Consider the following 55,303-nt stretch of genomic DNA (forward strand, 5'->3'; position numbering starts at 1 on the left):
TCAGGGTAGAGATTTCCAATCCTTTCTCTAGATCCCACAGTTTCAGGGTATTGTCAGATGAAGCAGAAACGGCTGTTTTTCCATCGGGTGCGATCGCTACTGCACTTACCCAGTTATTATGACCAGTCAGGGTAGAGATTTCCAATCCTTTCTCTAGATCCCACAGTTTCAGGGTATTGTCAGATGAAGCAGAAACGGCTGTTTTTCCATCGGGTGCGATCGCTACTGCTGTTACCGAGTTATTATGACCAGTCAGGGTAGAGATTTCCAATTTTTTCTCTAGATCCCACAGTTTCAGGGTAAAGTCATATGAAGCAGAAACGGCTGTTTTTCCATCGGGTGCGATCGCTACTGCTGTTACCCAGAAGTTATGACCAGTCAGGGTAGAGATTTCCAATCCTTTCTCTAGATTCCACAGTTTCAGGGTTTTGTCCTCTGAAGCAGAAACGGCAGTTTTTCCATCTGGTGCGATCGCTACTGCACTTACGTAGTGATTATGACCTGTCAGGGTAGAGATTTCCTTTGCTGTCTGTAGATTCCACAGTTTCAGGGTAAAGTCATGTGAAGCAGAAACGGCAGTTTTTCCATCGGGTGCGATCGCTACTGCATTTACCCAGGAATTATGACCAGTCAGGGTAGAGATTTCCAATCCTTTCTCTAGATCCCACAGTTTCAGGGTACTGTCCTCTGAAGCAGAAACGGCAGTTTTTCCATCTGGTGCGATCGCTACTGCACTTACGTAGTCGTTATGACCTGTCAGGGTAGAGATTTCCAATCCTTTCTCTAGATCCCACAGTTTCAGGGTATTGTCATGTGAAGCAGAAACGGCAGTTTTTCCATCTGGTGCGATCGCTACTGCACTTACTATGGAATTATGACCTGTCAGGGTAGAGATTTCCAATCCTTTCTTTAGATCCCACAGTTTCAGGGTATTGTCAGATGAAGCAGAAACGGCTGTTTTTCCATCGGGTGCGATCGCTACTGCATTTACCCAGTCGTTATGACCTGTCAGAGTAGAGATTTCCTTTGCTGTCTGTAGATCCCACAGTTTCAGGGTAAAGTCACCAGAAGCAGAAACGGCTGTTTTTCCATCGGGTGCGATCGCTACTGCCCATACCGAGTCATTATGACCTGTCAGGGTAGAGATTTCCAATCCTTTCTTTAGATCCCACAGTTTCAGGGTAAAGTCACCAGAAGCAGAAACGGCTGTTTTTCCATCGGGTGCGATCGCTACTGCTGTTACGTAGTCATTATGACCTGTCAGGGTAGAGATTTCCAATCCTTTCTTTAGATCCCACAGTTTCAGGGTATTGTCAGATGAAGCAGAAACGGCAGTTTTTCCATCGGGTGCGATCGCTACTGCACTTACGTAGAGGTTATGACCAGTCAGGGTAGAGATTTCCTTTTCTGTCTCTAGATCCCACAGTTTCAGGGTAAAGTCATATGAAGCAGAAACGGCTGTTTTTCCATCGGGTGCGATCGCTACTGCTGTTACCCAGTCGTTATGACCAGTCAGGGTACGCAGTAGGTTTCCGCTTGGAGTGGTTAAGCTAGCTGTAATCGGACGAAATCGAGGAATTTCACTTTTACTTTGTTGTGCATCTGCCAATATTTTTTGAATTTCTCGCTGGGGAAAACTCTGCAATCTCCCCCATAATTGTCCTACTAATTGATTTCGGTCTTGATTCAAAACATGTGCCGATAACTGTAGCGCACGTTGAATTAATTTGAGGGTTTTGACTTGTTCGGGGTCTAGTTTCTCTTTTGAGTTATCAATCAAAGCATAATCTCTGATCAAGGGTTCTACTCCAAACAGAGGTTTTACTCCAGACTCAGAATATTGAATTTTCAGAGAAATAAAATCAAAATCTGTGAGAAGTTGATAATAATTATCTAAATATTCTAACTCCCAAGATTCTTCCGGGTTTTTATCGAGATAAAACCTTTTTTTCTCTTGGTTAAAAGATGTGAATTTAGTGGCAATTTCTCCCATTTTAGTTTAACCATTCAAATATTGATAAATTTTTTCCTTAATTTCTTTAAATCTCCTTTTATTTTTATTTCCATCTAGCTTGGGTTGCTCTTGTAGAAATTCAAAAAAACTGCGATGATAAATAGTGTAGTAAGTTTTTTCTTTCTTATCTTCTTGTACTTTTCTAGGTGTTATATACTCTACCCATTGACCTAAAATCTTTTCTATAGGAAATATATCCTCATCGAGAATATCAGCAATCGTATCTGATGATACTGCCTCACCTCTGACAAGCAAAATAAAGAGGATTTTTGCGTTAATGTCATTGTCATCATTATCCATACCCATACGCTGCCAATGAGTTATATAATATTGCTTAAGTCCATCTGGTAATCCTTTTAAACTCAGGTCATTATATTTACCAGTAGCGATCGCTGGTAAAACATAGCGTAAGTACATAAAATTATTTTGACTTTTTTCCGCTAACTTATCAACAAACTCTGTTTGATCAATAGGCGGATTTTGTTTTTCTATCCACTGATTTAATTCAATGACTTCTTCCGTATTTTTCGCCGAATTTGGATTTTTAATTAATTGTTGAATCCATTGTCTAATTTCATCTTTACTCATCTTAAGAAATGAGCGCAAATACTCTTTTATATCTTCTTGACTATATTTTTGATAATCACCTTTTGTTAAATCCAATTCATCTACAGGAGTATCTGGAGACGAAGTTAAACGTTTGCTTGCTTGATTAAAAGGTCTTCTGGTCAGTAAAAAATAAACTCCATCGGGAAGACTTTGGGGTAAATCTAAAAGATTACTATTTCCTTCTTGTTCTACTTCATCCAGTGCATCAACAACAATTACAAGTTTTTGTCCGTTTAGTGCTTCACTGACTTTTTGCAATAAATTTCTTAAATCAGCGTTGTCTGCATTTTGGAGAGAATAACGCTTGATTAACTGTTGACGAATACTAGCTAAAAACTTTTCTGGTTTGTTCTCTCCTATTGCAAAAACATTAAAATAACAAGGAAAATTAGTAGCTAAAACGTATTGAGCAGCGATGGCACTTTTACCCATCCCTGCATCACCAATCACAGTAAAATAACCCTTTTTTTCCTTTTCAACGAAATCTATAATCGCCTGAAAAACAAACTTACGACCACAAAATAAACGAGTTTTTTCAGAAATTAAGGCTTTAAATTCTTTGGGATAAACATCTAAATCCCAATGTGGATAAGTTTGCTCTGGAGGAATCAGGAATTTTTTAGATGCACTGTCTTTAGCCACAGAGATAAAAACTTCACCAAATTTCTCTAATTCTGCTGATATATTAATGTTAGCTTTGCGGATATTAGTGTCTAAATCAGTATCTTTCTTAAGAAACTTGCGGATATATTCTACGAACTCAAACGGAGTATTATTAGTATAAGCATTCCAAAAAGAATCTTTAGTTTCTTTCTCTCTAAACAGGTTTAAGATTGCTTCCGGCTTAAATACACCATACCTTACCAGAGTGTGAGCATAAACAGTATCAACATCATCGGGAATTTGGGTAGGATTGAGTTTTAATTCGTGTAGAATTTTGATTACAGCTTCGTTTTTTTGAGCTTGTTTGATGATTGGTTGACCAGCTTGAGGAGCATGTTTAATAATCATTGAAGTAATGGCGGCAAATTCTATCATGATTTATTACCTAAAATTTACTATTTTGCTTACGAGTAGTATACCAAATTCATAAATATTGAATAGACATCTCCAGTATTGTAGGGTGTGTTACGGCTTCCGTAACGCACCAAAACCTTGGGGTGGTGCGATCTTCCTACGGCATAACACAACGGCAATATTGGGGGAGGAAAATCCACACCCAAATTTGCCTCCCCTACGTGTATTTTCTACGTGTATTTTCAAAAATCAAACCGGATTCCTATATCAGGACGATCGCATGTTCGTTAAAAGGTAGGTTGAAAATTAAACAGCTACCAGATTATTTAGCTGCGATTCACACTGTTGAAAGACATAATTAACAGCAGCGAATAATTTCTCTAGTTCATAAATGGTGTATGGAGTAACATTTCTAGTGAACACGTTTTTTTCCAGCTTACCAAATTGCCATGTTCCACCATTAGAAACAATACCAAAGACAATTATTTCAAGTTCTCCATTCAGTCTTTGCGCTGCAATCATTTCTGCTAAACACTGTGCCCAACCTGCTTCAAAATTATCTTGCTTTGCTTCGACTAAGATAAAATATGGTTGATCAAATACAACTTTCCCCAAAGGAGACTTTTTCGCCAGAATATATTCCGGAAAACCTGATAATTTTTCATCAAAATTCAGCGAGTGATGACTCCATAAAATAAAATTGTTGAGATATTGCTTCCAAACTTCTTTGAGAACTGGATAAATCAAATTTTCACAAATAGCAAATTCTGAACTATCAACAACAGCCTCCCGCATCATTAATTCTAAATCTTCTCGAAAATAATTAGAGATATTAAACGCAGTTTCTACAATAAAATTTGCTTCAGTATAAAAAACCTGAAACGCTTTCAAGACTTCACCGATAGTTTTGTAACTACTGAAAGCCATATAAACTCCTATTAAATAATTTCACTTAGGCTGATATAAAGCCTCACCCGTACTCGCATCAAACACAAACAACTGATGCATATCTAATTCTAAAGTCAAGCGATCGCCTGAACGCAAACACACATCCGCACCTGCTTGCACATTTACCAAAACCCCCGGAGAACCAACTAAACCCCCCCTAATCAAAGTCTCCCTTCCCAAAGGTTCCACCACCTTCACCTCAATCTCTAACTCTCCTTCTTCGCGCTCTTCGCATCTTCGCGGTTCGTTAATATAAATATGTTCCGGTCTAATCCCCAAATCAAAACCTTGCCCTTGCTGCGGTTTCAACTCCTCCCGAATATTAAGCGGAATTCCTATTACTTGACCACCCAAATCAAAAGCATTATTTTTAAACTTAGCCGGCAAAATATTCATCGGTGGACTACCTAAAAAAGTCGCCACCATCCGATTCTGAGGACGCCCATAAATACTTTGCGGATCGCCAATTTGTTGAATTCGTCCGTTATTTAGCACCACAATCTTATCAGCCAAAGTCATCGCTTCAACTTGATCGTGAGTAACATAAATCGTCGTAATTCCCAACTTTTGATGTAGCTGTTTCAACTCAGCCCTAGTATCATCTCGCAACTGGGCATCTAAATTAGATAAAGGTTCATCAAGTAGAAAAACTTGAGGTTCACGAGCGATCGCTCTACCTAATGCTACCCGTTGTTGCTGTCCCCCCGAAAGTTGTTTTGGTTTGCGATCTAGCAGATGTTCCAGAGAAAGCGATCGCGCTACCGTCACTACCCTTTCTTGAATCGTCTTCGCGTCAAATTTTCGCATCTGCAACCCAAAAGCGATATTTTGCGCTACCGTCATATGCGGATACAGCGCGTAATTTTGGAAAACCATCGCTACATCCCGCTGTCTTGCGGGGATATTATTCACTAAGCGATCGCCGATAAACAGTTTGCCAGAAGTCGCAGATTCTAAACCAGCGATCGTCCTGAGAATTGTAGACTTACCGCAACCCGATGGTCCCACCAAAACCCAAAATTCACCATCGGGAATTTCAAAGGTAATATCCTCGATAGCGGTGACGTTGTTAAACCTGCGTTTGATGTCTTCTAAACGAACATTTGCCATTCTACGATTTTAGATTTTAGATTTTAGATTTTAGATTTATGGCTTGTATGGGTGGGGTTTCACCGTCCCTACATTTGGATGAAATTACTACCTTTTCAATACTTATAAATTACGGGATAATTTCATCTTTTTCTTGTTCTAAACACAGTTGAATTACTTCTTTCATATTCGCCATCAACTCGTCTATTGTTTCTCCTTGGCTATAACAAGCTTTGAGATAGGGAACTTCCCCAATATAATATCCATCTTCGTCACGCTCAATGATGACGTAAAATTCGCGTTTGCTGGTATTTATCGTCATATGTATTTACCCGTGTTTATTTTGCATTAGTCCAAGCTGGATGAGAAAATAACGAAGCAATTACACGCACCCCGCGCAGTTGATTAGAAAGTGGTAAGTGACCTTTAGGTGCGCTTAAATCCCAGGTAAACTCGTTAGGATAACGTGTCCAATTGTTGCCATTTTTCCAGCCAATTTTTGACCAAAAGTTCTCCCAATTTTTACTTAATCCCAACCAAATTTCTCGCTGTACTGAAAAGCCAAATTTTCCTTGAGAGTGAACTAACCACAGATGATTAATCGTCTGTAAGTCAGTAATGGGAAAATTTTCTACTTCGGTAAAATACAACCATTTTCTTTGGACAGCCGTTGATCCTGCGAGTTCGCACATTTTTTGCAAAGTCAAGCGATCGGCTGCTTGAAAGTCTTGGACGGCAAGTAGCTGTTGCAAAGGATTGTAATCAATCCCGCACTCTGATTTTAGAGGTACAATTCCCTCAGGGAAATAAGAGAGCAGAAATTCTTTTGCTTTGGGTGCATTAGACTTGAAGAGGACTTGATAGGCATTGCCATCAATCCAAGTCGCTTTAGTCTCACGACGTTTTAGTAAAAACTCCATCAATGCGTGCAATCCTTCATCACCGAGGTCTGAGAGCTGTAGAATCAGTTGTTGTTGGACACCGATAGACCCAGCGATTAACTGTTTAAGCAAAAGGTCGATGTCATTAGCAGTGCCTGGTACAATCATTGGATCTGTCATGCAATTTCCGGAGTGTTAGCGTAATAGAGCGATCGCTATAGCCGTGCATTCTGTAAGCTGAAGCATTGATAGCGAAATGTAGTTTACTATTTTTGAGCGTACAAAAAGCAATGGTTTGACCGAATCCCTTACCTTTGTTTTCTAACCTACACCGAGAATAAGGGTAAATTTTCCGCCTCATAAATGGGTGAAAACAAGACACAGTACAATCTGCCGTCACTCTCAAGAACCATTTTCTCAACCAAAGCGGCAGCGTATTTATTAGGAGTGTGTAATATATGTACGACAAGATTACCCCCCCCACAACCGGAGCAAAAATCTCCTTTTCTAATACTGAACCGATTGTGCCTGATAATCCAATTATCCCTTTTATTCGCGGCGATGGCACAGGAATAGATATTTGGCCCGCAGCCCAAAAGGTACTTGATGCTGCGGTAGAAGTAGCATACAAAGGCACGCGCAAAATTAGCTGGTTTAAGGTTTACGCTGGGGATGAAGCTTGCGAATTATACGGGACATATCAGTATTTACCCGAAGACACCCTCACGGCGATTAAAGAATATGGTGTGGCAATAAAGGGACCTTTGACAACTCCCATCGGCGGCGGAATTCGTTCTTTAAACGTGGCATTGCGGCAAATTTTTGACCTTTACGCCTGCGTGCGTCCTTGCCGCTATTATGCAGGTACGCCCTCACCGCATAAAAATCCCGAAAAACTCGATGTGATTGTTTATCGGGAAAATACGGAGGATATTTATTTGGGGATTGAGTGGCGACAAGGAAGCGAAATAGGCGATCGCCTGATCAAAATCCTCAACGAAGAATTGATCCCCGCCACCCCAGAACACGGTAAAAAGCAAATTCCCCTCGATTCGGGTATTGGCATCAAACCCATCAGCAAAAAGGGTTCCCAGCGCCTTGTACGCCGTGCAATGAAACACGCCTTGCTTTTGCCGAAAAATAAGCAAATGGTGACTTTGGTGCATAAAGGCAACATTATGAAGTACACCGAAGGTGCTTTTCGCGATTGGGGTTACGAATTAGCAACCAGCGAGTTTCGCAAAGAGTGCGTCACGGAAAGAGAATCTTGGATTTTGAGTAATAAAGAGAAAAATTCCGAGATTTCCTCAGAAGAAAACGCCCGGATGATCGATCCTGGGTATGATGCTTTAACTGAAGAGAAGAAAGCGCAAATTGTCAAGGAAGTTGAAACAGTTCTTAATGAAATTTGGTCAAGTCACGGTAACGGCAAGTGGAAAGATAAGGTGATGGTGAACGATCGCATTGCCGATAGTATTTTTCAACAAATCCAAACTCGACCAGATGAGTATTCGATTTTGGCGACAATGAACTTAAACGGCGATTATTTATCTGATGCAGCAGCAGCGATCGTCGGGGGATTGGGGATGGGACCTGGGGCAAATATTGGCGATGCTTGTGCAATATTTGAAGCTACCCACGGCACCGCACCGAAACACGCTGGATTAGATCGGATAAATCCGGGTTCGGTGATTTTGTCGGGGGTGATGATGTTGGAATATATGGGTTGGCAAGAAGCAGCGGACTTGATAAAGGAAGGATTGGGGAATGCGATCGCGCAGGGTGAAGTTACCTATGATTTAGCGCGTTTGCTAGAACCGCCGGTTGAACCGTTGAAGTGTTCCGAGTTTGCTGAAGCGATAATTAAGCAGTTTAAATAATCGTAGGGTGCGTTAATAACGCACCCTACTAACGCACCTTTTCAATCAGTATTATTAGCGTCTGGCTGTTCATCAATTGCTTCATTTGCTGATTGTTCAGGAGTTTTTTCTTGTGATAAATTTTCCAACAAGCCAGCAGTTTTTAGCAAGTGCCGCAGCAAGCCTATTTTCAAGTCTTTATTACCGTGAATGGGTATAGAAATTCGGGATGTAACACCAGTTTTGCCATAGATATGATGACTACCTTGAACCCGTAATAATATCCAACCGTTAGCTTCTAACAGCTTCGCTAACTGTTTGCCAGACATTGAGTTCATACGGCAATTTCTATAATTCTAGATTGATCGGTCGTTTCCAGATTTTCAATATTAACCGATAGACAACCTTCTACAGCTTCATAAATATTCTGTAGTAATTCTTCAAAAGTGTCTCCTTGAGTGGCACAACCTGGAATCGCAGGGACTTCAGCCCAATATCCACCTTCTTCAGCTTCATGAATAATAACTTTCAACTTCATGTATAGCAATCCTTCACGCTCTGGTTTGATTGTCTGTTAATTCACTCTATAAATGCGATCGCACTACACCGGATGAATAGGAGAGTTATTATAACAACATTTTTCTGATACTATATATAGTATTATGATAATTTTATATAGATGAGCAAATTAAATAAATTAGTGCAGGAATTCCTCAAGCGATCGCCAAAAGTGCGGTTTGAGGATGTGCGCTATTTATTAGAAGCTTTTGGTTTTGAAGAAACAAGGTCAAAGAGTAGCCATCATAGTTTTCGAGACTCCGAAGGTAGAAAGGTAACAGTACCCAAAAAAGGCGGACAAAAAGTTAAAGGAGTCTATGTCCAGCAAATAATTGAGCTATTAAATTTAGAAGAGTGGAGTAATGAAGACACTGAACCAGAAGAACAAGCAGATTGAGAAGCCGTCCTTAGAATATTATTTGAATCTTCAGTATCCAGTAACACTGTACCCCGATCCAGAAGGGGGATATGTCGCTCAAATTAAAGATTTGCCTGGATGTCTCACTCAAGGTGAAACTTTAGAAGAGACAGTGGCAAATATAAATGAGGCACGGGAATTGTGGATTGAGACAGCTTATGAAGCTGGCGACGATATTCCTAAACCTAGTAATGATGATAGCTACAGTGGTAAGCTACTGGTACGAATGCCCAAATCTCTACATCGTCGTTTGGCTGAGACTGCTGAAAGTGAAGGTGTAAGCCTTAATCAGTATATTGTGTCTTTATTGAGTGCAGCGGTGTAAGTGATGTTGAGAGATGGCGATGCCTGGGGCAAGAAGCTTTTGCTCTACGCATTTGGTAGTTGTAGGAGTGCGCGAAGCGCTTGCGTCAAGTTACCTATGATAAGTGCGCGGATGATAAAACCGCCAATTGAACCGTTGAAGTGTTCGGAGTTTGCCGAGGCGATAATTAAGCAGTTTAAGTAGTCGTTGCGGTTAATGCCCGCAGGCGCGAAATTCCTGGGGCTATACAAACAAAGCCCGCCTACGCGGGCTATTAATTTGGTAAGGTGTGTTACGGCAAAGCTTAACGCATCGCTTCAATATCAACCGATAGACAACCTTCTATAGCTTCGTAAATATTGTGTAGTAATTCTTCAAAAGTGTCTCCTTGAGTAGCACAACCTGGAATAGCAGGCACTTCAGCCCAATATCCGCCTTCTTCAGCTTCATGAATAATAACTTTCAGTTTCATTCCAAATCTTTCTTCTCCGTTTTAATATAATTTATTTACTCCTCTTCTTCTTGTTTTTGGCTAGCAAGTTTACCTGCATACTTAATTTTTTCTAAGTCTTCTTTGAATTTTTCATAATTGTCGATTGTCTTTGTCATTTCTATGTCAAGCTTGTAATCGCGTCGAATATCTTGAATTGCTGATTTAATTGGGTCGCTTTCCAAACTATCATCTAAGCGTGATTCTATATCTTCAAGACGAGCTATTGCATCTTCGCGTCTTGCAGAATGTGGGTGGTCTTTAATAAACTGTTGTATTACATCATCTATTTTCTGTGACAGACGTTTTTCTTTCCGCTCGTTTTCTGCTTCACGCTGCATTCTTTCAATACGTCGAAATAGCAATTTGAAGTTATTTTCAAACTCTTGTAGAGCATTGTCAGATTGTTTCGTATGAGAGTATTCTTTCGACAACGTATAAATTACCTCTATTACACTTCTAGAAAAACCTACTTTTTCTATTTTTACAGAACCTTTCAAAATATCTTGACAGCAAGCTTGTACTGCATCAAACACTGTCTTACTATCAATTAATTTTTTCTTGATAGCGTCTTCTGTAATAGCAGCTATATCATCATTTTTAGCTCCGCATATTTGTGTTGCATAGTCTTGGCAAGCTTTTGCACAAATTGATAAAGGAATGAGGTCTTCAATTACAGTCGGTTTAATACCAGATGGTAAGCTTAGACCGGATTCACCAGCTAAATCACCAATTTGCAGTATAAACTTATCCTTTAGCAACTCTCTATGCCTTGGACCGCCTTTTTTCAGGTTCTTTTTTGCATCATCTCCGGTTTGGTCACTATCAAGTAGTACAATTACTGCTGGTTTCTCAACATCACGTCCACAAGCCAGAAAAACTATGTATGGTACGTTTGGCGCTCCTCCCGCTGGAACAATCGTGACATGATTTAAATCGATAGTTTCGCGCTCTGACACACCACAAGATCGTAAATATCTGGCTGCTCCTGCAAGAATTATCTGGTCTGTCTGACCTTCAACTATTAAATTACAGTTGCCAATAAATGCCATCTCTCCAACAAAAGCCCCAAGACCTGAACGGAGAGGCTCGTAAAGATTTTTAGCAGCACTTTTAACAACCCATGTTCCCTCGTCATCGCTTCCCTTCTCTAAAAGCCTAATCCTTTCAGCGTGGTTTTTATCAATGAGAAATGGAGAGTGAGTAACATAAACTACCTGAACTGGATGCCTGAAATCTTCAGGATTTGAAAATTTATCAAATATTTTCATCAAATCCTGTTGCGCTTGACTAGATAGATAAGTATCTGGCTCATCCATTAAAAGAATTTGAGAAGAGCTTTCTTTATAGTCATGAGTCAGAAACTGTATGTAGTAGCTCAGAAAATACTTCAAGCCGTTGCTTCTTTCTGAGAAAGAATAATCAGTTCCTGTTCGGTCACGTATTGTAAAAATTAAATCGTGATCTCTAGCTGATAATCGCAAACTGAATTTCCGATCTTGAACCCAGTAACTAGGAAAATTCAAGCTATCTGATAAATAATTATTAATCATTTTCAGAAGAGCTTCTGTATAACCTTGCTTACCCTCTAACATAGCATCAGCTAGGTCAGATAAAATCTCATGATCTATTTTAGCAACCTTACAAATTAGCTTGTAGGCAAGGTCAAATTGTTTCTCTCTTTTTTTAGGGTCTTTACCATAAATCCAATTATTATCTTCTAAATTTTTAATAAGTGATGATATAGTTTGTTGTAACTTAGAGTCTGGCTGATTCAAAGCAGAGGGATTTTTTGGCAGTCCACCCTTGTTATCATATAATTCATTCAGTAATTCACGGATTATATTTCTCTGTTCACGTTCCAAGAATTCAAATCTTGTGCCTTTGGGATTATTAGCTCGCTTTAGTAATTGCTTTATAGGTACAGTATCTGGTAAATCAATATCAGAATGTATTCTGAATGTATGTGGTAAAAAATTGGTTATTTTCTCAACATTTTTTTGCTCAACAAGGTAACGTGTATACTTATCTTTATTTTCTTGTAAATATATAGTTAAACTATCCTTGTTAGTTCTGAAAAGAAAAAAACTATCAAACTGGGTTCCTTTTGGTATTTCCGATATAGACTGAATCTGCTGTTGCTCTTTTACAGATAAATTGTCAAATTCACAACCAAAATCTGGGAACTTTAACTCTCCTTCTCTAATGGCAAAAAAGCGGGAATAACGACAAAAGTCATCTCTATAAATTTCATTATCATTGTAATCTTTGCCAGATATAGCTTTCTCGATAGCGGTTAGTAGATGCGACTTACCAGATTCATTAGCACCAACAATGGTTGTAACTTTAGGCTCAATTGGAATTTGCAGATATGGATACCACTTTTCATCTATATCTTCCCAATCTTTCTTTTTAGCTCTTTTATCTTTAACTTTCAGAAAGTCGTAATTGAAAGATTTGTAAAAGCGAACAAATAAGGTTTTTAAACGCATAAATATATTTGGTAACTCGTATGCATAAACGAATAACAAAGTATACCATTAAATAGTACAATTTTACTAAAAAATTACTTAACCAATAACCACAGAATAACTATATCTTTTGCAGGCAAGAGGCGATCGCCCTCATCCCACAAAAAAGCGATCGCCCCTTCTCAACTTTCCATATTTAGTCCGCGAAGGCGGACTTCGTTTGTATAGCCGCGACTTCCAGTCGCCAGGTACAATCACAACGCGCGATCGCACTGCTGAAAGTGAAGGTGTGAGTCTCAATCAGTACCGAAGTGTCTTTGTTCGCATAAAACAACAAATTAACCAGTTATGTGCGTGCCGCTATACAGCTGCGCGATCGCGCAGCGACTCTGCAAGAGTATCGCCTCTGGTTGTTTTTCAGCAAGCAAAGCACAATAGTCAGTAGCAAAATAGCATTTACTGCTGATGGCTCTGGTACTTTCTTAACTTCCGGTCCCGGAAGTATCGGGTTAGAACAAGAACCATTGACATTCTGATTATTAGCAACACCATTGCCACCAGACATAGTAGGGCATACGGTAGGGCTAGGGCTAGGGGGAGGGGGAGGAGTGACACCAGTTTCTCCACCGCTGGAAATAAGAGTCCCTCTTGAACCGGAACTATCTCCACTATCTCCTCCACTGGACAATAAAAAGAAAAGCAGTCCTAGGGGAAGAACTCCTAATACCCAAGTAGGGAACTGATTACCAGAACCACCTGGAATCAAGGCATATCCTTCTGAGAAAGAAGGAATATCAACGCTTATCGCTTCTGGCTCCAACGTGACTACAGGACCACCCGAAAAGGCATTTCCTTCTAAACCTTGCCCGTATAGCGAATCAAACTCATTCGGAATTCCCGCAAAGGGACGCCCAAGTTCTCCTCCTCCTTCAGGTGAGAAGGGAACCGAAAGTATGTGTAAAATGCTGTCTTTGAGTAAGTTCTCATTTCCGGCATTCAACGCTTCCAACCCTCTAGAGAAGTTACCCAAGTAATACTGCGTCACCTCTTTTGGCAAACCTAAAGATTGAATCTGCTGCTCAAGGTTAGGAATTTTTGAGACTTCTTCTAAAAGCAGGCGTCCATAAGAGTATTTCAAGTCCAGCAATCCACTGCGGAGACTGAGTGAATTATTATCTCCCGATAATGGCGACCAGTAGAAGTTCTTGGTTATCAGTCCCAGATTTTCTACCGGAGTCCGACCAAGCTGTTGCCCCAGAACATACTGATAGCCATCCATAATGTTTGTGGCATCGTTTTTCCAGAACGAGGAATATGGAACTTCTCTTAGACGCGGATTGTTACCGTAGAAGTTAGAGAAATTGCGGAAGTTTTCCTCTCCACCTGCTGCACGTATCAGCAGGTTGGAGTAGCTAGTTTTGTTATTTTGTTCAACTAATTGTTGGAGTACCTCTCCAGTCTTATTGCAACCAAGTCCAAATCCTGTAAGACACCCTGGAATGGCTCGCATCTGACTGAGACTTTTGCCTGATAGTTGGTACTGGAGATAATTTTGCTCCAATCCTGGTTGAACACCATAACGTCCTATATTCAGTTGAGCCGAAGCAGGCTGAATAACTGCCATTACTGCCAAGAATGAGAACGCAATTCTGTTTACAACTGACCTCAACATAATTAACCTCTAGCAAACAAAATTGGACTCAAAAAGAACGAACTTGGCTAGAACCCTTATAGGGCGAATTGATATTTATGGTGATCCCCGTACCTTTGAGTTCTCCCGAACTAAGAGGGTGATACATGACTAAACTACGGCTCGGTTGGTCAAACAGATAACCACGGCGCGAAGGCTGTATTTTCCCGGAGCGTACTAGGGATATAAATGTCTGCAAATACTTACGTATACTTTCGCGGTTGTTCCGGTTAGTATTTGTATAATTCTCAATCAGCGTCATGAACAAGTCCAAGCTGCGGTTTTCTTGTCCCTCAATCAAACTACCCTGCTCAAGAAAAGAACTTGCTACAAGCTTTCCATCTATCTGTTGAACTTTTAAGAGGGTATAATAGCGTCCTTCCTTTTTCGGGTCATTTGCATAACAAACCCACGAACCGTCACTGGTTTGTGTAAAACCTTGCTGCGCCAGGTAGGAAATTGGAGAATTACTTGGCTGGCTTAATGGAGGTAACAAATTCTCTACTGCATCACTAGAGCAAATTTTCTGTGTTATTCTCTCAGGAGAAGCAGTCGGAGCCTGCTGTGAAAAAGCAACATCAGATGCAGCAGCTACTGCATATATAGCAAAAGCCGCTGCGCCAAAAAAGCGCACAAATATATTCATTGAAAATCTCCGTTAGATAATCCGATCAAAACAGGGTGTAGCAATAGAAACTGCTGCTTTTTCTCAAAAAATGCGTATCACTAACGGGGAACACACAACGTTACGCTCATGCTTTTGGGCAGCTTTATTTCTAGCCGGAAAATTATAAGTTTAAGATTCTAGGACTTATGCATTGGCAAAAATCTGATTGTGTCAGTCCTACCAGCACGGGTTACGGAAGATAAGCTTGTTTACTTTTCCTCTGTATTCTTAACTAGGTCTAGGACTCATTATTTATGCAATGCCTGGGAAAAAATGGGAAGAAATACGCGATCGTGCGATCGCCCACACACTAAACCACTGGACTACACAACTGCACTACGAATGCAACATGTTGTTAGTCCATATAGCTGCACTTGATGAGCAAAATGCCTAAGTCATACATTCCTAATTTCAGATGAAGTTAGGATGCAAAGACTTTGCAGCGGTGAGACAGCGCTCGATGCTCTGCATTGTCCCAGCCAATATTTACTTTCATTAGTACCGGGTAACGCCTCGTAAGGCTACTTTACAAGACACGATTATCATAAGCGTCGCATTTGTTAAATATCAAATAAATTTTGGAGGTATGATTGATAATAGCGCATAATCATCAATTAATTCTTTCTTTAAATATTAAATATGGGGTTATACCCCACAACATCTAACTTAAGAGCGATAATGCTAGGTGTCTTCAGGCATAGCTGAAAAATATTAGTATCTTTTTTATACCCAGGCATATAATAGACAGTCGCTTTTGGTTATAGAGACTGTAATGGTGATATTGAATGTGCGCTTCTCTGAGGACACAGAAATTAGCCGCAGGGCGATCGCCCAACTGAAAACGGCTATGAAGCAATACCTGCTTGACCTACGTGGATTCTGTGAATACTTGCTACTCCCGTACAGACGTTCCAATGGAACGTCTCTACAACTCCTAACTCATTAAGGATAGGTGTAACCATTAATGTTAACTCCACCATACTGTCCTCGTGACAGGGGAGGAACTGTGAGATTAGACTGAGATGATTGAACTTGCGGCAAGCTGGGATAAGAATTGCCATTACCATATCCTACTTGGTTACTCGGCTGGACAGTACCTTGATTCGGAGCCTGGGGAGAGTATGGTGTAATGTTATTCGGTGCCGCATAAGTTCCCGGCGATACCGTTGATGTTGGTGTTACTACGCTCGGCAATGGCTGAACATTATTAAAATTACCGTAGTAATTTTGCGGCTGATTCGTGACTGTTGGGTTTTGGTAATTTGTCCCAGGCTGAGAACTATTCGTGTAGTAATTTTGCGGTTGATTCGTGACTGTTGGCTTTTGGTAACTTGTCCCAGACTGAGAACCAGGGAAATTTGTGTAGTTATTTTGCGGCTGATTCGTGACTGTTGGATTTTGGTAAACGGTTGTCGAGATGGGATCGTTGGGGTTTGTATTCAATTGAGTGTTTGCAGAGAAACCCTGATTAGGTAAATCGTTGCTGGGTAGCGATCGCCCAATAGGACTTGCATTAGAAGTAGTATTATTTATTGACGGGTTCTGTGTCGAAGAGTTGATTGCTGTTTGTAAAGCGCTGATTGGGGCAGGATTTTGATTATTGTTAATTTGATTGGGCGATGCAATCCCTAAGTTAGAGGAACTTCCTGCTATACCTGGTTGATCTGACGATGTATCTCTTTTGACACCAAATAACTGGCTGCCAGTATTAGCAGTTCCGGCTTGCAATAAAGTTTCTGCTTGTGCCACAAAAGGATTTGTCACGTTTGAAGCAGGTACATTATCAACTATTCCTCCAGGATTTGACTTAGCATTTTTAGCAGCTTCCTGCTGTTTGCTAATTAAATCGTCTAATAGACTTTTGCGATTATTTTCTTGACTTTTTTCCTTTCGCGTGCTGGGCGCTACTAGCAAATTTGATTGTTGAGCGTCATTAATCAGTACTGGTAAATTATCAATATCAGCTGCGATCGCTCTATCTTCATCTGAAAGAGATGAGTCAGCAGGCTTTGGTGTAGCAGCTTGCTTATTATTTTGCAAAAACGTTAAAAAATCTGGGTTTGCCCAATATTCTCGAATGAAGAGCCCAAGCACAGATAAAAATATAGCTGTTCCCCAAAAAGCCGGTCTACTGAAATTCCATAACCTGGCTCTGAGGTAACGTAAGTAAGCGGGGGGATAACGCTGAGGTGACATGGGCACTCGAATCCTTGAATTTAAATTTACTGCAAAAAGCGCAAAACTTTCCAAAAATTCAAAACCGAGCTTTCAAGAGTGCATTCAGACTAAGGCGTAGCAATTTTCATAAGTGAAAATATAATTTTTCAGCTTAGAAATCAAGTCTGAACTTAAGGAAATTTCTCACTTGAAGTTGCATTGTAATTTAATCCTAACGTTTCCACAGTCCTGCGTCATTAATAATGTACATGCATTCGCTGAGAAACTTTACTTTTTTTTCACCTTTAGGAATAAGCGCACGCGCTCTCCGTCTTGTAGGGGCAATTCATGAATTGCCCCTACGTCAATTCAATGGTGACGACGACATGAGTGCGCTCATTCCTAACCTTGTCAAAATATGTTCGATCTTAGGTTATAGAATGACTTGCCCAGCAAAGCGATACAAAAGTCAAGTTATTTATCCTCGGTTTTGCGCCTTGGTTACTTTGGATATCATCTAGAGTTGAAAGCTGCTCTAACTTTATTGTTGTGGGCGAGAGTTGAGCAATGCGCGATCCTACCGTACCATCCTATTTAACGGGAGGCTATAGCAATGATGAAAGCTGAAGATATCATGACCAAGGACGTAGTTACCATTCGCGGTTCGGCGACTGTAGCGGAAGCTGTGGAACTGTTGAAGAAAAAAGGGCTGCGGGCGCTGGTTGTGGATCGCCGCTATGAAAATGATGCCTATGGTATTGTTACTGAAACAGATATTGTCTACAAAATAACAGCTTACGGCAAAGACCCCAAAGCAGTGCGGGTTTACGAAATTATGAGCAAACCTTGCATTGTTGTCAATCCCGATTTGGGTGTGGAATTTGTAGCGCGGTTGTTTGCCAATACTGGTATTCGCAGGGCACCCGTGATTCAAGGCAAGTTATTGGGCATTATCTCAATTACTGACATCTTGACAAAAAGCGACTTTGTGGACTCTCCCAAAGGACTTGTGCTTGAGGACAGAATTCAAAAAGCGATTGAAGATGCTCGTGCTATTTGTACAGATCGAGGTGCTTATTCTAAAGCTTGTGCTGCCGCTTGGGATGAAGTAGAAGAACTCCAAGCGGAAGCGGCTCATCAAAAAGCTGAAAGCATGGTATCAGCTAAAACTTCTTTTGAGGAATATTGTAGGGAAAATCCTGATGCTCCGGAATGTCGGAACTACGATCCTAAAAGTTCATTTTTCCAGTAAATCTTAAATTTGTCAGGTGCGTTAACGCAGTGTAACGCACCGTAATTCTATGATGAGATTCATCGGCGGGCAGCTCGCATCAATAAGAATATACCTGTGCCTAAACCAATAAAATCTGGCAACCAAGCAGCCATAAAGGGAGAGAGAACATTTGCTTCTCCTAAGGCACTAGTAATAAAGCCAAATAAGTAATATGAAAAAATAACTATGACACTAATACCAAAACTGGTTCCTCGCCCGGTGCGCTGTGGTATGGTTCCCATCGCAGCACCTACTAAGCCAAAAACTACACATACAAAGGGCAAGGCGAATTTTTGTTGAATGCGAATTTTCAGTTTGCGAATTTTTTTCTCATCACCGCCGAGGCGTTCTAGTTCGAGTTGTTCTAGCGCTTGAGCGATATTCATTTGGTCGTAATCTTTGCTTTTTTCTGCTAGTTCAAATGCTGTGCGAGGCAGTTGTAATTGTTGCTGTTCAAACCGCACAATATTGCGATAAGAACTGTCAGGAGCTACTAAATAAATCGTACCTTTGTAAATATTCCAAGTGTTTTCTGATGGATTCCATTCGCCGGAATCTGCAACGACAATTTGACTTAAACCTTGCTGGGCTTTCTGCTCGGAACGATCTATAATTGTCAAACCTTTGAAACGCTTGCCATCAAATTGATCGGCGTAATATAAGCGTGTGAGAATTTTTTGCTTTTTACCATTGGGTTGCTTTACATCTCGCTTTTCTGCATAGAGGAAGTTATCTTGTTTGGCGATCGCTGGCTTGTCCGATTTTAGTGCTTTTTCTAAAGTAACGGCTGCTTGGTAACTTGCGGCTGGTGCAATTTCCTCGTTGAAGGCAAATGTCAATCCCGTAACCAGCAAACTTAAAAATACCGCAGTTAAGACCATGCGATAAACACTGACGCCACATCCTCGCAGAGCAATCAATTCGCTTTCGCTAGAAAGACGACTATAAGTCATCAAAGTAGCTAGCAGCGTAGACATGGGAAAGGCTAAAACAATGAACTTTGGCAGGGTTAATAAAAAAACTTGGAGTGCAATTCCTACTGGTAGCCCGGATTCTACTATTTTTCTCACCAGTTCAAATACAGCATCAATTGTGACACCAATTGATGAGAATGCTCCGACACCAAATAAAAATGGCGGTATTAATTCGCTGGTGAGGTAGCGATCCATGATGGAAAAAGGCAGCAGCGAATTCAGGGTATAAAAAGGCTTGTATTTCATTATTAGTCAGTAGTTATTAGTCATTAGTCATTGGCGAAAGACAAAGGACAAATGACACATGACTAGACCTGGAAGTTATCGCCTAAGTAATATTGCCGAACGAGCGGGTTATTATAAAGTTCTTCAGCTGTACCGGAGGCGAGAATTTGCCCCTCGCGCATGATATAAGCGCGATCTGTGATGGCGAGAGTTTCGCGGACATTGTGATCTGTAATCAGGATACCCATGTTGCGATCGCGCAATCTGGCGACAATATGCTGAATTTCGGAAACGGCGATCGGATCGACTCCGGCAAATGGTTCATCTAAAAGCAAAAATTTTGGTCCCGAACGCCCAGCCGCCAAAGCTCTCGCCAATTCTGTCCGGCGTCGCTCACCCCCAGAAAGTTGAATTCCTTTACTGTTAGCTACTTTTTCCAAACGCAACTCCCGCAGTAAATTTTGTACTCTCCCCGACCATTCTAATCGTGGCACATTGGTTTGCTCTAGTACTAAAAGAATGTTATCTCGCACACTCAAGGCACGAAAAATACTCGCTTCTTGCGCTAAATAGCCAACACCCAAACGCGCCCTTTTGTGCATTGGCATCCCAGTAATATTCTGGCTATCTAACCAAACGTTTCCATGATCGGGTTTTTCTAAACCTGTGGCAATATAAAATGTGGTTGTCTTACCAGCTCCATTCGGACCGAGTAAACCGACGATTTCCCCTTGGGCAACAGAAAGGTTAACGCGATTGACAATAACTCGCTTGCCGTAAGATTTGTGGACGTTTTCTAAAACAATTTTCACGAGTGTTGTACCCTTTCAAGCGCGATTATTTTTAATTAGAACGCTTGAAGGGCGGTGTTTTCGGAGCGGGTGCAGCAGATGGTGAGTTAACGTTGGCATCGTTCACCAAATAGATTGATTCTACCTGGCGATTGTTTTGCGGTAATGCTACAAACCGTCCTTCGTCAATTAGATATGTAACTTTCTCTGCTCTAATGCTATTAGCACCCTGTTGCAAAATATAAACATTGCCACTGAAATCGATGCGGCGTTCTTTGCTAAAATATTGAGCTTGGGCAGCTGTGGCTTGAATTTGCCGAGCCGGATAAACCATTTGCACGTTACCCCGCGCTGTTACTACTTGCGTTTTGGCGTCGTATTCTTGGATATCAGATTTAATTTGCAGCGGGCGCCCTTGTTGTCCAGAAGTTTGTGCTGTAGCCCTTTGCAGTTGGATGGGAAAGGCTATAGTTCCCAACACAATTGGTAAGATTAAGGCTAATCCAAAGCGACGCATGTGTGATTGAGGCAATTTATACCAGGGCATGAGAGTAATTTAGGATTTAAGATGAATTTGATTTTTACTTTAATTATCTTAAGTGTTTTATTGTAGTAAGCACTGAAGTGCTTAATATAAGCACTTCAGTGCTTACTACGAAATAAAAAGTAACGCAGTTTTAGTCGTGTCTGAGATAAAATGCACAATCTAAACGAGTTGTGGATTAAGCACTGGCTAAAATTCTTGACGCTTTCTAAAAGCTCATTGTTTCGCCATTACACATCTTTTTGAGGAGGGGAAAAGGGAAAAGGGAAAAGTGCAAGAAAGAAGAAATATTTCTTTCTGCTCAAAAAAGCTCAAGAACAGCTCTCTCTTGTCCCCTTGTCCCCTTGTCCCCTTGTCTCCTTGTCCTCCTTATCCCTAGTCCCCTGATTCGTTAACGATTAAAATCTTGGGTAAGGTCAAGGTTTCATCTTCACCTAAGTTACCAGCGGTAATCTTCTCGGCTCCGGCTTTTTGTAATGCGCTCAACAATGCCGCACTCTGATATAATAGTTCGTCAACATCAATACCGCTGTATGTTGATGGGTAACGTCGCAGGCGATTGCTTCCTTCTCCTAATAAAATTACTGCACCTCGCCAGTTACGATTACTCAGGTGATACAAGGCTACAGCAATTTGTAAAACGCCTTGATAAAAGCTTTTTTCTGGCTCTGATGCTTCGATCCACAGAGCCTCTAATGTATCGTGACAGGCGTAGAACTCTCCGGAATTGAACTGTTCTACGCCTTGCCAAAAGTCGTTGGGGATGCTTTCCATCAACCCATGCTGTCTCGCACTTGTTTGATTGTTTCTAAAGTAATTTCTTGCTTTTCACCTGCAAACTCGTTGTCTGAGGTGAGAAACAGCATACAATGGCATTCTTTGCGTTCTCGCATCGGTACACAAGGACAGTTCCAAAATGTCGCGCTTACCTCAGCTGCTTTGTCTTCGTAGTGACGACAAGGACACAAAGGCGCCCCTAAGTCGTCTTTATGCTTGGCAAGTCCTTCAATTACAACTGCGGTTACAGAGGGTTCAGCACAAAAGTAGGTTCCAGTACGCTTGGCGTATTGTTCGGAAAAATGGCGCATTGCCTCTAAATTTCTATCGGTGGATTTTGTGTTATCTTCTGATGCGAGCATGGGAAAGGTGTCTCATAATTTAAATATTTCTTTGCATTGTAACTCAGCCTCAGTAAGCTATTACTGCGGGTATTTCCCCATTCTCAGGTTTTTAAGTTTGGTTAAGTTTTTCAATAGGCTTGCTGGCATCGGCACAATCTGCAATCTCATCGAAGTTTAACAAGAACGTGAAAATTTGGTAGTGAGCAGTAAACTGCTCATATCTTCGTCCCCAGTCTTTAGTACCCTGTTTGTAGTTGGAGTTGCAGTGGGCGATCGCTTTGGATAATAATTCCTGGGTAATCCCAATTTACGGTTGACGTATTCTGCCACAGCACCCAACGACTACCATTAGGAAGATTAGCGATCGCCGGATTTGGAGTCAGCCAAATTAAAGGCTTATTAGGCGCTTTTGCGATACTATCTTCTCCTGGATTAGTTGCCGCTAAAGTTTCTAAAACCATCTTTTCCCCTTTGACTAAATCTGTAGCTGCTGTCCACAATTGCACTTGCATTTGTTGCCTTTGTGCGTAAAAATACAGCGAGGCAGCGGCAATTACTGCTTGTTCATAGTTATTTTCTTCCCAGGTTGCAGCACTATCTAAGGCAATTACAATATCTTGTTCGTTAGTAACTTTTTCTAACTCGCGTATCCGTAATTCCCCGTAGCGGGCGCTGCTGCGCCAGTGGATGAGACGAATGGGATCGCCTGTGCGGTAGGGACGAAGCGATCGCGTTAATCCAGCTGTGGCTGTTTGAAAAGGTTTACCACGCGGATCGCTTTTTATGCTATCATCTTGCCCGATTTCGTCTACTAAAGGACAATTGGTCAAAGGTAACACAGTCGGGTAAACAATCGCCTTTGCCGCACATTCATGCTGACGCCGACACCAAAACAACCCTAAAGGCGCACCGGTAGCCAGTTCGACTGTCTGCCAGCGATAAACACCCCGGCGCACAGTTGGGCGATCGTATACCCAATTGTAACTAGTTTGGCTGTGAATCGTTTCGATTGGCTGGTGTATTGGTTTGCCCAAAACAATCGGCAAGATATCTTCGACTTGCAGCAAGTTAACAGGCTGTTTTGTGTTGTTGCGGATTTCTAATTCTACCGTAAGTTCGTCGCCTGCGGAAACTGGATTGATGAAACGACGTTTGACAACTAAACCGACAAGCGATCGCTGTGGTAAAAAAGCCGCAATAATTAGCAGGGCAAAACTGACCCCACTAATAACATACAACCAGCCAGCCATTGTATTGATACCAGCGCCAAAAAAACAAATCGCAATTCCCACTAGTACCCAACCGCTATATGTAGGGGCACAAGCGCGGATTTCTAGCCAGTTGGTGATGGGTTTAATAATTTTCATAGTTTCCTTTTTAACCCAACACCACCTGAAATTCACAGTATTTCCGGGTTTTGGTAAAGACAAGCATAGGGTATTAAAAAGGGTTGCGATCGCGCTTCATCACCCCATAGCAAATGTGTCTTTCTAACCAATCATCACTATTTTATGCCGTTCAACTTTCAGCGTTTTCTAACTGCTGCAATAGCTGGCTGACCGATAAAACAGGCACGGCTGAACTTTGAAAACCTTGGCGATCGCGTGTCAAAATCGCCTCTAATCCTTGAGCAACCGCACAAGCGATTTGGACTGCATCCTCACTCATCATCCCTGCCCGATGTGAATGCTGATTCCACAATTGCTCGGTTGACGGGGCAAATCACCATTACAGTCAACGTTTCTAAAATTGCCTGTCGTGCTTGTTCGACACTACGAGTATGTGCATCTTCTAGAAATGGCTCTCGCTGTAAGAGGAAATCTAGAACTATATTGGTATCAATTAAAACTCTCACTCCAGATACTTTTCCACCCGCCGTTCTTCTAGCATTGCCGCTACTTCTTCATCTGTTGGCGCTGGCTGGTCTGTTTTCAACAAACCCCGCATCCGTTTAATCGCGCTTGATCGATCGAGTTGGGATTTGGTGGTGTCTTGCAGGGATTCGATGATGGCGCTCACCAGTGCAAGGCGATCGCTCTCGGATAATTTATAAATCTGCTTTTTGAGTTCTTGCAACAACATAGGCTGCACTTTTGAAAGAGATGTCTAAATTTTAGTATGGAGGATATCGCCCCGCATGACCAGATTAGCCAGCTCTGCTAAATCTCACAGTGTACGCACTTCGGTATTTACATTGTCAATAAGATTTATGAAATAGTGGTTGCGATCGAGTCAACCTGTAATTCTGTAAGAGCCAGGACTGCTGTGTATTATTAAATAATAGAACAGAGGTGGAAGATTCATTGATGCAGTTAGTCAGCCGGGAACATATTGAAATCTCTTCTGATGTGCGGAGTGGAAAGCCCCGGATTGCTGGTACTCGCATTGCTGTAGAGGATGTGGCGGTGATGCATTTAAAGCTGGGGTATTCCTTGGTAGAGATTGCTGGTAAGTATGACCTGTCACTGGCATCTGTTTATGCAGCAATGGCTTATTACTTTGATCGCCGAGACGAGATTGATCGCCGCATAGCAGAAGAGGATGAGTTAGTTGAGGTGCTGAAGCAAAATCATCCCTCGCGTCTTCAAGAGAAACTTAGACAGTTGAGGAATGAGTGAACGAATTCGCTTTCATCTGGATGAAAATGTCGATCCTATTATTGCGCTTGGCTTGCGCCGTTATGGAATTGATGTCACAACAACCAATGATGTGGGATTACGTACTCAATCCGATGAAGTCCAATTAGGGTTTATTCAAGAAACACAGCGAGTACTGTTCACCCAAGATGCAGATTTTTTGATTATTGCAAGTTCTAGGCTCGATCGTCCTGGTATTACCTACTGCAAGAAAGGGACTCGTTCAATGGGTGAAATCATTGAAACTTTAGTTTTGATTTATGAGGTGATGACACCTGAAGAGATGGTGGGACGTGTCGAGTTTGTGTGAAACGAAAGCAATATTGAAAGACTTGCATCTTCAAAAGCATTTAGGTGGAGTTAGTTAGAAATTGTATGCACAACTTAACAAGTTATCTGGATTTTGGTGGTTTGCATCTCTAAATTTGTAATTGTGTATGATTAAATTATGGAATGTAGGTAGAAGGTAAAAATATGACAATTACTACCAACTTAAAACAACTCTATGAAATTGATGAGAATTTATGGCTAGAAGAAACTATTGAATTATTAAAAGAAAAACAGTTTAACCAACTTGATTTAGAAAACTTAATTGAGGAATTAATCAGTTTGGGGAAAAGAGATTTAGCTAAAGTCAAAAGTCTTTTAAGGCAAATTATTATTCATATATTATTACTGCAATATTGGCAGGTAGAATATGAAAGAAACTATCGTCATTGGATTGGAGAAATTAAAACCTTTAGATATGACTTAAATAATCATTTAACGACGAATTTAATAAACAAGTTACAGGATGATTTAGAGAATATTTATCAAAGTGCGGTTGATTTTGTGAAAATGAAAACTGATTTAACTATTTTTCTAGAAAAGTGTCCTTACACTCTTGTACAATTATTAGATGAAAATTATTTACCTTAAATATATCAGTCTTATCTGATTTTTGTGAAATGAAAGCGGTATCGAGAGACGATGTCTACTTTAAGGGGCTACGCCTACGCACTCTAAATCTATGCTGCTAAGAGTGCGATCGCTTATGGCAATCGCTCCGCGCCATCGCAGCCATTGAACTATCTTTGAGTAACTTCATTGAGGGCTTCATGGATCACCTCATCGCTAACACCATGACGTTTCAAGCTAGCAATCAGTGCTGGGATATCACCCTCTATTTGAAGTATTGTCCTAGCCCAGATATGACTCCTGAGTAGCCTTTCTTTTAACTCCTGAAAAAATGAGCGAACCGGGACAATTAAGGCATCTTAGCTTTACCCTGACGCAACAAAGTAACGCTCACAGTGCCAAGCACTAATAAGCTGAAAATAGAAGTAGATTCAGGAACAGACTTGGGATTCTCAATTTTAATAACTTGTCCTTGTCCTGGGCGATCGCCTCGATTTGTCACGTAGATAGCACCATCAGCACCAATAGTCAAAGCAGTAGGCGACTCTAATCCATTACCATTGAGGATAGTTGTACGAGTGCCATCAGGTGATATCTTAATTACCGAACCATTTAGGTTACCTTTCCAGAGTGACTGATTAGCGTACTGTAAAGCATACAAATTACCCTCAGTATCAAAAGCTAAGTCAGTAAGTTGAGTAAAGCCATCGGCATAGACTGTTGGTTGACCATCAGAACCAACTCGGTAGATTTTTGCTTCACCTTCAGGAAAAGGAAAACCAGTTAATTCGCTAATATAGTAAGCACCATCCAGTCCTAATGCAACATTTGTAGGTACTGCTTGGACTTCAAATGGTGATGGCGATACACCAGTGGGGAAGACTGGATTAGTTAATGTCTGGCTGGGAATTGTGGCGATCGCATTTAAATTACTTCCATCAGTACCTGCGCTGAGTAATGCATTCGCACCTGCATCAACTACAACAAGTTTATTTCCGTCTAGGAGCAGAGAAAAAGGATTGCTAATTACATCACCTTTGTCTGGATTATTTACAAGTTCATAATTAGCTAAATCAGCTACACTAGTCCACGAATTTGTATTAAAATTAGCGGTGATAATTTTTCCTAAGTCAGTATTACCTAATGTGGCGCGAAATGCGGGATCAGAACCATACCCAACTGCAATATAAGGCTTGCCACTGGCATCAAATTTGATATCTTGAGGCCCAGAGGTATCAGTACCATCTGGTAATGCTAAAGAAGGCAGTCCTGTAAGTATACGCTCTTGCGTACCATTTGCGATTTTTGTCACTGCACCAGTTGTGCCATAACATAAAGATTGACCTTGGGCACTCGGTGAAGGAACGCAAGCTCCACTTCCGCCTGTTCCTGCTTCTGTAACGTAGAGGCTACCGTAAGGGTCAAAACTTAGACCCCGTGGATTATTAAGACCATAGGCAATTACCGAAAACGATGCCGCCTCTGCTGCTTTCGTTCCTGTAAAAGCAGCAATACAAACACTCAAAAATGTAATACCAAATTGCTTTAGTTTCATCAAACCTGTCCAAAAATTAAATTTAATCTTTGCAACACATGAATCATATCTCCAGGGTGTACATCTGTACACCCCTACGCTTGGTAGAAACCGATGTCGTATATGAAACGGGAGCAAGACATCCATTTAATCACTCTACATCCGCTTGAATCAAAAGTAAATGATGCATAACGAGTATACTTGTCATGCATCATTGCCTAGTACAAAGCGGCGGAAATAGAGTACCCATATTATGGGACAGTGGGGTTAGCTGAAATTAACTGTCAAACAAAACCAATGCAGCATTGCTAAGTTGTCTGCAAGGTTTTTTTAAATGCCTCTATTTTAGCTTGTGATTGTTCAGAGCTTTTAGGACGTGGCACTTTCGGAAATGACTCTAAACGGTAATAAACAAGCTTGTGAACTGTCTTGTAGCAAGTATTTACTCCTAAGTTTTGTTCTAGCCACTCGACAATTTCTTGATAACCATTAAACCCTTGTGGTTCTTGCAATCTTTTAGAGAGTGCTTTTGAAGCCCATGTTGGAATGCTTCTGGGTCTTCCTAAAAAACGCGATCGCGATCGGGTTGCTTGTTGAAGATGGACTGCGTTTGGTTCTTTTGTTATAAGCTTTATTTAATGCAAAAAGCCCGCATCAGCGGGCTTTTTAAATTAATCAAGTAACTTAACTTACCGTTTCGCCATCTTCTTCGCCATCTTCCGCAAACGAATCGATTGAGGTGTGACTTCTACCAATTCATCGGGTCCGATGTACTCTAAAGCGCGTTCGAGACTCATATCCACTGGTGCTTGCAACTGCACTAATTCGTCACCGCCGGCAGCGCGGTGGTTGGTAAGTTGCTTTGTTTTGCAGATGTTCAGTTCCAAGTCTTGGGGACGATTGTGTTCTCCGACAATCATGCCTCTATAAACTTTGGTACCGGGAACGATAAAGAATACGCCTCTATCTTCGGCATTTCTCATGGCGTAGAAGGTAGAAACGCCTTCTTCAAACGAAATTAAAACGCCTTTGTTGCGTGCTTCAATCTCACCGCTGATACCACGGTAATCTAAGAAGCTGTGGTTCATGATACCTTCACCACGAGTCATCCGCATGAATTCACCCCGGAAACCAATCAAACCACGGGCAGGAATGACAAATTCTAGCTGGGTGCGATCGTTAATTCCCGGTTGCATGTCTTGCATTTCACCTTTGCGTTGTCCCAAGCGTTCGATACAGCTACCAACTGCATCGGCTGGAATGTCCAGTACTAAAAGTTCGTAAGGTTCGCAAGGTTGACCGTTGACTTCGCGGTAAATTACTTGTGGCTGGGATACTTGAAATTCAAAACCTTCTCTACGCATGGTTTCGATTAAGATACCCAGGTGAAGTTCACCACGACCGGAAACTAAGAATTTGTCGGGGGAATCTGTTTCTTCCACGCGCAAGGCAACGTTGGTTTCTAGTTCGCGGAAAAGGCGATCGCGTACTTGTCGAGATGTCACCAACTTACCTTCTTGACCTGCAAAAGGCGAATCATTCACCCAAAAGGTCATTTGCAAAGTTGGTTCATCCACTTTAATTAGTGGCAATGCTTGCGGATCGTTCGGATCTGTAATCGTTTCCCCAATATTCGCATCGGCGAAACCAGCCACCGCCACAATATAACCTGCGGATGCTTCTTCCATTTCCACCCGCTTGAGTCCTTCAAAGCCCATCAACTTGGTAACTTTGCCCTTGACAATGCTGCCATTTTCTGTTATCAACGCAGCTTGTTGACCCATGCGGATGATGCCGTTGTGAATTCTGCCAATCACAATCCGTCCGAGATATTCTGAATAATCTAGGGTTGTGACTTGCAGTTGTAAAGGCTTGTTGACATCTCCCACTGGTGGTGGAACATGACGGAGAATCGCATTAAATAGCGGTTGCATGTCTTGCGCTTCTGCGTCTAAATCTTCTTTGGCGTATCCTGCTAAACCGGAAGCAAACAAATACGGAAAATCACACTGATCTTCATCTGCGCCTAATTCTAAGAACAGATCCAATACTTTATCAACAGCGCCGTAGGGATCTGCTTGCGGACGGTCGATTTTGTTGACAACGACGATGGGACGCAATCCTTTTTCCAAGGCTTTTTTTAGCACGAAGCGAGTTTGCGGCATGGGACCTTCGTTTGCATCGACAATCAGGATACAACCGTCAACCATACCAAGTACCCGTTCGACTTCACCACCAAAGTCAGCGTGTCCGGGAGTGTCAACAATATTAATTAAAGTCTCTTTGTAGCGAACTGCGGTATTTTTGGAAAGAATTGTAATACCCCGCTCTCTTTCGAGGGCGTTAGAATCCATGACGCAATCCGGAACGTCTTCGCCTTCGCGGAAAATGCCGGATTGTTTGAGGAGTGCATCAACAAGAGTTGTTTTGCCGTGGTCTACGTGGGCGATGATGGCGACGTTACGGATTGGAAGCGTCATAAAAGATGGCGTTCTGTGAACTTATAAAGGAAATTTTCAGACTTACTAGTAATAAATACTGAGATGATCTAACAGAATTAGGAATTGTATGCAAATTCTGTAAAGAACCTTTAACAATTCTAGCTTAAACGTCACAATTCCGGCAGGTTTTCGCAACGAAACGCCATGAAGCAATTTAAAATTTAATTTTCGGTTAAGTCGAGTTTGTGCTTTCTTTGCAGCAGTTATATAGATTCGCTGCGATCGCAACAACTTCAAGCCCACTATGAATGCACTCTTGCTGATTATGAAACAAGCACAAGTGTTTGTTTGACTTGGAGATAATCACTCCGCAAAGACTCTATATCTGTTTGAGAAAGGGCACTCTTTAGTGAACTACTCCGCCGCATAGGCGGACGGAGCTTCTGTACTCAATGGCGAGTGCCTTAGATTAGACTTTCGTCCAAGCTTTGGTCTTACCTCCCCTCCTACAGCACAGACGGCTGAACCTTCCGCCTTTAGTATTCTGATGCCTTCTGCTCTAATGTTGATAGCTGCGTTTCCATCACGATCATGCAAAGTGCCACAGTGGGGACAAGTCCATTCCCTGATGTCCAACGGCATTTCTTGTACCTTATAGAAACAATTAGAGCAGAGTTTAGAACTGGGGAACCATCTATCTATCTCAACCAACTTTGCACCTTTGCGTTCTAGTTTATAGGCTAAAAAGTTAGTGAAAGTTCCCCATCCAACATCAGATATAGATGAAGCCAAATTGCGATTACGAACCATGCCCAAGACATGAAGATTTTCTACTATGACAGCTTGGCTATCGCTGACTAACTTGTAACTAAGTTTGTGTAAAAAATCTTGCCTAGAATTAGTAATCCGTTCGTACACCTTGGCAACAACTTTTCTGTATTTATACCTTGAATTACTCCCCTTTTGCTTACGCGCTAGTTTCTGTTGCTTGCGTTTGAGATTTTTTTCGTGTTTGGCAAGATGTTTAGGATTGTCGTATTTAGATACTTTTTTGCCGTCCGTAACAACAGCAAAGTGCTTCAACCCTAAATCGACTCCATAAATCTTACCTTCTGAAATAGAAGGATTCTCTCCCTCAACTTCAGTCAAGATAGATGCAAAGTATTTGCCCGATGGAGTTTTACTAACAGTAACAGTCTTTATCTTTCCCTCAATCGGTCTGTGTATCTTGGCTTTGACCACTCCAATATTACCCGGAAGTTTTACATTGCCATCTACGACTTTGACATTTTGAGGATATTGAATTGACTGCTTTCCGTGCTTAGACTTGAACTTGGGAAACCCCGCTCTTTTATCAAAAAAGTTTTTGTACGCGGTGGTTAAGTTGAGTGTCGTAGCTTGCAAAACTTGGCTATAACAATCAGCCAACCATTCTGTATCTTTCTCCTTTTTGAGTAATGGTAGCAGTGCATTGAGTGCTACTTGTCCAAGTCCTTTACCCGTTTCCTTGTAAATTTCAATTGACTTATTCAGAGCAAAATTCCACCACCAACGGGAACATCCAAAAGTTTGAGCTAATAGTATTTGCTGCTCTTTTGATGGATATAAACGAACTTGTACAGCTTTATGTAGCATTCAAGCCTCACCTCCTTGACTCTTCTACTCTAATACTATATGCAATTTGCAGTAAGGATATTCCGGAACATTTGGAAATTGTTCGGACATCCCTGAGCGGATGTACCTCCCAATTCCCCGACTATCCATCCCCACCCTTTAAGAGGGATGGGGAATTCCGTCGAATCAGTTAAGCGTATCAATTGCCCCCAAGTGTGAAGTTGAGCGACACAAACGGCTTGCATGAATTTCTGCTGGTAGAATTTAAACCAAAAGTCTGGTGCTTTCTTGGTTTCGCTTTTCTTCCAGCGCTTGCGCCAGCAAAGAAAATCTTGAGTTTTTGGCGGTTCGGCTTCTATAATCGGTGGCAGGTCGGCGTAACTGACAAACCGTGTCTTTCCTTGGGCTATTACCAGAATTACATATCGCCACAAGCGAATATCTTTGATTTGCTCGACTTTGATGTTGAGAAGTAAAGCGATCGCCTCTGGAGTGACAAATCTTGCTAACGGATTAACTGGCTCTGATTCCTGCTGCGGTGTTATCATCATAGTACAACTCGAACTTAAGGTTAGTACAACTCGAACTTAAGGTTAGTACAACTCGAACTTCGGGTTAGGAGAACCCGTTATTGGGTTTTTCGGTTTATAGGCGATCGCTTTAGTTTGCAAGACGGGGGCGATCGCTTTTAATTTATACTAAATTAAAGCTGAGAATTAGGCGGTTGTCAAGTATGGGAATGGTCAGGTTACGAATTAAAGAGTTTACAGATAAAGAAGGCTGGACGCTTAAGGAATTAGCCGATCGCTCTGGAGTCCCATACGGTACGATTAAAACCTACGCACGACTGCCAGAACGAGCAACTGTTGACCTGACTGCCTTAAAAAAGTTGGCTTCTACGTTTAATGTTTTGCTAGAAGACTTGTTTGATGTGGTTGAAAAGTAGTTGATGTGCTTGTAGTAATGCGGTATTATCATGAACGGTAGATGCTCACAATCATTGGTTATTTAGATGTTTGTGGGTTTTATAGAGCGCGATCGCTAACATTACTAAAAATATTCAAGTTGAAATGCCGGCGGTTGTCAAGTATGGGATTAGTTAAATTACGTATTCGAGAGTTTGCTGGTAAACAAGGATGGACTCTCAAGGAAGTCTCAGAACGTTCAGGAGTCCCATACGGCACGATTAAAACTTATGCGTTGTCTGATGGAATGGCAATGGCTGATGTGACTGCACTATTCAAATTAGCGCGGACTTTTGATGTTTTGGTTGAAGATTTGGTTGAGATAGTCAAAGAGTAGTTGATGCGATCGCGCACTCATAGCCATTTTTCCAGCTGATGCCATAATTGACATCAGTATTTTGGCATTGTCAGTAATGGCTTGGGAATCAGGGAATCAGTTGCAAAGCGGCAAATACACAATTGACAAAGAATTAGGCGAAGGTGGCTTTGGTATAACTTATCGCACTACAGATAACAATAAGCGCTACGTTGTCATCAAGACTTTAAATGGTACTGTGCAACGTCGCCCAGATTTTGCTAAATTTCAGCAAGATTTCTTGAATGAAGCGATAAAGCTAGCGATCGGGTACTCATCCCCATATCGTGCGGATAGATGAAGTCATCCAAGAGGGTGCGCTGTGGTGCATGGTGATGGAATATATTGATGGGGAAGATTTAGCAAGTTTGGTTGAGAATCAAGGTGCTTTGTCTGAAGCACAAGCATTACGCTACATTCAGCAAATTGGTGAAGCGCTAATTGTAGTTCATAATAACGGCTTGTTGCATAGAGATATCAAACCACAAAATATCATGTTGCGTTCTGGGAATTCGCAAGCTGTGTTAATTGACTTTGGCATTGCGCGGGAGTTTAGCCCGAATTTGACAAAGACGCATACGCAAATATTATCTGATGGCTTTGCACCGATTGAGCAATATGACAAAAGAGCAAAAAGAGGTGCTTATAGTGATGTTTATGCTTCTTCGGCAACGCGAGACTGGTAACAACTGGTGCAGCTATTAGCTATCAGGTGAAAGAGTCGCCTTTAGCGTTTTTCAATAATAATGGTTATAATCCACTAGCAAAAGAAATGATGGACAAAGCCTATCGAAACGCACTCATTGTAGTTTTGGCTGTGACTACACAGAGAATGGGAGTTCAATTTCGTATATAAAAGTAGGAATTTATTAAGACAGGTGATGAAGAGCGATCGCACTACTTCATTTAGGCGATCGCACCTTGCCTGTAAAATAAAATAATGGAAGCACAACCAAGAGATATTCAGCGTTATGTCACCTTTGATGACAGAGTTCCTTTTGATGAGTGGTTTGATTCTCTCCGGGATAAAAAAGCCAAAAACAAGGTTGAGGCAAGGTTAGAGCGAGTTAAACTTGGTAATTTAGGAGAGTATCGCTCACTAAAAGAGGGAGTTTGTGAATTAAAAATCGATTATGGTCCAGGTTACCGAATTTATTTTGGACAAATTGGAACAACAATTGTGCTGCTTTTGTGTGGAGGAGATAAAAGCACTCAAGACCAAGATATTCTTAAAGCAATAGAATACTGGAAAGATTATAGGAGTTAAAACAATGCCTAAAAGCTTACCTTACCATGACTTTTTAATTTCGCATCTCAAAGACCCAAGTTATGCTGCTGGTTATATTGAGGCTATTTTAGAGGAAGAAGATCCAGAACCAGAACTGCTGAAAATGGCACTTAGCAATGTAGCTGAAGCGCTTGGTGAACAAAATATGACACCAGAACAAGCAAAAGTGCATCGAGAAAAACTAGATGAATTGCTATCACAAAGCAACAGCGAGGCGATTTATAATCTGGGAACTTGGCTAAATGCTTTGGGATTAAAGTTAACTGTTACTGTTGTTGAAAAAGCAGATGATAGCAACACAGATTCTGTAAATAATTCGGAAATAACCGTTTAGTAATTATAATATTTATAGCGATTTGTAACATGCTCCTTTCTCTCTTCCTTGGCTTCCTTGGTATCTTCTCCTTCGGAGACGCGAAGCGCGAAGGCGGTTCGTTATTAAATCAACACCACTCTACAATAACCTTTTTAAAGGCAACATAAACCCAGGTACAACATCTTCACCGCTTAAAATTGCCGTTGCTGGATATTGAGTAATTGAATTATCAATTCGATAAACAAAAGCTTGTTGATTATGACGGTCAATTAACCATCCCAAACGCACACCATTGGCAATATATTCTGCCATTTTTGCCTTGAGTTTTTCCAAGCTATCATTTTTAGAACGAATTTCAATGACAAAATCAGGTGCTAAATTGATAAATTGGTCTTCTTGCTCATCCCAACCTTTTGGTAAGCGTCCTTTCGCTACAAAAGCAGCATCAGGAGATTTTACAGCAGTATTGGGTAATCTAAAACCAGTACTTGAGCTGAAAACTTCACCTAAATCTTGACTTTCCACCCAATTTAGCAGATAAGCTCCTGCTTTAGCCTCTCGATTTCCAGAAATTCCCCCAGTTGGTGGCATAGTTTCCAAACTTCCATCCGCATTACGTTCAAATCGCAGTTCTGGATTCTCTGAACTCATTTGCATCAAATCTTCATCAGAGTACCAAGACGGCAAAATCGCTTTTTCGCTTTTCATAACTATGCGATCGCAAGCTAGATAGATAATACAATTTTAGGCACAGATGCTCTTGGGGCGCGTTAGGAGCGTCTAGTAAAGTTGGTTAAAATTGACACCATTGCCCGTGCATTGAAAAGCATTTTCAGGTAAAGTGCTTTTCAATAATATTATGCTTGATAAAATGCTTTCAGAACGCTTTACCGAAGCCTTTACCTACGCTACACAACTACACGCCAAGCAAATTCGTAAAGGTTCGGGTGTTCCTTATATCGCTCATTTATTAGGTGTTACCAGTATTGCCTTAGAATATGGGGCAAATGAAGATGAAGCGATCGCAGCCCTTTTACATGATGCCATAGAAGACCAAGGTGGAGCGGCGACAAGAGAAGAAATTCGCCGTCGTTTTGGAGACAATGTAACAGCAATTGTCGATGGTTGCACTGACTGTGACACCATACCCAAACCACCTTGGCGACAACGCAAAGAAGCATATATTGCTCATATTTGCACAGCATCGCCATCGGTGTTACTTGTTTCCGGAGCCGATAAACTGTATAATGCTCAATCGATTCGCAAAGATTATCGCGTGTTGGGCGAATCACTTTGGGAACGCTTCAAAGGTGGCAAAGAAGGTACTCTTTGGTATTATAGAACACTTGTAGATACTTTCCACAAAACTGGATCGATCCCAATGATGGAAGAATTAGAACGGGTGGTTGCAGAAATAGAAGTTTTGGCTGGTTGCAGATAGTCAACACCCTAGAAGGGTGTGGCTAAACGAACAAAGCCCGCGAAGGCGGGCTAGAATCTTATAGCCCGCGAAGGCGGGCTTCGTTTGTATAGCCCCAGGCTTATAGCCTGTAGGTAGGATGATATACCCCCATCAATCAACGGGTGGGTGAGGAATAGTAATTGAACCAAATTCAGTTTTGCCGTTTTTAATTGCATCGAAAGTACCTTTAATAGTACCAGCGATCGGCACAGCAACAAGTGTCCCCAACAATCCAGCAATTTCAAATCCCATCAAAATAGAAACGAAAATCCAGATGGGATTAAGTCCGATAACATCGCCGAGTAATTTCGGCGCTATCAAATTATCTTTAATTTGCTGCAACAAAATCGCTGCTATTGCGACTTGAATTGCTAGCCACCAACTTTGCAGCAAGACTAAAATTACCACCAAACCGATACCAAGAGACGCGCCAATAAAGGGAATCAGTTCAGAGATGCCAATAAGTATGGCAAACAACAAAGCAAACGGCACGTTGAGAATCAAGAAAATCGGGGTGAGGGTGACTATCATAAACAGCCCCAGCAAAAGTTGGCTAAGGAAGAAGTTATGGAAATTGAGGCGCAAAGATGTAATTAAGGGGACTCGAATGTTAGCCGGTACAAGATTAACCATACCAGACCAAACGCGATCGCCATACAAAAGCATGTAAAATGCCAGTACGACTATTAACACCATATTGAGTAATCCTGATAGCACCGTTCCAGCCACGCCTACAGCACTAGAGGCTAGTTGTTGCACCACATTCTGAATACTGACATTGATTTGATTGCTCACAACCCTCAAATCTAATGGCAAACGCCGCTGTCTCGCCAATGCCTCAAACTGTTGTAAATTTTCTTGACTAGCGCTTAACAAACCAGGAATTTTATTTAAAAGTTGAAGCGTTTGGTCAACTACTACGGGCACTAAGGTTACACCTAAAATCACAAACAGCGTTAAAGCTGCCAGCAAAACTATAATCACTGCCTGAGTGCGTGTAATTCGAGCGCGTTCAAAAAACTTAACTGGATAATTCAGTAAAAAAGCAAGAATCGCCGCAACGATCAAAATGGTAATTGGATGCTGAAATAAGCGATAAAACTGAGATACCAACCAAATATTCAGAGCGATAATTGGACCGCTCAGACCATAAAATAACAGACTTTTAACAGAGGCTGAACGGCGCATATTGGCTGGGGACTCTTTACTGGGGACTGGGGAGCAATCTTGCAGAACAAGTAAGACTCAGCTGGTGCTGATGAATATGATAAATATTTTTAACAAAGATGTGTAAGCCTAGCTGATAAAAAAAGCAAATCATCATGGACAAAACTATAGCTGACCTTCGCAAAGATTATACCTTAGAGGGTCTAAGCGTCTCGGAAGTTGATTTCAATCCTTTTAAACAGTTTAAAAAATGGTTCGATCAGGCACTAGATGCCCAACTTCCCGAACCGAATGCCATGACTATTGCCACTGCTACACCAGACGGCAATCCGTCGGCAAGAATGGTGCTACTGAAAGATTTTGATGAGCGGGGTTTTGTTTTTTACACTAACTATAATAGTCAAAAAGGACAGCAATTAGCAGAAAATCCCCAGGCTTCTCTTGTTTTTTGGTGGGCGGAACTAGAACGCCAAGTCCGTATTTATGGGCGGGTGGAGAAAGTTTCTGAATACGAGTCAGATGAGTATTTTCACAGTCGCCCGTTAAATAGTCGCTTAGGTGCGTGGGCATCTAATCAAAGCGAGGTGATAGAAAACAGAGAAGTTCTTGAGCAACGCTTGCAAGAACTTCAGGTAAAATATGAAAATCAAGATGTGCCGCGACCGCAGCACTGGGGAGGGGTGCGAGTGATCCCCACAAAAATTGAGTTTTGGCAAGGACGCCCCAGCCGCCTGCACGATCGCCTGCTTTATACTTGCTTGGATGATAAAACTTGGAAAATAGAGCGTTTGTCACCTTAATCGTTTTCGTCTAGCCAAGGTGGTATTGCACCTATTAATTGCTTGGGTGGTTCTATTCCACGAGAACCACCCGGCTCAGTTTTGCGAGGTTTGCCAATATTTGGCGGCTTGATATCTCTAGAAGAACTATCCTTTTGTTCTTTATTTTTGTCATCGCTCATTTTATACTCTCCTTATGAATTGGGAATTGGGAATTGGGCATTGGGCAATGGGCATTGGGCAATGGGCATTGGGCAATGGGCATTGGGCAATGGGCATTGGGCAATGGGCATTGGGCATTGGGGAGGCAGTGCGTTGGTAAGGCAGCGCGGTCTTGGGGAGGCAGTGCGTTGCGGGGGTTCCCCCCGTTGTAGCACCTGCCGTGGTTCCCCCCATGAGCGACTGCCGCAAGGGTTTCCCGGCAGACGCGCACCTGCCGTCATTGGGCAATTGTTTAATGGGCAATGGGAATAAAAAGAAGCTAGACGTATTTCACAAAGGACTATGCCCCATGCCCCATGCCCCATGCCCCATGCCCCATGCCCTATGCCCCATTCCCCATTACCTTGAGAATGTCCTCTGTGTGCTTGGTAAAATATTTACCTATTAAGCTGGGAAGTTCGGGTACTTCATTCAATTTCTTCAACATAATGAATTTCAATTCCGCATAATCTTCACAAATGCCTTGTAAATCTGGATCTTTACCTGCCCATTCCCATATTGTGCGTTGGTTGTCTCGCACTAAAGCGTAAACTAAATAACGGCGTGCTAGTGAAAGTGCGCTTTTTACTTGAGCATTAATTCGGTGAGCGATCGCATACCAAGCCGCCAGATTATATAAAAACCGAGTATTTAACTCTGATGTCTCATCCCAGCCATTCTTCAGCTTCTCTATTTCTGCGATCGCTTCTTGAATTAAATTGACATCACCTGTCATTAGCCCAGCCATCGCTTTGCCAATTATAATTCGCCGCTTGACAGATTCATCTTCACATGCATTAAGTGCGCGATCGTATTCCAGTATTGCTTGACGTTGGTAATTGAGACATTCTTTGCCTGAAGTGTTTCCTCCAAAGCTGCTGTATGTGTCAGCTAAATTTTCGTAAGGTTGAAACCACTCAGGATACAAAACTATTGCTTGCTGTAAATCTTCAATCGCCAACTCGTAGAACAATTTGCCCTGAGTCGCAGCGCTGGCTAGATTAAGAGCGCCAAAAAAGTTATAAATCTTAGCTTGATAGCGATCGCGTTTTCGTCCCAAGTGATACCACGGTACAGCAGCCACCATTTCTCGCCGACTGAGTTCTAACGCCAACCAGCGAATAGCCGAGCCGAGTAGCTTTCTGTAGCGGTCTTTCAGTGCTTGTTCGGGTACTGCCTCAACTGATTCCCAGACCGTATATAACTTAGAAGAAAGACGACCTTCGATGTTAGTGATTTCAAAAGTAATTCCCAGGCGATCGTATTCTTTACCTTGGCTTTGCAAAATGCTAGTTACTTTCGTGCCTAATGGGGGAAATATCACCTTTAATATGTTCACCGCTGGATGCATTTGCTCTGGTGTGAACTCGCTAAGTGAAGTTACCAACTCACCAAGTCGTTGGTCTGGGGTTGTTTGCGGTAAAGGTAACTTATCGGGAGGGTGATAGGTTTCGGGTCCTTGGTTGATGATATGCTCTTTCACCCGTTGACGGACGCCTTTCATTTCTCCCACAAGTCTTTCTCGCGCTAATTGCGAAAGACCTGGTAAGACGTTGTTCATTTCCTCAGCATCAGAAGCATTGATGAAATTGTCTACGATTAACTGAGATGAGCGGCGAAAAATCATGAAAATGAGGCGATAGACGATTAAAATACTTAATAAAGCCGCTACAACCTTTACCAAAATCATGGAAATTCTGGTGACGTTTTTCTCCGCCACTTCCAGGTCGTCTGTCAACTTGGTGAGAGATATCTTTGGCTTATCAGATTGACTCGGTGTTAATGTTGCAGTCGGTGTTGGTGTGGCAATAATCAGTTGACTATATATGGATGGTCGCCGATATGCCGACAATCCATAACTAAAGACAAATAAGACACAGAATACTAACAACAGTCGTACTTTCACAACTTTCGGCTTGGTGATATTATGTCCGCTGTAGTGAGCGGTTCAACGCTCAACATTAAGCGCTGAAGCGCTCACTACATTTAAAGTTACTGTGATGAATTAGCTGCTGAATCAGCAGTAAATTGAATGCTGGGGTCTGGCATAAAAGTATACCTTAGATAAAGTCCACCAGCAACAAACAAAATAATCAACAGAGTACCAATACCGAGGGGACTGGGAAGCCAGAAAACTGTTTCGATGTGGTTTAGTTGACCGGGGATGAGCTTCCATACCAGTTTATTTTGACTTTTTTCGGTAGCGATACCTGCGGCACGCGAGTACGCGATCGCCTGCTCAGTTTCTTGAATGGTTTTTGCGCCCCAAGGAGTTTTCAAGCTAAATTCTAAATCGAGAATCGAACCGGCATTCGCCAAAACGTTACCATTGCTGGCAATTAGAGAAAGCGATCGCAAATCAACATCGTAAATCAACCGATTCCGCACTAACAGTAAGAAATTGTTTTGAAACAAAAGTAAGTTTGACTCAATTTTTGGCAATTCTGAGTCTGATGTACTTTTCACTTCAGTTTTTTGATTAATGTTGGGATTGAAAAATTCGTTAAACTTCGTTTGTAATTCCTCACCATTACTGAAGGGAATTGTGACGATAATTTCTGATTGGGAAAGTCGCCGTACTTTGCCTTCTTCTTTGCGGGCGCGGCGTTCGATGCTATTTAACCATTCGTATACTGAGTCACCGCTAAAACTAGTGAGCCGTTCTGCTAACTTAATATGCTGCACCAGTTCGCCGCGATTCGAGTTGTCAAAGTTTACCCCCGCTTCATACTGTACGCAACCAGAAAGCAGCACAGATGCTAAGAGTACGAGGCAGACAAATCTTAGCCGTACAAAGCTTTTTGCTAAAGCCGATAAATTCATAAGTATAAATCTCCACAAAATTGACACTATACTTTTTTATAGACTCAACCAAACCAAGCTACCCAAGATTAAACTAATGGTAATTAATGCGACCCAAATAAAGCGATTATCTTTAGTATTGACTTGGCTTAAGTCAACGAATTCTCGCTCAGTCGGCTTTTTGGGTTGGTTCGATTTTGTACTATTAGCAGCGAGACGAATTTTACTTTCATTATCAGACAATGCGCCCAAATCGGGAATTTGAGTCATCCATTCGCTTGGTCTTTGTAGCTTCGGTGCTTTGAGAATGTAAACTAAGCGTCGCGCTTGTTTGCTGGTTTCGGAAAAAGGATGGCGTTTGAGTTCTTCGCAAAGGGCGATCGCATCTTCAGTGCGTCCAGCAGCTTCATAAGCTGTTACCAGCCAGATTTGTATCTCTCCCCCGGTACGAGAATTGCGATTCACTAAAGCGATCGCTTTTTCGAGATTTTCCACCGCTTGCCGATATTGCCCACTTTCAAAAGCAGCTTTCCCAGACTGGTAAAGATTTTTGGCAATTTCTAAACTTTCTGCACTCACGTTTTGCACACAAATCAGCACTTTCTTAATTGTGCCAACGCGAGTAATATTTTTAAATCTTTCTCAAGCTGGTAACGTCAAACTAGATAAACTTTTAAAATTATAGTTAAGTATACGTAGATTAAGGAGAATAAACCACACCCGCCCGTTGGTGTAGGTGCATCCGGCTTAATTACGCTATTTTCTACGTATTTAAAGTTAAAAATTCTAACTTATCAAATCTGGGCGGTCAAAATATGCTTAAAATCAAGCATTGGCAACTCAACTGGCTGGGATTAGTCTCTGTGGCACTAATAAGCGCGACAATTGCCCCAGCCGCAGCCGAACAAGTAATAGTCATTGATGGTGGTGGAATTTCCATCGGTGTAAATCAGCCGCGTGTACGTGGAAACTCGATTTATTATAATCAACCGCGTGTACGTGGTAACTCGATTTATTACGGTAATTCAATCAGGGTAAATCAACCACCTACCGTTGGTAATTTTATTTACGGTAGTCCGATTCCTACTCCCATACCTGTAGATCCAACAACGGGATTAACACCGAGTCGTAGTAGTGGTTACTACTATTCCCCGTATAGGCAAAATGTGAGAAATTCGACCTTTGTCAATCCAGTGTTGGTTAATCCGACAATTCGAGACTCAACACTAATTAATCCAACGATTGTCAGAGATTCATGGCGTCGCGCACCAGTCAGGCAGCGCGTTATCTACAATTATCCTTGGTAGTGGGAATGGGGAGATGGGGGAGAGGGGGTAGGGGGGCAGAGGGGGCAGGGGGAGAGGAATTTTAGCCAATGCCCAATGCCCCATGCCCAATGCCCCATGCCCAATGCCCAATGCCCAATGCCCTTTCTAAGAAGTAAATTGAGAACCGATCAACATTGTGCCGATACCGATGTCGGTGAAGATTTCTAGCAGCAGGGCGTGAGGAATGCGACCATCAATGATGTGTGCTGCACGTACTCCTTGAGCGAGCGATCGCACGCAACAATTTACTTTCGGAATCATCCCACCACTAACTACATTAGTGGCAATCAACTCGCGGGCTTCTTGAATATCCACTTTCGGAATCAAGCTTGACGGATCTTTGTAATCTTTTAAAATACCCCGCGTATCTGTCAGCAAAATTAACTTTTCTGCCCCAAGTGCTGCGGCTATTTCTCCAGCTACCGTATCGGCATTAATGTTGTAAGCTTGTCCTGTTTCGTCTGCGGCTACGCTAGAAACTACAGGAATATAGCCACTGCTAACGAGTGTCTCCAAAATCCTGATATTCACACCGCAAACTTCTCCCACAAAGCCAATGCCTTCTTGACCTTGGGGACGAGCTTTAATTAAATTACCATCTTTACCGCATAATCCCACCGCCAATCCGCCAGCTTGGTTAATCAAAGCGACAATTTCTTTGTTAACTCGACCGACTAAAACCATTTCCACCACATCCATTGTGGGGGCATCGGTGACACGCAGACCATTTTTAAATTGCGCTTCGATTCCCAGTTTATCCAGCCAGCTGTTAATTTCTGGTCCCCCACCGTGGACTAAAATTGGTCGCAAGCCGACGCAAGATAAAAATACAACGTCGCGGATAACTTTATCTTTAAGGGTGCTATCTTTCATTGCCGCACCACCGTATTTAACAACAACGGTGCGTCCAGCAAATTGCTGGATGTAAGGTAATGCTTCGCTTAGTATTTGTACGCGAGTAGCTGCGGCTTGTCTAATGTACTCTGTATCGTTGACTATCATGGGGAGCTGTTGACAGTTAAAACCGATCTAGACAGTATAAATGAGTTTGGTACTCTCAACAATCTCTCATAAGACAGTACAAAAGCATACTGGCAGCTAGTACCGATTTTAGATTTGAGATTTTGGATTGGAGACGTTGATATAGCAGCCCTAAATCATTCGTGAGAAATGATACCAATTTAAATAATGTTTGCGACACATAAATTCTTCGTAGGGGCACGGCAGTGCCGTGCCCCTACCCATCTGTCGCATTCTTTTTTCGCTCTTGGTATGAGAAGCCCGATTTATCCAAGAAATCGGGCTTCTGGCGCACGCACTTTAGCTTAGTTAGGCTATTTGAGTAAATTAAAGCTTGTCTTACTTGTTGCTTGAGGTTGACGATTATTTCAGAACTGTGGGAATCGCCTCAAGTACTCGTGTAGCGACTTTCGTGGGTGTTTCTTCCTCACTGACGCTGATTCGCAGATCGGCTTGATTGTAAAGTGCTTGTCGTTGTTCGAGAAGCGATCGCAGTTTTTGCTTCAAGTCAACATCTTGCAGTAGCGGTCTTGTGGTATCAAGAGCTAAACGGGTGTAAAGTAACTCTACTGGCACATCCAGCCAAACAATCAAACCGTGGCGCAGGTAACTCCAGTTTTTTTGTTGGAGAATAACCCCTCCGCCAGTGGAGATAACTAATTTTGTAAAAGCGCAAATTTGTGCTAATACATCGCTTTCGATTTGACGAAAACCCGCTTCGCCTTCCAAAGCAAACAACTGATTAATACTTCGTCCGGTTGTTTGTTCAATCACGTTATCCGCATCCAGAAACCCATAACTCAATTGCTTCGCAAGTTCGCGCCCTACAGTAGTCTTACCAGCGCCCATCATGCCAATTAAGTACAGGTTAACTCCTTTTAATATACTCATTGTCAATTTCCTACTTTTTTAGGGCGGGGAAACCCCATAGAAACCCCACCCCTACTACTAACCCAACAAGATCACCAGTTGCGTGACTGTCGCTTCTAGCCTTTCCAACGCACTGGCTCACCACTAACTACTAACCACTAACCACTTACCACTAACTCTATTTTACATCTCCGCGTCGAGGCGAATTTCTCGAATGTGGTTTTTTAATTGCGCTTCAAAAATTGTCTGACTCATCAATGAGTAACCTGATTTATCTTGATTTTTAAAATTTTCCTCAATTAATCGTTCAGCTATATATTCGATCAAAACTGGGGTTTGTGCAAAGCTGGATGCAGATCTTTCAATTAGCGATCGCCTTTGTAATAACTCTATAGCTTCTAATATTAATCGTTGCGAAACTCGTGGTATAATCTCTTTTTGCAATTTTCGCACTGAAATCAAATTGCGATTCAGTGCTAGCCAGTGCATAATCTGCTTTTCCAAATTAGATAAACGATAAAACTGCTCATCTAAAATTGCCCGAATGTCGCCAAATACCACAGTACCTTGTTCTAAAAATTCATATATATTGCCAGCAAATAATTCTTGAATAGTTGTAGCTACTAATTTAAGAAATAACGGATTACCTGCATACCACTCAATTAAAACTCTGCATTCGGATTCGTCAGAATCTGTAAACCCTTTTTCTTTGAGAATTTGCCAACTTTCTGCATTACTTAATCCTGTTAATTTCCAAGAGCGAACAGGTAATTTTTTTCCTTGTAGGGCGGCAATTTCTTGAGGTTTTTCTCTACTGGTTAACACCAAGCAACTTTGATGTTGAGAGTCTCCTAATCTTCTGATTAACTCTCCATAATTTTCATAACCTTTAAGATACCGAATTTGCTTGGTAACATAACCAGAAGGATTTTTTACGTCTGGGTTGCTAGCTGGCATAGAGAGAGGATATTCTCTAACCAAGTCGGTATCGTTGCCATTGCTTAAAATCGAGTCTACACCATCTAATACAATTAGACAGCGTGAAGAGCGCAAACACTCAATTAGTTGGGAAATGTTCCTTTCGACACTTTCTGTACTTTGTATATGTGCTTCAGGAGATAAAAGCGAAATTAGTTGATTTAAAATAACTTCTAGGGGTGGTGCGAGACTAAGCGATCGCCAAATTACAAATTCAAAATTTTCCTTAATTGCTTCTGCCAGCTTTACTGACAAAGCTGTTTTACCAATTCCACCCATACCTAAGAGTACCACTAATCGACAGCGCTCTTGCACAATCCATTCAGATAAAGATGCGAGTTCGCTAGTGCGTCCGTAGAATTTACTCACATCAATCGCTTCACCCCAATCTTGTCTTTGGGCTGTTTTCATCGTATCAAAATCAGCTTTGTTTTTCTCGGTTGTGATTATTTGATTGTTAGTCACATCTATTTGAAACCAACCTTTTTTATAACCTGCTTTTTCTAGTAACTGAGTCACCCGACTCCAGTTTTTGACCTTAATGCTGCTTCCCTCTTGGTTACTCAGCATATCTTCTATGTATTTATATAGTCCATTAGAAAGATAAACTCTCACAGTACTGCTACTGCGACTTTTATAAACTGCATTAGCAATTTCTGCCGGACTAAAACCACAAAGTAAACCTCTCAAAAACTTCTTTTCAACAGGTGTCAGAGCTTTTCCCTTTGCCGATGCCAAATCAACGTATAATTTTTCTAGCTCCCAATTATTTTTAGCCTCTAAAAAATCCTCTTCTATTTTATTTAAATTAGCTGCCATTACGGTTATTTATTTCAAGTAGCGATTTGGCAATATATTAACGATCTATGTATAAAATCCGAATAAATAAAAAATAAATTTATAACGAATTTAATAACATTCGTTAGGTGACTTGCCAGTTGTTGCTTCGGTATCTTTAGGCTTAACGGAAATTTAATAAAGCTTCTTTGAAACTTTATTGAATTTGTGTCGTCTATGTAAACGGTCAAGATACTTTCTCAACTGGGGTAGTTTTAAGTTTATACAATACTGTGTTTCTACCTCACAGTATTAACATTCAAAAAACTAAGTCATAGCAAGCCCCACTCCAAATCAGTTAAAAATCATGGTGTAAATTATGACTCATTTTGTGACATTGTGCAAAAAAGCTTTGCCAACTTAACGGTTGAAGAACAAAAACTACTGCATATCTTATTTGAGTGCGCCCGAATAAATAAGTGTGGTCTATTGAGGTATCAACCATGACTCGAATTCGTGACGTTGTGCAAAAAGCGCTATCTACTGGCTATTTAACGGTTGAAGCCGAAAATCAACTACGACAATTACTGGCAACTAGGTATGACTTAGAAGACTTTAAAGCTTTTATGAGCTTGCAAGAAGCGGCGATGATGGGCAAAGTGAAGCAGGAGTCTCGCGAAGAAAGATGTGGCATTTAGCACATAAATACCACATCTTTATTCAAGAGCGCGATCGCTCATCGTCATCAAGATCGTCATCATCAAAAAATCCCCAATCATCATCATCATTTTTCTGATTGGTAGTCGTCGGTGGTTGATAAGGCGGTATGATTACTCGGTAATCAGCATCGTAAACTGATTCAGTTTTTCCTACTCCAGAATTTTTTGGTTGGCGGTAGCTGTAGGAATAAACTGAACCAGATTGAGAAGTAGTTTTGGGTTGTTGTTGACGTTCGTAGCTTCGATCTCTATCCTGTATGTTTTCCTCTGTTTGAGTAGACGCAACATTAGACTTCTCTTCAAAGTCCCAATCATCATCTGTACTGTTATTTGTATCCCAATCATCCGCTACGTCGTCACTGCTTCTAGACTCTGTTGTACTAGCCGTTGGTGTAGGGTTGACAAAAGGGCGGGAAAATGTTTCTTCTTTACGGGTTTGCTTATTCCGGGGTGAAGCGGCTGGTGATTTAAGTCTTGGGCGTTGTTGAGCCAAATAAGTGGACAAATTAAATAAGCTGCTGATAAATACAGATGTAATAGCACCAGCAGTCGTACTAAATAAAATCCACATCGCCAATGGCAAAGGTTGAGTCCGTATCCCCAAAAATACTAACGGTAGAACAGGCGACCAGTTTTGCGCTAACAATAGCGTTAGTCCTCCCAGTACCGCCACTAATAAAATTAAGCGAATGATATCCATATAAAAAGAGGGGTAAAGGTAATTCACAGAGGGGCAATGGGCAATGGGCAATGGGCAATGGGCATCGGTAATAATTCTTTTTAAGCGTCCCCATGCCCCATGCCCCATGCCCCTTCCTCTTTTATTTTCTCCCTTGCCAGCGTTGAAGTGGGATACAGTCAATATCCAGTTGGTCTAAAGCACGAGCCACAACAAAATCAACTAAATCTAAGATTGTTTGCGGATTGTGATACCAAGCAGGAATGGCGGGGACAATTCTTGCCCCGACTTCTGCCAAAGCAGTTAAATTACGCAGGTGAATCAGGCTAAAAGGAGTTTCACGGGGAACGATAATCAGCTTTCGACCCTCTTTAAGCTGGACATCTGCTGCCCGTTCTAATAAGTTGGAACTCAAGCCGGCTGCTAGCTTGGCTACGGTGCTCATACTGCATGGAATGACAATCATCCCCAAGGTACGAAAGGAACCACTAGCAATATTCGCTCCAACATCACCCCAAGGATGGCAGTGTAGTTTGCCTCCGGCTTCAACTTTGGCTTGCTGTCGCCAAAATTGCTCTTGTTGAAGAGGTTCTACAGGCATCCGAATATTCTGCTCTGATTGCCAAACCATGTAACTTGACTTCGAGGCAACTAATTCAATTTCATAGTCGGCTTCAAGCAGAAATTTAATCGCTCGAACGGCGTAAATTAGACCTGATGCACCTGATATGCCTAAGATAATTGGCTGTTGTTTGTTTGACACGTTTTTTTAGTAGGGAGATGGGGGAGAGGGGGGGATGGGGAGAGGGGGGGATGGGGGGAAAGAAGAATTATTCCCCTTGTCCCCTTGTCCCCTTGTCCCCTTGTCTCCTTGTCTCCAAGGAGTCCCATGCCCCATTACCAATGCCCCATTCCCAATGCCCCGTTATTCATCATCACCATATGGTTCTAGGTCTTGAGGCTCCATTTCATTGGATAAGTATATATTTGATACTTCGCCATTGGAGCCGTTCATACCCCTGCCTGAGGCGATACCATCGCTGCCTACGGTGACTAAATCAATTTGCTGGCGGTAGTAATCGACGCTTTTAACTTGCACGGCTACGCGATCGCCTAATCTGTAAGAAGCCCGATTTTTGCGACCAAATAGCGCTTGTTGTCGAGCGCGGTACTCATACCAATCATCTTTAAGCGAGCTAACGTGTACCAATCCTTCAACTCGTAAAGGCACTCTCACATTACCACTTTCTTTATCCTCAACTGCTGGTACTTCAATTTCTACAAAGAAACCGTAAGATTGAACACCTGTAATTACACCGCTGAAAACCTCGCCAATGCGCTGTTTCATCAAAGAAGCTCTTTGCAACCCGGCTAAATCGGCTTCGGCTTCTTGGACTTCTTTTTCTCTGTCGTTAATTTGGACGATTACCCTTGTCAACTCGCTTTGCAGTTCTTGTTGCAATTCTGGGGGTAAAACGTTCCAGTTAATTTCACTGTGACTGGAGGAGTGACACAAATTAACGCGCTCTTTCACGCGGGTGTTGCGGCGATCGCGTCCATGTTCCAGTAGTGAATAATACACTCTTTGCATGAGTAAATCTGGATAACGCCGCAACGGTGCAGTACAGTGTGTATACTCTGGTAACGCCAAACCAAAGTGAGAGCCAATAGTAGTGCTGTAAGAAGCTGGCTTGAGTGTATCTTGCAACAAGTAAGTCAGAACTTGTTCTGATGGCGATTCGGCAAAAGCCCTAGTCAATTGTTGATAATCTAAAGGTTGAATATCTACTTCTGCTTCTAGTGACAGTTCCACGCCTAAATTAATCGCTAATTTTAGCATTTCCTGCACATCTTCCGAATCGGGTGCGCCTTGCACTCGCCAAATAGCGGGAACGCCTAAAGCGTTTAAATGATTTGCCATCAGTTGATTAACAAGTAGCACGAATTCTGTTAAGAGCGATCGCACAGGTAAATCATTGACTGCGGCACATCCTAAAATCCCCTCATCGTTGTACGGATTTTGGTTCGGTGGCAGATTTAATTGCAAGCTACCGCGATTCAGCCGCACTTGTTTGACTGCATTTCGCAGTGCTTGCAGTTCTTGCAACATCTGGACTACTTCTTCCGCTCCCTTATTTTTTCCCCTCGTAGATTTACTTAGTTTCGCAGTCAGAATTGCTTCTGCTTGTTGTTCGCTGATGTGTTCGTCTACTTTAATGATACCCTTTTGAATTTCCCAGTCTAGGACTTCTTGTGATTGTGAATCGAAGGTAATTAAAAAAGAGATGCTTAAGCGATCGCTACCCACAACCAAAGAACAGCGTTCTGCCACAGATGACGGTAACATTGGCAGCACAACTTCACCGAGATATACCGTCCTACCGCGCTTAATTGCTTCGCGATCGAGAGCTTCATCTGGTAAAATGTAGTGACAAACATCAGTAATGTGAAAGCCTAAGCGCGAGTGTCCCTGTGGAGTTTTCTGCAAGGTAAAAGCGTTTTCTATTACTTGGGAATCTTTTGTACCGCCAATAGTTAGGGTAAATAAATCACGATAATCCTGACGATTTTTTAAATCAGCTTTCAGTAACTTTTTCGGCAACTTGGCGGCAGCATCGCTAACTGACTCCGGGAAAGTACGGGAAAGGTCGTGCTTGCAAGTTACCAAATCGATATCAGCAGCAGCTTCGGCATCGCTACCGAGAATTTGCACGACTCGACCGACAGGGGGATATTGTGCTAAAGGGTAACGCAAAACTTCCACATGGGCAAGATGGTCGATCGCTTCTTCTAATTTCATCCCACTAGCTAGCAGTTTCAGTTCAAACAGCAAGCGATCGTCCAGAGGAACAGCCCGAAAACCGCTTTCTACTTGCTTAATTCGCGCTAGCAAAGTGTGATTCGAGCGTTCGAGAATTAGCTTCACCTCTCCTTCAGGAGAACGGCGCCGACTACCTTCTTTGAGAACTCTAACTAAAACGCGATCGCCATTCCAAGCATTACTCAGATGACTTTCGCGAATATAAATATCCTCCGCACCTTCGGTATCCTGAATCGCGAAACAAAAGCCTTTACTAGAACAGCGCAGCTTTGCTTCGATGATTCCCTCTTCTGTCATGCGACGATATTTGCCGCGTTCTTTTACCAAAAGCCCGACTTTTTCCAGAACTTCTAAAGCAATTTGAAGTTTTTGTAAACTATCTTCATCTTCACAACCAAGTTTTTTTTCCAAAACTTTCCGAGCAACCAACTTATCATCGGTAAAATTGGCAAGCAATGTAGCGATTGAAAATTCCATGCAGTGAACCGACCTTTGGTCAAAACATCATTATTAGAAGACACTTTCGTGGAGAGAGAAGCACTATGAGTCAGTACTTTGTTGGAGGTTTAGCCCTACCTCCAACACAGACAAAAAAGCGACTCTCGGACTTCTCACCCCACGACACTTTCAGAGTTCACTACGAAAAACACCTTTCACCCAGCTAATCTTAACAAAGCACGCCTGATTGAAAATTCACCCACTAGGTAATGTTTGCGACGGGTTTTTGAGAGACTTTGTTTATAAAACTCACAAAATTCCAGTCTAAAAGCGCTATGCAGGGAAAACAGCAGGTGTTTGATTGTCTAGATTTCAGGTACTTTCACGGCATTAGACTCTGATTTTAACTAGGAGAAACTGCCGGCAGACCCAATTGTCCCATATGTAGAATCGGTAACAACTAGGTTAGCAGCGAAACCGCTCAGTGAGGAAGAACCATTACTTCATTATTGTAGATTTAGAGCGTACTTCTGTGAAAGTAGTTCTGCATATCAGATTGGGTAATTAGTATAGCATTGAAAGTAAGACCACGTAGAGTTAGCCGCAAGTAGTGAAAAAGCTGTTCGCAAACAGCTATTGCTACAATCGGTACAAGCGATCAAGATATATCAGGCTGTTTCATTTAAAAAGGTGAAAACTACTTAATTAAAGAAATATGAAGGATAAGGATGAAAAAATAAATCGGTACAATTTCAAGCTGCACAAAACTTCTGTGAAGTCTTAACTTCATCCTTCATCCTTTAGACTTCATCCTTTAGATGAGCGTTGTTTAATGAATTTAGATTGGTGAAAGTATTATGTTGGCTCAATTCCAGAGCTTGTATCCCAATGGCAGTCTTACTTCTGAATTAGTGCAAATCTTCGGTGGAAAATATATTGTCCGGGCAAGCGTACAAATTGAAGGTGTAATTCGTGCTACCGGTATGGCAGCAGCAGAAACAGTCGAAGCAGCAGAAGATCAAGCAAGAAATCGGGCACTGATGGTTTTGGGAATGACAACCTCATCATCGGAATCGACAGTATCACCGAAATCAATACCGCAGGTGCAGCCCAACCCTCATCCTGCTGTAAATTCTGTAAAACAAACAGAAGCGAAGCCGGAAGAACAAACTCCATCACCGGTCTTGGCACGCACTACACAACCAGAAGCGACTTCTTTAAGCGACACTTACAACCAAGACTATGAGCCTCGCTTTGCGATGACTAGCAACCGAGAGCCAGAATTTGATATACCGATGCAAAATTGGGCTATGCTGGACGACAGCGGCGAACCTGAAGAGAATCCTTTACCAACGCCTGCTGCTAGTAACGTGAGACAATTTGCGCCCCGCAATTATACTACTGAAGATGTCCCAAGTCTAAAAAGCAAGAGAAATAATACAAGCCAACCTATAGACTTATCGGATGTAATTGCGAAAACAGATGTCGAAATTGAGCGCTTAGGCTGGACAAAAGAACAAGGAAAGGAGCATCTGAAAAAAACCTATGGTAAGCTGGGACGCACTTTGTTGAGTGAACAAGAATTACTGGACTTTCTGAGATATTTAGAATCGCAACCAGACCCCATAGCGGGATTTTAATTATTTGTAGTCAGCGCTGAAGCGCTTCAGCGCTGACTACAAGCTCTAATTGCTATCGACAACAGCCATTGGACGGCTACCAGCCGCGTGACGGTCAATCACAGAGTCAATTAAGCCATAGTTCTTAGCTTCTTCTGGCGACATGAAGAAGTCCCGTTCGGTATCTTCAGCAATACGCTCAAGCGGCTGACCTGTGTGATCGGCTAAATACTCATTTAGCTTGCGCTTGTGGTATAAAATTTCCCGTGCTTGAATTTCAATATCAGTCGCTTGTCCTTGAGCGCCACCCAGAGGTTGGTGAATCATAATCCGAGAATGGGGTAGACTCATCCGCTTACCCTTAGCACCCGCGCTGAGAAGAAAAGCACCCATACTCGCGGCTAATCCGGTACAAATTGTACAGACATCTGGGCGGATGTGCTTCATAGTATCAAATATACCCATACCAGCAGTTACCGAACCACCCGGAGAATTAATGTACATATAAATGTCCTTCTCCGCATCTTCTGCATCTAAAAACAGCAGTTGAGCAACAATCAAGTTGGCTAGATTGCTATCAATTTGTTGTCCCAAAAAGATGATGCGCTCACGTAACAGCCGTGAGTAGATATCAAAGGCGCGTTCGCCCCGACCCGATTGTTCAATAACGATAGGAATCATAAGCGCGTACTTGCAGCTATTTTAAGTACATTTTATCGATTACAGCCGTTGATTGGTTTCGGTAATTACTCCCGGTGGGGAGTGGGGGAGTGGGGAGTGGGGGACAAGGGGGACAAGTAGGGGTGGGGTTCCCCCACCCTTCCCAATGCCCCATGCCCAATGCCCCATGCCCAATGCCCAATGCCCAATGCCCAATGCCCAATGCCCAATGCCCAATGCCCCATGCCCCATGCCCCATGCCCCATGCCCAATGCCCCATTACCCATTTCTACTAACAATCATCCGGATAGATATGCCTAAAGCTGTAAATCGATAGTACGAGGTGCAATGGGGGTAATCAACTCTACTGCAATTGCCATCCACCCAAAGACACAGGAGACTACCATGCTGCAAAAACTTTTGCAAGCCGCTATCATCACCTTTTTACTTCATTTGTTAGCGGGACTTAACCAAAATACTTCTATTCATACTCAGACAGAATCATCTTTAAATACAAAGCCGATGCCAATGGTTAGCTGGGTATTTCGCTCTCTGCCATAAAGGTATAGTATTTGATTCGAGGACTCATGCTTTTCGCTTTTTTTTAATCGGCGTTGCTTTTTCGGTGCTTTTCTCATCCTCAAGCTGGAAGTAAACAAATTATTTTCTAACAGGATGATGAAATATTTATCCAGAAAGTGAAATAGTATTAGACTGAGCAAAGAAGGTAATGTAACTACCGCTCTTTGAATCATGACGAATCGTCTTGCTCAAGCCAAGAGTCTCTACCTCCGCAAACACGCTTCAAACCCCATCGATTGGTGGAGTTGGTCTGATGAAGCGCTTTTAACTGCAAAAACGCAAAATAAGCCGATTTTTCTTTCGATTGGCTACTCTAGCTGTCACTGGTGTACTGTGATGGAAGGTGAGGCGTTTTCCGACTTGGCGATCGCTGAATACATGAACGCTAATTTTCTCCCAATTAAAGTAGACCGCGAAGAAAGACCCGACATCGACAGCATTTATATGCAGTCTTTGCAGATGATGAGTAACGGTCAAGGAGGCTGGCCCTTAAATGTCTTTCTTTCTCCAGAGGATTTAGTACCGTTTTATGCAGGTACTTATTTCCCTGTTGAACCGCGTTTCGGTCGTCCTGGCTTTTTACAAGTTTTGCAAGCGCTGCGCCGCTATTATGATACCGAAAAAGACGATTTGCGTCAACGCAAAGCGGTAATTTTAGAGTCGCTGCTCAGTTCTGCGGTTTTGCAATTAGATGAGGCAACCGCACAGGATGATGAATTATTACGGCAAGGCTGGGAAACTAGCACGGTTATAATTACTTCAGATCAACAAGGTAATCGGTTCCCGATGATTCCCTATGCGGAATTAGCGCTACGGGGAACTAGATTTTCTTTTTCTGATGCTCTTGAAAATCAATCAAGGTACAATGGCAAGCAAGTTTGTACCCAACGTGGGCTAGATTTAGCACTAGGCGGTATTTTCGATCATGTAGGTGGTGGCTTTCACCGTTACACGGTTGATTCTACTTGGACTGTACCGCATTTTGAAAAGATGCTTTACGACAATGGTCAAATTGTCGAATATCTGGCGTCTTTGTGGAGTATGGGGGTACAAGAGCCGGCTTTTGAAAGAGCGATCGCTTTAACTGTAAAATGGTTAAGTCGGGAAATGACCGCTCCTGAAGGTTATTTCTATGCAGCTCAAGATGCTGACAGTTTTACAACCGCAGCTGAAGCTGAACCAGAGGAAGGAGCTTTTTACATCTGGAGTTACAAAGAATTACAGGAATTACTCACTGCTCTTGAACTAACAGAATTACAACAGCACTTCAGTGTAACGCCTAACGGTAACTTTGAAGGTAACAATGTGTTGCAAAGGCGTTATGCAGGAGAATTAAGTGATACCACTAAAAATACACTCTCCAAGCTTTTTGTTGCTCGCTACGGTGCAACATCTAATGAACTTAAAACTTTTCCTCCCGCCCGCAACAACCACGAAGCAAAAACAGGAAACTGGCTTGAACGCATTCCCGCAGTCACAGATACAAAGATGATTGTCGCTTGGAATAGCTTGATGATTTCTGGTTTGGCAGTAGCTTATAAAGTATTTCAACAACCTGATTATTTAGAACTAGCAACACGAGCGGCAAAGTTTATCTTGGATAATCAGTTTGTCGATGGGCGTTTTCATCGATTAAATTACCAATTGTCTCCGAGCGTGTTAGCTCAATCTGAAGATTACGCCTTTTTTATCAAAGCGTTATTGGATTTACAAGTTAGTTCACCCAATCAAACGTTTTGGTTAGAAAAAGCGATCGCACTTCAAGATGAATTTGACGAATTTCTTTTGAGTGTTGAATTAGGTGGTTACTATAACACATCTAGTGATGCAAGTCAAGATTTAATTGTGCGGGAACGCAGTTATGTAGATAACGCTACACCGTCGGCGAATGGAATAGCGATCGCTAATCTTGTGCGGCTGGCGCTTTTGACGGATAATTTGCATTATCTCGATTTAGCAGAACTTGGGTTAAAAGCTTTTCGAGCCGTAATGAGTCGTTCTCCTCAAGCTTGTCCGAGTTTATTTGCAGCTTTGGATTGGTATCGTAACTCTACTTTGATTCGCACTACAACTGAGCAGATAAATGTGCTTATTCCCAAATATCTGCCTACGGCTGTGTTTAGCAGCGTATCTAAATTGCCAGAGCGTAGTGTAGGATTAGTTTGCCAAGGTTTGAAATGTCTGCCAGCTGCTGAAAGTATTGAGCAGTTATTGCAGCAAGTTCAGCAAAGTCAGACGCGGGGATAATGTTTTAA

At 41.9% G+C, this 55,303-nt stretch carries 64 protein-coding genes; 22 read left to right on the top strand and 42 right to left on the bottom strand.

Translation table 11 applies throughout. The annotated features are described in order from the left end of the window. From AABK37_RS03795 to AABK37_RS03820, 6 genes are all read right to left on the bottom strand, one after another. A partial coding sequence (locus AABK37_RS03795; RefSeq protein ID WP_432550272.1) for a WD40 repeat domain-containing protein occupies window positions 1-1,993 on the bottom strand: 1,993 nt, incomplete at its 3' end. Window positions 1,994-1,999: 6 nt separating this feature from the next. Then, on the bottom strand, window positions 2,000-3,661 hold the full coding sequence (locus AABK37_RS03800; RefSeq protein WP_432550273.1) for an AAA family ATPase: 1,662 nt from the start codon (window positions 3,659-3,661) through the stop codon (window positions 2,000-2,002). 285 nt (window positions 3,662-3,946) lie between these two features. Beyond that, window positions 3,947-4,567 (bottom strand): hypothetical protein, encoded by a 621-nt coding sequence (locus tag AABK37_RS03805; RefSeq protein WP_432550274.1) that lies wholly within the window; start codon window positions 4,565-4,567, stop codon window positions 3,947-3,949. A 21-nt stretch (window positions 4,568-4,588) separates the two neighbouring features. Next, on the bottom strand, window positions 4,589-5,698 hold the full coding sequence (locus tag AABK37_RS03810) for an ABC transporter ATP-binding protein (protein ID WP_432550275.1): 1,110 nt from the start codon (window positions 5,696-5,698) through the stop codon (window positions 4,589-4,591). Between the two features lie 109 nt (window positions 5,699-5,807). Beyond that, complete coding sequence (locus tag AABK37_RS03815; RefSeq protein ID WP_432550276.1) at window positions 5,808-5,999, bottom strand: type II toxin-antitoxin system HicB family antitoxin; 192 nt, start codon at window positions 5,997-5,999, stop codon at window positions 5,808-5,810. A 16-nt stretch (window positions 6,000-6,015) separates the two neighbouring features. After that, window positions 6,016-6,738, bottom strand: coding sequence for a GUN4 N-terminal ARM-like repeat domain-containing protein (locus tag AABK37_RS03820; protein ID WP_432550277.1), 723 nt, complete (start codon window positions 6,736-6,738; stop codon window positions 6,016-6,018). Window positions 6,739-7,016: 278 nt separating this feature from the next. Between AABK37_RS03820 and AABK37_RS03825 the strand changes: the two genes are divergently transcribed. Continuing rightward, complete coding sequence (locus AABK37_RS03825; RefSeq protein ID WP_432550278.1) at window positions 7,017-8,438, top strand: NADP-dependent isocitrate dehydrogenase; 1,422 nt, start codon at window positions 7,017-7,019, stop codon at window positions 8,436-8,438. 41 nt (window positions 8,439-8,479) lie between these two features. On the opposite strand, the gene AABK37_RS03830 is transcribed toward AABK37_RS03825, so the two are convergent. Next, entirely contained in the window at window positions 8,480-8,755 is a 276-nt protein-coding gene (locus AABK37_RS03830) for a type II toxin-antitoxin system HicA family toxin (RefSeq protein ID WP_432550279.1), read from the bottom strand. Next, window positions 8,752-8,955, bottom strand: coding sequence for a type II toxin-antitoxin system HicB family antitoxin (locus tag AABK37_RS03835; RefSeq protein WP_432550280.1), 204 nt, complete (start codon window positions 8,953-8,955; stop codon window positions 8,752-8,754). Before AABK37_RS03835 ends, AABK37_RS03830 begins: the two co-directional genes overlap by 4 nt. A gap of 141 nt (window positions 8,956-9,096) precedes the next feature. Between AABK37_RS03835 and AABK37_RS03840 the strand changes: the two genes are divergently transcribed. Then, window positions 9,097-9,372, top strand: a complete 276-nt coding sequence (locus AABK37_RS03840; protein WP_432550281.1) for a type II toxin-antitoxin system HicA family toxin — start codon at window positions 9,097-9,099, stop codon at window positions 9,370-9,372. Next, entirely contained in the window at window positions 9,338-9,718 is a 381-nt protein-coding gene (locus tag AABK37_RS03845; RefSeq protein ID WP_432550282.1) for a type II toxin-antitoxin system HicB family antitoxin, read from the top strand. The genes AABK37_RS03840 and AABK37_RS03845 overlap by 35 nt, the downstream gene beginning before the upstream one ends. Before the next feature lie 283 nt (window positions 9,719-10,001). Here AABK37_RS03845 and AABK37_RS03850 read toward each other — a convergent pair whose 3' ends face one another. The 4 genes from AABK37_RS03850 to AABK37_RS03865 all read right to left on the bottom strand — a co-directional run bounded on the left by AABK37_RS03850 (window position 10,002) and on the right by AABK37_RS03865 (window position 14,994). Beyond that, window positions 10,002-10,169 carry a type II toxin-antitoxin system HicB family antitoxin gene (locus AABK37_RS03850; RefSeq protein ID WP_432550283.1) on the bottom strand — a complete coding sequence of 56 codons (168 nt, stop codon included), beginning with the start codon at window positions 10,167-10,169 and terminating at the stop codon, window positions 10,002-10,004. A 35-nt stretch (window positions 10,170-10,204) separates the two neighbouring features. Further along, window positions 10,205-12,679 carry an ATP-dependent nuclease gene (locus AABK37_RS03855; RefSeq protein ID WP_432550284.1) on the bottom strand — a complete coding sequence of 825 codons (2,475 nt, stop codon included), beginning with the start codon at window positions 12,677-12,679 and terminating at the stop codon, window positions 10,205-10,207. A 325-nt stretch (window positions 12,680-13,004) separates the two neighbouring features. Then, window positions 13,005-14,330, bottom strand: coding sequence for a hypothetical protein (locus AABK37_RS03860; RefSeq protein ID WP_432550285.1), 1,326 nt, complete (start codon window positions 14,328-14,330; stop codon window positions 13,005-13,007). Between the two features lie 28 nt (window positions 14,331-14,358). After that, window positions 14,359-14,994, bottom strand: a complete 636-nt coding sequence (locus AABK37_RS03865; protein ID WP_432550286.1) for a hypothetical protein — start codon at window positions 14,992-14,994, stop codon at window positions 14,359-14,361. Between the two features lie 280 nt (window positions 14,995-15,274). Here AABK37_RS03865 and AABK37_RS03870 point away from each other — a divergent pair, with 280 nt between their 5' ends. After that, entirely contained in the window at window positions 15,275-15,409 is a 135-nt protein-coding gene (locus AABK37_RS03870) for a hypothetical protein (protein ID WP_432550287.1), read from the top strand. Between the two features lie 548 nt (window positions 15,410-15,957). Here AABK37_RS03870 and AABK37_RS03875 read toward each other — a convergent pair. After that, window positions 15,958-17,211, bottom strand: coding sequence for a hypothetical protein (locus AABK37_RS03875; RefSeq protein ID WP_432550288.1), 1,254 nt, complete (start codon window positions 17,209-17,211; stop codon window positions 15,958-15,960). 574 nt (window positions 17,212-17,785) lie between these two features. Between AABK37_RS03875 and AABK37_RS03880 the strand changes: the two genes are divergently transcribed. Then, the gene (locus tag AABK37_RS03880; RefSeq protein WP_200819174.1) at window positions 17,786-18,424 is read left to right on the top strand and encodes a CP12 domain-containing protein; all 639 of its coding nucleotides are present in this window, start codon (window positions 17,786-17,788) and stop codon (window positions 18,422-18,424) included. A gap of 59 nt (window positions 18,425-18,483) precedes the next feature. On the opposite strand, the gene AABK37_RS03885 is transcribed toward AABK37_RS03880, so the two are convergent. The 9 genes from AABK37_RS03885 to AABK37_RS03925 form a co-directional block, all read right to left on the bottom strand. Further along, entirely contained in the window at window positions 18,484-19,614 is a 1,131-nt protein-coding gene (locus AABK37_RS03885; protein WP_432550373.1) for an LptF/LptG family permease, read from the bottom strand. A gap of 113 nt (window positions 19,615-19,727) precedes the next feature. Then, complete coding sequence (lptB, locus tag AABK37_RS03890; RefSeq protein ID WP_432550289.1) at window positions 19,728-20,456, bottom strand: LPS export ABC transporter ATP-binding protein; 729 nt, start codon at window positions 20,454-20,456, stop codon at window positions 19,728-19,730. A 31-nt stretch (window positions 20,457-20,487) separates the two neighbouring features. Next, window positions 20,488-20,982 (bottom strand): LptA/OstA family protein, encoded by a 495-nt coding sequence (locus AABK37_RS03895; protein ID WP_432550290.1) that lies wholly within the window; start codon window positions 20,980-20,982, stop codon window positions 20,488-20,490. 372 nt (window positions 20,983-21,354) lie between these two features. Beyond that, entirely contained in the window at window positions 21,355-21,753 is a 399-nt protein-coding gene (locus AABK37_RS03900; protein WP_432550291.1) for a DUF309 domain-containing protein, read from the bottom strand. After that, complete coding sequence (locus AABK37_RS03905) at window positions 21,753-22,118, bottom strand: ferredoxin thioredoxin reductase catalytic beta subunit (protein ID WP_432550292.1); 366 nt, start codon at window positions 22,116-22,118, stop codon at window positions 21,753-21,755. The genes AABK37_RS03900 and AABK37_RS03905 overlap by 1 nt, the downstream gene beginning before the upstream one ends. 218 nt (window positions 22,119-22,336) lie before the next feature. Continuing rightward, complete coding sequence (locus AABK37_RS03910) at window positions 22,337-23,467, bottom strand: DUF58 domain-containing protein (protein WP_432550293.1); 1,131 nt, start codon at window positions 23,465-23,467, stop codon at window positions 22,337-22,339. Window positions 23,468-23,618: 151 nt separating this feature from the next. Further along, window positions 23,619-23,768: a hypothetical protein gene (locus AABK37_RS03915; protein WP_432550294.1), complete on the bottom strand. Its 150-nt coding sequence runs from the start codon at window positions 23,766-23,768 to the stop codon at window positions 23,619-23,621. Next, window positions 23,761-23,955, bottom strand: a complete 195-nt coding sequence (locus AABK37_RS03920; RefSeq protein WP_432550295.1) for a hypothetical protein — start codon at window positions 23,953-23,955, stop codon at window positions 23,761-23,763. The genes AABK37_RS03915 and AABK37_RS03920 overlap by 8 nt, the downstream gene beginning before the upstream one ends. After that, window positions 23,952-24,182: a hypothetical protein gene (locus AABK37_RS03925; RefSeq protein ID WP_432550296.1), complete on the bottom strand. Its 231-nt coding sequence runs from the start codon at window positions 24,180-24,182 to the stop codon at window positions 23,952-23,954. Before AABK37_RS03925 ends, AABK37_RS03920 begins: the two co-directional genes overlap by 4 nt. Window positions 24,183-24,406: 224 nt before the next feature. Here AABK37_RS03925 and AABK37_RS03930 point away from each other — a divergent pair, with 224 nt between their 5' ends. The 3 genes from AABK37_RS03930 (at window position 24,407) to AABK37_RS03940 (ending at window position 25,654) form a co-directional block, all read left to right on the top strand. Beyond that, entirely contained in the window at window positions 24,407-24,718 is a 312-nt protein-coding gene (locus tag AABK37_RS03930) for a DUF433 domain-containing protein (protein WP_432550297.1), read from the top strand. Then, on the top strand, window positions 24,711-25,046 hold the full coding sequence (locus AABK37_RS03935) for a DUF5615 family PIN-like protein (protein WP_432550298.1): 336 nt from the start codon (window positions 24,711-24,713) through the stop codon (window positions 25,044-25,046). Before AABK37_RS03930 ends, AABK37_RS03935 begins: the two co-directional genes overlap by 8 nt. Before the next feature lie 164 nt (window positions 25,047-25,210). Further along, entirely contained in the window at window positions 25,211-25,654 is a 444-nt protein-coding gene (locus tag AABK37_RS03940) for a DUF29 domain-containing protein (RefSeq protein ID WP_432550299.1), read from the top strand. A 328-nt stretch (window positions 25,655-25,982) separates the two neighbouring features. Here the strand turns inward: AABK37_RS03940 and AABK37_RS03945 are convergent, their stop codons facing one another. The 5 genes from AABK37_RS03945 to AABK37_RS03965 all read right to left on the bottom strand — a co-directional run bounded on the left by AABK37_RS03945 (window position 25,983) and on the right by AABK37_RS03965 (window position 31,773). Then, window positions 25,983-27,188, bottom strand: a complete 1,206-nt coding sequence (locus AABK37_RS03945) for a ScyD/ScyE family protein (RefSeq protein ID WP_432550300.1) — start codon at window positions 27,186-27,188, stop codon at window positions 25,983-25,985. 287 nt (window positions 27,189-27,475) lie between these two features. Then, complete coding sequence (locus AABK37_RS03950; protein ID WP_432550301.1) at window positions 27,476-27,679, bottom strand: winged helix-turn-helix domain-containing protein; 204 nt, start codon at window positions 27,677-27,679, stop codon at window positions 27,476-27,478. Between the two features lie 177 nt (window positions 27,680-27,856). Beyond that, window positions 27,857-29,647 (bottom strand): translational GTPase TypA, encoded by a 1,791-nt coding sequence (typA, locus tag AABK37_RS03955; RefSeq protein WP_432550302.1) that lies wholly within the window; start codon window positions 29,645-29,647, stop codon window positions 27,857-27,859. Window positions 29,648-30,022: 375 nt separating this feature from the next. Then, on the bottom strand, window positions 30,023-31,243 hold the full coding sequence (locus tag AABK37_RS03960; RefSeq protein WP_432550303.1) for an RNA-guided endonuclease InsQ/TnpB family protein: 1,221 nt from the start codon (window positions 31,241-31,243) through the stop codon (window positions 30,023-30,025). Window positions 31,244-31,278: 35 nt separating this feature from the next. Continuing rightward, a complete protein-coding gene (locus AABK37_RS03965) occupies window positions 31,279-31,773 on the bottom strand; it encodes a hypothetical protein (RefSeq protein WP_432550304.1) in 495 nt (164 codons plus the stop codon). A 182-nt stretch (window positions 31,774-31,955) separates the two neighbouring features. On the opposite strand from AABK37_RS03965, the gene AABK37_RS03970 reads away from it, so the two are divergent. From AABK37_RS03970 to AABK37_RS03995, 6 genes are all read left to right on the top strand, one after another. Then, window positions 31,956-32,168 carry a helix-turn-helix transcriptional regulator gene (locus AABK37_RS03970; RefSeq protein WP_039748521.1) on the top strand — a complete coding sequence of 71 codons (213 nt, stop codon included), beginning with the start codon at window positions 31,956-31,958 and terminating at the stop codon, window positions 32,166-32,168. A gap of 143 nt (window positions 32,169-32,311) precedes the next feature. Next, window positions 32,312-32,524 (top strand): helix-turn-helix domain-containing protein, encoded by a 213-nt coding sequence (locus AABK37_RS03975; protein WP_432550374.1) that lies wholly within the window; start codon window positions 32,312-32,314, stop codon window positions 32,522-32,524. Between the two features lie 76 nt (window positions 32,525-32,600). Next, window positions 32,601-32,843, top strand: a complete 243-nt coding sequence (locus tag AABK37_RS03980; RefSeq protein WP_432550305.1) for a hypothetical protein — start codon at window positions 32,601-32,603, stop codon at window positions 32,841-32,843. Further along, entirely contained in the window at window positions 32,830-33,228 is a 399-nt protein-coding gene (locus AABK37_RS03985) for a serine/threonine protein kinase (protein WP_432550306.1), read from the top strand. The genes AABK37_RS03980 and AABK37_RS03985 overlap by 14 nt, the downstream gene beginning before the upstream one ends. A 254-nt stretch (window positions 33,229-33,482) precedes the next feature. Continuing rightward, complete coding sequence (locus tag AABK37_RS03990) at window positions 33,483-33,809, top strand: type II toxin-antitoxin system RelE/ParE family toxin (RefSeq protein WP_432550307.1); 327 nt, start codon at window positions 33,483-33,485, stop codon at window positions 33,807-33,809. Between the two features lie 4 nt (window positions 33,810-33,813). Then, entirely contained in the window at window positions 33,814-34,164 is a 351-nt protein-coding gene (locus AABK37_RS03995) for a DNA-binding protein (protein ID WP_432550308.1), read from the top strand. Between the two features lie 120 nt (window positions 34,165-34,284). Here the strand turns inward: AABK37_RS03995 and AABK37_RS04000 are convergent, their stop codons facing one another. Next, window positions 34,285-34,854: a Uma2 family endonuclease gene (locus AABK37_RS04000; RefSeq protein ID WP_432550309.1), complete on the bottom strand. Its 570-nt coding sequence runs from the start codon at window positions 34,852-34,854 to the stop codon at window positions 34,285-34,287. A 163-nt stretch (window positions 34,855-35,017) separates the two neighbouring features. Here AABK37_RS04000 and AABK37_RS04005 point away from each other — a divergent pair, with 163 nt between their 5' ends. Continuing rightward, complete coding sequence (locus AABK37_RS04005) at window positions 35,018-35,587, top strand: HD domain-containing protein (RefSeq protein WP_432550375.1); 570 nt, start codon at window positions 35,018-35,020, stop codon at window positions 35,585-35,587. Between the two features lie 132 nt (window positions 35,588-35,719). On the opposite strand, the gene AABK37_RS04010 is transcribed toward AABK37_RS04005, so the two are convergent. Next, window positions 35,720-36,796 (bottom strand): AI-2E family transporter, encoded by a 1,077-nt coding sequence (locus tag AABK37_RS04010; RefSeq protein ID WP_432550310.1) that lies wholly within the window; start codon window positions 36,794-36,796, stop codon window positions 35,720-35,722. Between the two features lie 134 nt (window positions 36,797-36,930). Here AABK37_RS04010 and pdxH point away from each other — a divergent pair, with 134 nt between their 5' ends. Then, a complete protein-coding gene (gene pdxH / locus AABK37_RS04015) occupies window positions 36,931-37,575 on the top strand; it encodes a pyridoxamine 5'-phosphate oxidase (RefSeq protein WP_432550311.1) in 645 nt (214 codons plus the stop codon). On the opposite strand, the gene AABK37_RS04020 is transcribed toward pdxH, so the two are convergent. From AABK37_RS04020 to AABK37_RS04040, 5 genes are all read right to left on the bottom strand, one after another. Further along, entirely contained in the window at window positions 37,572-37,736 is a 165-nt protein-coding gene (locus AABK37_RS04020; RefSeq protein WP_160111426.1) for a hypothetical protein, read from the bottom strand. The two genes, pdxH and AABK37_RS04020, sit on opposite strands and share 4 nt — an antisense overlap. A 12-nt stretch (window positions 37,737-37,748) precedes the next feature. Beyond that, window positions 37,749-38,081 carry a hypothetical protein gene (locus tag AABK37_RS04025; protein ID WP_432550312.1) on the bottom strand — a complete coding sequence of 111 codons (333 nt, stop codon included), beginning with the start codon at window positions 38,079-38,081 and terminating at the stop codon, window positions 37,749-37,751. 17 nt (window positions 38,082-38,098) lie between these two features. After that, on the bottom strand, window positions 38,099-39,661 hold the full coding sequence (locus AABK37_RS04030) for a hypothetical protein (RefSeq protein ID WP_432550313.1): 1,563 nt from the start codon (window positions 39,659-39,661) through the stop codon (window positions 38,099-38,101). Between the two features lie 86 nt (window positions 39,662-39,747). Continuing rightward, window positions 39,748-40,578, bottom strand: coding sequence for a DUF3153 domain-containing protein (locus AABK37_RS04035; RefSeq protein WP_432550314.1), 831 nt, complete (start codon window positions 40,576-40,578; stop codon window positions 39,748-39,750). A gap of 36 nt (window positions 40,579-40,614) precedes the next feature. Next, on the bottom strand, window positions 40,615-41,136 hold the full coding sequence (locus tag AABK37_RS04040) for a tetratricopeptide repeat protein (RefSeq protein ID WP_432550315.1): 522 nt from the start codon (window positions 41,134-41,136) through the stop codon (window positions 40,615-40,617). Between the two features lie 236 nt (window positions 41,137-41,372). On the opposite strand from AABK37_RS04040, the gene AABK37_RS04045 reads away from it, so the two are divergent. Then, window positions 41,373-41,864, top strand: coding sequence for a hypothetical protein (locus tag AABK37_RS04045; RefSeq protein ID WP_432550316.1), 492 nt, complete (start codon window positions 41,373-41,375; stop codon window positions 41,862-41,864). 126 nt (window positions 41,865-41,990) lie between these two features. On the opposite strand, the gene argB is transcribed toward AABK37_RS04045, so the two are convergent. The 3 genes from argB to AABK37_RS04060 all read right to left on the bottom strand — a co-directional run bounded on the left by argB (window position 41,991) and on the right by AABK37_RS04060 (window position 45,572). Continuing rightward, the gene (gene argB / locus AABK37_RS04050; protein ID WP_432550317.1) at window positions 41,991-42,887 is read right to left on the bottom strand and encodes an acetylglutamate kinase; all 897 of its coding nucleotides are present in this window, start codon (window positions 42,885-42,887) and stop codon (window positions 41,991-41,993) included. Between the two features lie 381 nt (window positions 42,888-43,268). After that, entirely contained in the window at window positions 43,269-43,796 is a 528-nt protein-coding gene (locus AABK37_RS04055; RefSeq protein WP_432550318.1) for a shikimate kinase, read from the bottom strand. 162 nt (window positions 43,797-43,958) lie between these two features. Beyond that, window positions 43,959-45,572 (bottom strand): NB-ARC domain-containing protein, encoded by a 1,614-nt coding sequence (locus AABK37_RS04060; RefSeq protein ID WP_432550319.1) that lies wholly within the window; start codon window positions 45,570-45,572, stop codon window positions 43,959-43,961. A 461-nt stretch (window positions 45,573-46,033) separates the two neighbouring features. Here AABK37_RS04060 and AABK37_RS04065 point away from each other — a divergent pair, with 461 nt between their 5' ends. After that, window positions 46,034-46,228, top strand: coding sequence for a hypothetical protein (locus AABK37_RS04065; protein WP_432550320.1), 195 nt, complete (start codon window positions 46,034-46,036; stop codon window positions 46,226-46,228). 22 nt (window positions 46,229-46,250) lie between these two features. Here AABK37_RS04065 and AABK37_RS04070 read toward each other — a convergent pair whose 3' ends face one another. From AABK37_RS04070 to AABK37_RS04085, 4 genes are all read right to left on the bottom strand, one after another. After that, the gene (locus tag AABK37_RS04070; RefSeq protein WP_432550376.1) at window positions 46,251-46,949 is read right to left on the bottom strand and encodes a LapA family protein; all 699 of its coding nucleotides are present in this window, start codon (window positions 46,947-46,949) and stop codon (window positions 46,251-46,253) included. Window positions 46,950-47,070: 121 nt separating this feature from the next. Continuing rightward, window positions 47,071-47,691, bottom strand: a complete 621-nt coding sequence (locus tag AABK37_RS04075) for a flavin prenyltransferase UbiX (protein ID WP_432550321.1) — start codon at window positions 47,689-47,691, stop codon at window positions 47,071-47,073. A gap of 6 nt (window positions 47,692-47,697) precedes the next feature. After that, window positions 47,698-47,826 carry a hypothetical protein gene (locus AABK37_RS04080; protein WP_432550322.1) on the bottom strand — a complete coding sequence of 43 codons (129 nt, stop codon included), beginning with the start codon at window positions 47,824-47,826 and terminating at the stop codon, window positions 47,698-47,700. A 27-nt stretch (window positions 47,827-47,853) separates the two neighbouring features. Beyond that, complete coding sequence (locus tag AABK37_RS04085; protein ID WP_432550323.1) at window positions 47,854-50,226, bottom strand: ribonuclease R family protein; 2,373 nt, start codon at window positions 50,224-50,226, stop codon at window positions 47,854-47,856. 818 nt (window positions 50,227-51,044) lie between these two features. Here AABK37_RS04085 and AABK37_RS04090 point away from each other — a divergent pair. Beyond that, window positions 51,045-51,827 (top strand): hypothetical protein, encoded by a 783-nt coding sequence (locus AABK37_RS04090; RefSeq protein WP_432550324.1) that lies wholly within the window; start codon window positions 51,045-51,047, stop codon window positions 51,825-51,827. A gap of 45 nt (window positions 51,828-51,872) precedes the next feature. On the opposite strand, the gene clpP is transcribed toward AABK37_RS04090, so the two are convergent. Further along, window positions 51,873-52,487 carry an ATP-dependent Clp endopeptidase proteolytic subunit ClpP gene (clpP, locus tag AABK37_RS04095; protein WP_432550325.1) on the bottom strand — a complete coding sequence of 205 codons (615 nt, stop codon included), beginning with the start codon at window positions 52,485-52,487 and terminating at the stop codon, window positions 51,873-51,875. A gap of 74 nt (window positions 52,488-52,561) precedes the next feature. Between clpP and AABK37_RS04100 the strand changes: the two genes are divergently transcribed. The 3 genes from AABK37_RS04100 (at window position 52,562) to AABK37_RS04110 (ending at window position 55,295) form a co-directional block, all read left to right on the top strand. Next, window positions 52,562-52,762 (top strand): hypothetical protein, encoded by a 201-nt coding sequence (locus AABK37_RS04100; protein WP_432550326.1) that lies wholly within the window; start codon window positions 52,562-52,564, stop codon window positions 52,760-52,762. Between the two features lie 52 nt (window positions 52,763-52,814). Beyond that, window positions 52,815-53,027 (top strand): hypothetical protein, encoded by a 213-nt coding sequence (locus AABK37_RS04105; RefSeq protein ID WP_432550327.1) that lies wholly within the window; start codon window positions 52,815-52,817, stop codon window positions 53,025-53,027. A gap of 192 nt (window positions 53,028-53,219) precedes the next feature. Beyond that, complete coding sequence (locus AABK37_RS04110) at window positions 53,220-55,295, top strand: thioredoxin domain-containing protein (RefSeq protein WP_432550328.1); 2,076 nt, start codon at window positions 53,220-53,222, stop codon at window positions 55,293-55,295. The last annotated feature ends 8 nt before the right edge of the window (window positions 55,296-55,303 follow it).

The sequence above is a fragment of the Tolypothrix sp. VBCCA 56010 genome, from assembly GCF_050875635.1.
Classification (GTDB): domain Bacteria; phylum Cyanobacteriota; class Cyanobacteriia; order Cyanobacteriales; family Nostocaceae; genus Hassallia.

What these genes read in the sequence shown, in the direction of transcription:
- AABK37_RS03840 (WP_432550281.1), top strand. Translation starts at nt 9,097, where the DNA reads ATGAGCAAATTAAATAAATTAGTGCAGGAATTCCTCAAGCGATCGCCA.
- AABK37_RS03910 (WP_432550293.1), bottom strand. Translation starts at nt 23,467, where the DNA reads ATGAAAATTATTAAACCCATCACCAACTGGCTAGAAATCCGCGCTTGT.
- AABK37_RS03875 (WP_432550288.1), bottom strand. Translation starts at nt 17,211, where the DNA reads ATGTCACCTCAGCGTTATCCCCCCGCTTACTTACGTTACCTCAGAGCC.
- AABK37_RS04045 (WP_432550316.1), top strand. Translation starts at nt 41,373, where the DNA reads ATGCTTAAAATCAAGCATTGGCAACTCAACTGGCTGGGATTAGTCTCT.
- AABK37_RS03995 (WP_432550308.1), top strand. Translation starts at nt 33,814, where the DNA reads ATGCCTAAAAGCTTACCTTACCATGACTTTTTAATTTCGCATCTCAAA.
- AABK37_RS03940 (WP_432550299.1), top strand. Translation starts at nt 25,211, where the DNA reads ATGACAATTACTACCAACTTAAAACAACTCTATGAAATTGATGAGAAT.
- AABK37_RS04055 (WP_432550318.1), bottom strand. Translation starts at nt 43,796, where the DNA reads ATGAGTATATTAAAAGGAGTTAACCTGTACTTAATTGGCATGATGGGC.
- AABK37_RS03965 (WP_432550304.1), bottom strand. Translation starts at nt 31,773, where the DNA reads ATGATGATAACACCGCAGCAGGAATCAGAGCCAGTTAATCCGTTAGCA.
- AABK37_RS03825 (WP_432550278.1), top strand. Translation starts at nt 7,017, where the DNA reads ATGTACGACAAGATTACCCCCCCCACAACCGGAGCAAAAATCTCCTTT.
- AABK37_RS03805 (WP_432550274.1), bottom strand. Translation starts at nt 4,567, where the DNA reads ATGGCTTTCAGTAGTTACAAAACTATCGGTGAAGTCTTGAAAGCGTTT.
- argB (WP_432550317.1), bottom strand. Translation starts at nt 42,887, where the DNA reads ATGATAGTCAACGATACAGAGTACATTAGACAAGCCGCAGCTACTCGC.
- AABK37_RS04105 (WP_432550327.1), top strand. Translation starts at nt 52,815, where the DNA reads ATGGGGGTAATCAACTCTACTGCAATTGCCATCCACCCAAAGACACAG.
- AABK37_RS04035 (WP_432550314.1), bottom strand. Translation starts at nt 40,578, where the DNA reads ATGAATTTATCGGCTTTAGCAAAAAGCTTTGTACGGCTAAGATTTGTC.
- AABK37_RS04025 (WP_432550312.1), bottom strand. Translation starts at nt 38,081, where the DNA reads ATGGGGCATGGGGCATGGGGCATAGTCCTTTGTGAAATACGTCTAGCT.
- AABK37_RS03865 (WP_432550286.1), bottom strand. Translation starts at nt 14,994, where the DNA reads ATGAATATATTTGTGCGCTTTTTTGGCGCAGCGGCTTTTGCTATATAT.
- typA (WP_432550302.1), bottom strand. Translation starts at nt 29,647, where the DNA reads ATGACGCTTCCAATCCGTAACGTCGCCATCATCGCCCACGTAGACCAC.
- AABK37_RS03990 (WP_432550307.1), top strand. Translation starts at nt 33,483, where the DNA reads ATGGAAGCACAACCAAGAGATATTCAGCGTTATGTCACCTTTGATGAC.
- AABK37_RS04085 (WP_432550323.1), bottom strand. Translation starts at nt 50,226, where the DNA reads ATGGAATTTTCAATCGCTACATTGCTTGCCAATTTTACCGATGATAAG.
- AABK37_RS03810 (WP_432550275.1), bottom strand. Translation starts at nt 5,698, where the DNA reads ATGGCAAATGTTCGTTTAGAAGACATCAAACGCAGGTTTAACAACGTC.
- AABK37_RS03925 (WP_432550296.1), bottom strand. Translation starts at nt 24,182, where the DNA reads ATGTTGTTGCAAGAACTCAAAAAGCAGATTTATAAATTATCCGAGAGC.
- AABK37_RS03975 (WP_432550374.1), top strand. Translation starts at nt 32,312, where the DNA reads ATGGGATTAGTTAAATTACGTATTCGAGAGTTTGCTGGTAAACAAGGA.
- AABK37_RS03980 (WP_432550305.1), top strand. Translation starts at nt 32,601, where the DNA reads ATGGCTTGGGAATCAGGGAATCAGTTGCAAAGCGGCAAATACACAATT.
- AABK37_RS03900 (WP_432550291.1), bottom strand. Translation starts at nt 21,753, where the DNA reads ATGGAAAGCATCCCCAACGACTTTTGGCAAGGCGTAGAACAGTTCAAT.
- AABK37_RS03850 (WP_432550283.1), bottom strand. Translation starts at nt 10,169, where the DNA reads ATGAAACTGAAAGTTATTATTCATGAAGCTGAAGAAGGCGGATATTGG.
- clpP (WP_432550325.1), bottom strand. Translation starts at nt 52,487, where the DNA reads ATGATTCCTATCGTTATTGAACAATCGGGTCGGGGCGAACGCGCCTTT.
- AABK37_RS03915 (WP_432550294.1), bottom strand. Translation starts at nt 23,768, where the DNA reads ATGAGTGAGGATGCAGTCCAAATCGCTTGTGCGGTTGCTCAAGGATTA.
- AABK37_RS03935 (WP_432550298.1), top strand. Translation starts at nt 24,711, where the DNA reads ATGAGTGAACGAATTCGCTTTCATCTGGATGAAAATGTCGATCCTATT.
- AABK37_RS04005 (WP_432550375.1), top strand. Translation starts at nt 35,018, where the DNA reads ATGCTTTCAGAACGCTTTACCGAAGCCTTTACCTACGCTACACAACTA.
- AABK37_RS03855 (WP_432550284.1), bottom strand. Translation starts at nt 12,679, where the DNA reads ATGCGTTTAAAAACCTTATTTGTTCGCTTTTACAAATCTTTCAATTAC.
- AABK37_RS03895 (WP_432550290.1), bottom strand. Translation starts at nt 20,982, where the DNA reads ATGCCCTGGTATAAATTGCCTCAATCACACATGCGTCGCTTTGGATTA.
- AABK37_RS03820 (WP_432550277.1), bottom strand. Translation starts at nt 6,738, where the DNA reads ATGACAGATCCAATGATTGTACCAGGCACTGCTAATGACATCGACCTT.
- AABK37_RS04070 (WP_432550376.1), bottom strand. Translation starts at nt 46,949, where the DNA reads ATGGATATCATTCGCTTAATTTTATTAGTGGCGGTACTGGGAGGACTA.
- AABK37_RS03845 (WP_432550282.1), top strand. Translation starts at nt 9,338, where the DNA reads ATGAAGACACTGAACCAGAAGAACAAGCAGATTGAGAAGCCGTCCTTA.
- AABK37_RS03870 (WP_432550287.1), top strand. Translation starts at nt 15,275, where the DNA reads ATGCCTGGGAAAAAATGGGAAGAAATACGCGATCGTGCGATCGCCCAC.
- AABK37_RS03960 (WP_432550303.1), bottom strand. Translation starts at nt 31,243, where the DNA reads ATGCTACATAAAGCTGTACAAGTTCGTTTATATCCATCAAAAGAGCAG.
- AABK37_RS03945 (WP_432550300.1), bottom strand. Translation starts at nt 27,188, where the DNA reads ATGAAACTAAAGCAATTTGGTATTACATTTTTGAGTGTTTGTATTGCT.
- AABK37_RS03885 (WP_432550373.1), bottom strand. Translation starts at nt 19,614, where the DNA reads ATGGATCGCTACCTCACCAGCGAATTAATACCGCCATTTTTATTTGGT.
- AABK37_RS03905 (WP_432550292.1), bottom strand. Translation starts at nt 22,118, where the DNA reads ATGCTCGCATCAGAAGATAACACAAAATCCACCGATAGAAATTTAGAG.
- AABK37_RS03835 (WP_432550280.1), bottom strand. Translation starts at nt 8,955, where the DNA reads ATGAAGTTGAAAGTTATTATTCATGAAGCTGAAGAAGGTGGATATTGG.
- AABK37_RS04000 (WP_432550309.1), bottom strand. Translation starts at nt 34,854, where the DNA reads ATGAAAAGCGAAAAAGCGATTTTGCCGTCTTGGTACTCTGATGAAGAT.
- AABK37_RS03800 (WP_432550273.1), bottom strand. Translation starts at nt 3,661, where the DNA reads ATGATAGAATTTGCCGCCATTACTTCAATGATTATTAAACATGCTCCT.
- AABK37_RS03815 (WP_432550276.1), bottom strand. Translation starts at nt 5,999, where the DNA reads ATGACGATAAATACCAGCAAACGCGAATTTTACGTCATCATTGAGCGT.
- AABK37_RS04065 (WP_432550320.1), top strand. Translation starts at nt 46,034, where the DNA reads ATGACTCGAATTCGTGACGTTGTGCAAAAAGCGCTATCTACTGGCTAT.
- AABK37_RS03880 (WP_200819174.1), top strand. Translation starts at nt 17,786, where the DNA reads ATGATGAAAGCTGAAGATATCATGACCAAGGACGTAGTTACCATTCGC.
- AABK37_RS04110 (WP_432550328.1), top strand. Translation starts at nt 53,220, where the DNA reads ATGACGAATCGTCTTGCTCAAGCCAAGAGTCTCTACCTCCGCAAACAC.
- AABK37_RS04010 (WP_432550310.1), bottom strand. Translation starts at nt 36,796, where the DNA reads ATGCGCCGTTCAGCCTCTGTTAAAAGTCTGTTATTTTATGGTCTGAGC.
- AABK37_RS03930 (WP_432550297.1), top strand. Translation starts at nt 24,407, where the DNA reads ATGCAGTTAGTCAGCCGGGAACATATTGAAATCTCTTCTGATGTGCGG.
- AABK37_RS04090 (WP_432550324.1), top strand. Translation starts at nt 51,045, where the DNA reads ATGTTGGCTCAATTCCAGAGCTTGTATCCCAATGGCAGTCTTACTTCT.
- AABK37_RS03860 (WP_432550285.1), bottom strand. Translation starts at nt 14,330, where the DNA reads ATGTTGAGGTCAGTTGTAAACAGAATTGCGTTCTCATTCTTGGCAGTA.
- pdxH (WP_432550311.1), top strand. Translation starts at nt 36,931, where the DNA reads ATGGACAAAACTATAGCTGACCTTCGCAAAGATTATACCTTAGAGGGT.
- AABK37_RS03970 (WP_039748521.1), top strand. Translation starts at nt 31,956, where the DNA reads ATGGGAATGGTCAGGTTACGAATTAAAGAGTTTACAGATAAAGAAGGC.
- AABK37_RS04080 (WP_432550322.1), bottom strand. Translation starts at nt 47,826, where the DNA reads ATGGGGCATGGGACTCCTTGGAGACAAGGAGACAAGGGGACAAGGGGA.
- AABK37_RS04060 (WP_432550319.1), bottom strand. Translation starts at nt 45,572, where the DNA reads ATGGCAGCTAATTTAAATAAAATAGAAGAGGATTTTTTAGAGGCTAAA.
- AABK37_RS03830 (WP_432550279.1), bottom strand. Translation starts at nt 8,755, where the DNA reads ATGAACTCAATGTCTGGCAAACAGTTAGCGAAGCTGTTAGAAGCTAAC.
- AABK37_RS04020 (WP_160111426.1), bottom strand. Translation starts at nt 37,736, where the DNA reads ATGAGCGATGACAAAAATAAAGAACAAAAGGATAGTTCTTCTAGAGAT.